General features: G+C 65.4%; 47 protein-coding genes (1 of these 47 only partly in view). 34 read left to right on the top strand and 13 right to left on the bottom strand.

Annotation, left to right across the window (positions count from 1 at the left end; translation table 11 throughout):
• Window positions 1–108 precede the first annotated feature (108 nt).
• Window positions 109–1602, top strand: a complete 1494-nt coding sequence (locus MIC97_RS19325; protein ID WP_239801610.1) for a PLP-dependent aminotransferase family protein — start codon at window positions 109–111, stop codon at window positions 1600–1602.
• Between the two features lie 166 nt (window positions 1603–1768).
• On the opposite strand, the gene MIC97_RS19320 is transcribed toward MIC97_RS19325, so the two are convergent.
• Complete coding sequence (locus tag MIC97_RS19320) at window positions 1769–3145, bottom strand: esterase-like activity of phytase family protein (protein ID WP_239801609.1); 1377 nt, start codon at window positions 3143–3145, stop codon at window positions 1769–1771.
• A 264-nt stretch (window positions 3146–3409) separates the two neighbouring features.
• On the opposite strand from MIC97_RS19320, the gene MIC97_RS19315 reads away from it, so the two are divergent.
• Window positions 3410–3994 (top strand): rhodanese-like domain-containing protein, encoded by a 585-nt coding sequence (locus MIC97_RS19315; RefSeq protein WP_239801608.1) that lies wholly within the window; start codon window positions 3410–3412, stop codon window positions 3992–3994.
• 87 nt (window positions 3995–4081) lie between these two features.
• Window positions 4082–4456 carry a metalloregulator ArsR/SmtB family transcription factor gene (locus MIC97_RS19310; RefSeq protein ID WP_239801607.1) on the top strand — a complete coding sequence of 125 codons (375 nt, stop codon included), beginning with the start codon at window positions 4082–4084 and terminating at the stop codon, window positions 4454–4456.
• A 152-nt stretch (window positions 4457–4608) separates the two neighbouring features.
• Here MIC97_RS19310 and fghA read toward each other — a convergent pair whose 3' ends face one another.
• A complete protein-coding gene (fghA, locus tag MIC97_RS19305; protein WP_239801757.1) occupies window positions 4609–5457 on the bottom strand; it encodes an S-formylglutathione hydrolase in 849 nt (282 codons plus the stop codon).
• 473 nt (window positions 5458–5930) lie between these two features.
• Here fghA and ahpC point away from each other — a divergent pair, with 473 nt between their 5' ends.
• From ahpC to MIC97_RS19210, 19 genes are all read left to right on the top strand, one after another.
• A complete protein-coding gene (gene ahpC / locus MIC97_RS19300) occupies window positions 5931–6494 on the top strand; it encodes an alkyl hydroperoxide reductase subunit C (protein ID WP_239801606.1) in 564 nt (187 codons plus the stop codon).
• A 123-nt stretch (window positions 6495–6617) separates the two neighbouring features.
• Window positions 6618–8186 (top strand): alkyl hydroperoxide reductase subunit F, encoded by a 1569-nt coding sequence (gene ahpF, locus MIC97_RS19295; RefSeq protein ID WP_239801605.1) that lies wholly within the window; start codon window positions 6618–6620, stop codon window positions 8184–8186.
• Between the two features lie 28 nt (window positions 8187–8214).
• Window positions 8215–9132: a LysR substrate-binding domain-containing protein gene (locus MIC97_RS19290; RefSeq protein WP_239801604.1), complete on the top strand. Its 918-nt coding sequence runs from the start codon at window positions 8215–8217 to the stop codon at window positions 9130–9132.
• A 128-nt stretch (window positions 9133–9260) separates the two neighbouring features.
• On the top strand, window positions 9261–10115 hold the full coding sequence (locus tag MIC97_RS19285) for a branched-chain amino acid aminotransferase (protein ID WP_239801603.1): 855 nt from the start codon (window positions 9261–9263) through the stop codon (window positions 10113–10115).
• A gap of 137 nt (window positions 10116–10252) precedes the next feature.
• Window positions 10253–11656 (top strand): sigma-54 dependent transcriptional regulator, encoded by a 1404-nt coding sequence (locus tag MIC97_RS19280; RefSeq protein WP_239801602.1) that lies wholly within the window; start codon window positions 10253–10255, stop codon window positions 11654–11656.
• A 91-nt stretch (window positions 11657–11747) separates the two neighbouring features.
• Entirely contained in the window at window positions 11748–13748 is a 2001-nt protein-coding gene (locus tag MIC97_RS19275) for a cache domain-containing protein (RefSeq protein WP_239801756.1), read from the top strand.
• A gap of 225 nt (window positions 13749–13973) precedes the next feature.
• Window positions 13974–14942 (top strand): helix-turn-helix domain-containing protein, encoded by a 969-nt coding sequence (locus tag MIC97_RS19270; protein WP_239801601.1) that lies wholly within the window; start codon window positions 13974–13976, stop codon window positions 14940–14942.
• A gap of 198 nt (window positions 14943–15140) precedes the next feature.
• On the top strand, window positions 15141–16658 hold the full coding sequence (gene adh, locus MIC97_RS19265) for an aldehyde dehydrogenase (RefSeq protein ID WP_183832204.1): 1518 nt from the start codon (window positions 15141–15143) through the stop codon (window positions 16656–16658).
• A 69-nt stretch (window positions 16659–16727) separates the two neighbouring features.
• Window positions 16728–17087, top strand: coding sequence for a DUF779 domain-containing protein (locus MIC97_RS19260; protein ID WP_239801600.1), 360 nt, complete (start codon window positions 16728–16730; stop codon window positions 17085–17087).
• A 282-nt stretch (window positions 17088–17369) separates the two neighbouring features.
• Window positions 17370–18827 carry a phospholipase D-like domain-containing protein gene (locus tag MIC97_RS19255; protein ID WP_239801599.1) on the top strand — a complete coding sequence of 486 codons (1458 nt, stop codon included), beginning with the start codon at window positions 17370–17372 and terminating at the stop codon, window positions 18825–18827.
• A gap of 105 nt (window positions 18828–18932) precedes the next feature.
• Window positions 18933–19781 (top strand): endonuclease/exonuclease/phosphatase family protein, encoded by an 849-nt coding sequence (locus MIC97_RS19250; RefSeq protein ID WP_239801598.1) that lies wholly within the window; start codon window positions 18933–18935, stop codon window positions 19779–19781.
• Between the two features lie 123 nt (window positions 19782–19904).
• Window positions 19905–21731, top strand: a complete 1827-nt coding sequence (locus MIC97_RS19245; protein ID WP_239801597.1) for a sigma 54-interacting transcriptional regulator — start codon at window positions 19905–19907, stop codon at window positions 21729–21731.
• Window positions 21732–22096: 365 nt separating this feature from the next.
• Window positions 22097–24250 carry a hydantoinase/oxoprolinase family protein gene (locus MIC97_RS19240; protein WP_239801596.1) on the top strand — a complete coding sequence of 718 codons (2154 nt, stop codon included), beginning with the start codon at window positions 22097–22099 and terminating at the stop codon, window positions 24248–24250.
• A 14-nt stretch (window positions 24251–24264) separates the two neighbouring features.
• A complete protein-coding gene (locus MIC97_RS19235; RefSeq protein ID WP_239801595.1) occupies window positions 24265–26574 on the top strand; it encodes a hydantoinase B/oxoprolinase family protein in 2310 nt (769 codons plus the stop codon).
• 78 nt (window positions 26575–26652) lie between these two features.
• Window positions 26653–27162, top strand: coding sequence for an acetone carboxylase subunit gamma (locus MIC97_RS19230; protein ID WP_183832198.1), 510 nt, complete (start codon window positions 26653–26655; stop codon window positions 27160–27162).
• 219 nt (window positions 27163–27381) lie between these two features.
• Window positions 27382–27909: an RNA polymerase sigma factor gene (locus MIC97_RS19225; RefSeq protein ID WP_183832197.1), complete on the top strand. Its 528-nt coding sequence runs from the start codon at window positions 27382–27384 to the stop codon at window positions 27907–27909.
• A gap of 122 nt (window positions 27910–28031) precedes the next feature.
• A complete protein-coding gene (locus MIC97_RS19220; RefSeq protein WP_239801594.1) occupies window positions 28032–28976 on the top strand; it encodes a FecR family protein in 945 nt (314 codons plus the stop codon).
• Window positions 28977–28978: 2 nt separating this feature from the next.
• The gene (locus MIC97_RS19215) at window positions 28979–29269 is read left to right on the top strand and encodes a hypothetical protein (protein ID WP_239801593.1); all 291 of its coding nucleotides are present in this window, start codon (window positions 28979–28981) and stop codon (window positions 29267–29269) included.
• Window positions 29270–29333: 64 nt separating this feature from the next.
• A complete protein-coding gene (locus tag MIC97_RS19210) occupies window positions 29334–29942 on the top strand; it encodes a biliverdin-producing heme oxygenase (protein ID WP_239801592.1) in 609 nt (202 codons plus the stop codon).
• Window positions 29943–30035: 93 nt separating this feature from the next.
• On the opposite strand, the gene MIC97_RS19205 is transcribed toward MIC97_RS19210, so the two are convergent.
• A complete protein-coding gene (locus MIC97_RS19205) occupies window positions 30036–32339 on the bottom strand; it encodes a heavy metal translocating P-type ATPase (protein WP_239801591.1) in 2304 nt (767 codons plus the stop codon).
• A gap of 406 nt (window positions 32340–32745) precedes the next feature.
• Between MIC97_RS19205 and MIC97_RS19200 the strand changes: the two genes are divergently transcribed.
• Entirely contained in the window at window positions 32746–34464 is a 1719-nt protein-coding gene (locus MIC97_RS19200) for an ABC transporter ATP-binding protein (protein WP_239801755.1), read from the top strand.
• Window positions 34465–34756: 292 nt separating this feature from the next.
• On the opposite strand, the gene MIC97_RS19195 is transcribed toward MIC97_RS19200, so the two are convergent.
• Window positions 34757–35362, bottom strand: coding sequence for a TetR/AcrR family transcriptional regulator (locus MIC97_RS19195; protein ID WP_239801590.1), 606 nt, complete (start codon window positions 35360–35362; stop codon window positions 34757–34759).
• A gap of 335 nt (window positions 35363–35697) precedes the next feature.
• On the opposite strand from MIC97_RS19195, the gene MIC97_RS19190 reads away from it, so the two are divergent.
• The 6 genes from MIC97_RS19190 (at window position 35698) to MIC97_RS19165 (ending at window position 44103) form a co-directional block, all read left to right on the top strand.
• Window positions 35698–37197 carry an MFS transporter gene (locus MIC97_RS19190; RefSeq protein WP_239801589.1) on the top strand — a complete coding sequence of 500 codons (1500 nt, stop codon included), beginning with the start codon at window positions 35698–35700 and terminating at the stop codon, window positions 37195–37197.
• A gap of 21 nt (window positions 37198–37218) precedes the next feature.
• Window positions 37219–37617 (top strand): hypothetical protein, encoded by a 399-nt coding sequence (locus MIC97_RS19185; protein WP_239801588.1) that lies wholly within the window; start codon window positions 37219–37221, stop codon window positions 37615–37617.
• A gap of 80 nt (window positions 37618–37697) precedes the next feature.
• A complete protein-coding gene (locus MIC97_RS19180; protein WP_239801587.1) occupies window positions 37698–38816 on the top strand; it encodes a siderophore-interacting protein in 1119 nt (372 codons plus the stop codon).
• Between the two features lie 328 nt (window positions 38817–39144).
• Window positions 39145–39642, top strand: a complete 498-nt coding sequence (locus tag MIC97_RS19175) for an RNA polymerase sigma factor (protein ID WP_239801586.1) — start codon at window positions 39145–39147, stop codon at window positions 39640–39642.
• 170 nt (window positions 39643–39812) lie between these two features.
• Complete coding sequence (locus tag MIC97_RS19170; RefSeq protein ID WP_239801585.1) at window positions 39813–40763, top strand: FecR domain-containing protein; 951 nt, start codon at window positions 39813–39815, stop codon at window positions 40761–40763.
• A 166-nt stretch (window positions 40764–40929) separates the two neighbouring features.
• The gene (locus MIC97_RS19165; protein ID WP_239801584.1) at window positions 40930–44103 is read left to right on the top strand and encodes a TonB-dependent receptor; all 3174 of its coding nucleotides are present in this window, start codon (window positions 40930–40932) and stop codon (window positions 44101–44103) included.
• A 10-nt stretch (window positions 44104–44113) separates the two neighbouring features.
• On the opposite strand, the gene MIC97_RS19160 is transcribed toward MIC97_RS19165, so the two are convergent.
• The 7 genes from MIC97_RS19160 to MIC97_RS19130 form a co-directional block, all read right to left on the bottom strand.
• Complete coding sequence (locus MIC97_RS19160) at window positions 44114–45214, bottom strand: aminotransferase class V-fold PLP-dependent enzyme (protein ID WP_239801583.1); 1101 nt, start codon at window positions 45212–45214, stop codon at window positions 44114–44116.
• Window positions 45207–46043: an ATP-binding cassette domain-containing protein gene (locus MIC97_RS19155; RefSeq protein ID WP_239801582.1), complete on the bottom strand. Its 837-nt coding sequence runs from the start codon at window positions 46041–46043 to the stop codon at window positions 45207–45209. Before MIC97_RS19155 ends, MIC97_RS19160 begins: the two co-directional genes overlap by 8 nt.
• Entirely contained in the window at window positions 46040–46837 is a 798-nt protein-coding gene (locus MIC97_RS19150) for an ABC transporter ATP-binding protein (protein ID WP_239801581.1), read from the bottom strand. The genes MIC97_RS19155 and MIC97_RS19150 overlap by 4 nt, the downstream gene beginning before the upstream one ends.
• A complete protein-coding gene (locus tag MIC97_RS19145; protein WP_239801580.1) occupies window positions 46834–47664 on the bottom strand; it encodes an ABC transporter permease in 831 nt (276 codons plus the stop codon). Before MIC97_RS19145 ends, MIC97_RS19150 begins: the two co-directional genes overlap by 4 nt.
• A complete protein-coding gene (locus tag MIC97_RS19140) occupies window positions 47661–48650 on the bottom strand; it encodes an ABC transporter permease (RefSeq protein ID WP_239801579.1) in 990 nt (329 codons plus the stop codon). The genes MIC97_RS19145 and MIC97_RS19140 overlap by 4 nt, the downstream gene beginning before the upstream one ends.
• A gap of 301 nt (window positions 48651–48951) precedes the next feature.
• Window positions 48952–50556 carry an ABC transporter substrate-binding protein gene (locus MIC97_RS19135; RefSeq protein ID WP_239801578.1) on the bottom strand — a complete coding sequence of 535 codons (1605 nt, stop codon included), beginning with the start codon at window positions 50554–50556 and terminating at the stop codon, window positions 48952–48954.
• A 349-nt stretch (window positions 50557–50905) separates the two neighbouring features.
• Entirely contained in the window at window positions 50906–51184 is a 279-nt protein-coding gene (locus MIC97_RS19130) for an usg protein (RefSeq protein WP_239801577.1), read from the bottom strand.
• Between the two features lie 436 nt (window positions 51185–51620).
• Between MIC97_RS19130 and groES the strand changes: the two genes are divergently transcribed.
• The 3 genes from groES to MIC97_RS19115 all read left to right on the top strand — a co-directional run bounded on the left by groES (window position 51621) and on the right by MIC97_RS19115 (window position 53917).
• A complete protein-coding gene (groES, locus tag MIC97_RS19125) occupies window positions 51621–51935 on the top strand; it encodes a co-chaperone GroES (RefSeq protein WP_239801576.1) in 315 nt (104 codons plus the stop codon).
• A 69-nt stretch (window positions 51936–52004) separates the two neighbouring features.
• Window positions 52005–53630 carry a chaperonin GroEL gene (gene groL / locus MIC97_RS19120; RefSeq protein ID WP_239801575.1) on the top strand — a complete coding sequence of 542 codons (1626 nt, stop codon included), beginning with the start codon at window positions 52005–52007 and terminating at the stop codon, window positions 53628–53630.
• A gap of 77 nt (window positions 53631–53707) precedes the next feature.
• Window positions 53708–53917, top strand: a complete 210-nt coding sequence (locus MIC97_RS19115) for a hypothetical protein (RefSeq protein WP_239801574.1) — start codon at window positions 53708–53710, stop codon at window positions 53915–53917.
• A gap of 108 nt (window positions 53918–54025) precedes the next feature.
• Here the strand turns inward: MIC97_RS19115 and MIC97_RS19110 are convergent, their stop codons facing one another.
• Window positions 54026–55681 carry an FMN-binding glutamate synthase family protein gene (locus MIC97_RS19110; protein WP_239801573.1) on the bottom strand — a complete coding sequence of 552 codons (1656 nt, stop codon included), beginning with the start codon at window positions 55679–55681 and terminating at the stop codon, window positions 54026–54028.
• Between the two features lie 236 nt (window positions 55682–55917).
• Between MIC97_RS19110 and MIC97_RS19105 the strand changes: the two genes are divergently transcribed.
• Both MIC97_RS19105 and MIC97_RS19100 read left to right on the top strand, forming a co-directional pair.
• On the top strand, window positions 55918–56304 hold the full coding sequence (locus tag MIC97_RS19105; protein WP_239801572.1) for a hypothetical protein: 387 nt from the start codon (window positions 55918–55920) through the stop codon (window positions 56302–56304).
• Between the two features lie 43 nt (window positions 56305–56347).
• On the top strand, window positions 56348–56794 hold the full coding sequence (locus MIC97_RS19100) for a universal stress protein (protein ID WP_239801571.1): 447 nt from the start codon (window positions 56348–56350) through the stop codon (window positions 56792–56794).
• A gap of 51 nt (window positions 56795–56845) precedes the next feature.
• Here MIC97_RS19100 and MIC97_RS19095 read toward each other — a convergent pair whose 3' ends face one another.
• A protein-coding gene (locus tag MIC97_RS19095; RefSeq protein ID WP_239801570.1) for an ABC transporter ATP-binding protein crosses the window boundary here: on the bottom strand, window positions 56846–57671 show its final stretch. The gene runs 905 nt beyond the window's last position; 826 of the gene's 1731 nt are visible here — the last part of the coding sequence; its start codon lies beyond the right edge, outside the window — the gene reads right to left on this strand; its stop codon occupies window positions 56846–56848.

The raw sequence follows: 57671 nt of genomic DNA, 5'->3' as shown, positions 1-57671 counted from the left end.
GCCGCTTCCCGTGTTCACTTTTGCGAATGAGGTGATGCTACGGGAGGAATGGCCCTTGCCTTATATCCAAATGGGAACTTCAATGAGTCCAATTGGGGGAGACAAGCATTGAGCCAGCAGATCGTATCCGAGACGATTTTCTTCATCGACCGCAAGTCGCGGTCCGGGTTGCAGAACCAGATCCGCGAGACGCTGGTTTCGGCGGTGCTGTCGGGCCGGCTGGTGCCGGGCGCGCGCCTGCCCTCGACGCGCAAGCTGGCCGATTACCTCAACATCTCGCGCATCACGGTCACGCTGGCCTATCAGGAGCTGGCCTCGCAGGGCTATCTGGAAGCGAGGGGCCGCAGCGCCTATTTCGTTGCCGACAGCTCGCCGCAGGCAGGCCCCGGTTCCGGCGAGAGTGCGGCCGCCGAAAGCTCCGTCAACTGGCCGGCCAAGATCAAGGCCAGCTTCTCAATCGCCAAGCCCATCCGCAAGCCGCTGGACTGGCACCGCTTTCCCTTCCCCTTCCTCTACGGCCAGATGGACCCGACGCTGTTCGACCTCTCGGCATGGCGCGATTGCGCGCGGCGCGCGCTGGCGCGCGAGGATTTCGAGCTGATGGCCGGCGATTTCGCCGCCGCCGACGATGTGCAGCTGGTCAACTACATATGCAGCCGCTCGCTGCCGAACCGCGGCATCAAGGCCAGCCCCGACGAGATACTGGTGACGGTGGGCGCCCAGAATGCGCTGTGGCTGGCCATCCAGCTGATGCTCAAGCCGGGATCGGTGGCGGTGTGCGAAAATCCCTGCCATCCCGATCTGAGTGCGGCGCTGCATCTGAGCGGCGCCGACGTCATTGCCGTCGATGTCGACGAGGGCGGGCTACGGCTGGATCTTTTGCCGGCAAAGCCGGACGTGGTGTTCGTCACCCCGAGCCACCATTCGCCGACCGCCGCCACCATGCCGATGGAGCGCCGGCTCGACCTTCTGGCCGAAGCCGAAAAGCGCGACTTCATCATCGTGGAAGACGATTACGAATTCGAGATGAGCTTTTTGAAGCCGCCTTCGCCGGCGCTCAAGTCGCTCGACCGCAACGGGCGCGTGCTTTATGTCGGCTCCTTCTCGAAATCGCTGTTTCCGGGGCTGAGGCTCGGCTATCTGGCGGCGCCCGCGCCGGTGATCCGCGAGGCGCGGGCTTTGCGCGCGCTGATGCTGCGCCATCCGCCGGGCCATCTGCAACGCACGGTGTCCTACTTCCTGGCGCTCGGCCATTACGATGCGGTGATCCGCCGGATGCGGCTCGAATACCGCAAGCGCCATGAGGTGATGGCGGCGGCGCTGGAGCGGCACCGGCTCAAGATCGCCGGCGCTTCCGATTTCGGCGGCACCTCCTTCTGGATCGAGGGACCGCAGGGGCTGGACGCCGACCGGCTGATGAACGAGCTGCGGCAGGACGGCGTGCTGATCGAAACCGGCTCGCCCTTCTTCCCCGACATGGACGGCCCGTGCCGCTTCTTCCGCATGGGCTATTCCTCGATCCCCGCCGGCCGCATCGAGGAAGGCGTTGCCCGCACCGCCGCGCGCATCGCGGCGATCATGCAGGATCAGGCTGCGGCATAGGCAAGGGCGAGCATCCGGCGAACCAGAAAGGACAGGCAGCGGAGATAAGTCCCCCCGCCGCCCGGTTGGCTGGAGCATTGCTGCTTTTCTGCGACGCCGGATGTTTCCATCCGGCTATAAAATGCTCCAGCGGCACGTTCAGCGTGCCGTGCGGACAGTGCCGCGCCTATTTCGCCGCGAGGAAATCCGCCACGTCGAGCAGGATGAACTCGTTGTTGGCGGCCTGGCCGATGCGACGGCCCGCCGAGAAGGGCAGGTTGTTGTCGTTGGCGATCAGAATGTGGGTGTCATCGTAGAGCATCACATCCTCGATGGTGAAGAAGGGGAAGGTGAACTTGCCCTTCAGGTCGCGCGCGGCATCGGTTTCCAGAATGGCCTTGCCGTCCGGATCCTGAATGTCCATCAGGTCGATGTGGCCGATGCGGTGGATGAAGCCGTCGGCGTCGATGCGGGCGGTGTCGACCAGCACGATGTTCTTCACCTTTGCCGGAACCGGATAGCAGGCCGACTTGTCCCCGGCACCCTCGGCGCAGGCAAGGCTCGGATCGCCCTCGCCATTGTCGCGCTCGATGACCAGAGCGCGGCTGTCGTCGATGAAGTTGAAATCACCGATCGCCGTAGCGCCCTCGGCGAGGCGGAACTTGTAGCTGTCGCCGGTCCAGCCGCTCTTGCCCGTATCGCCCTTGCCCGTATCGAAGGTGATGACGCGCAGGAAGTCGCCTTCCGGCTTGCCGTCTTCACCGAGGATCGGCTTTTCCAGCATGGCCCACAGGAGATTGGTCTTCGGCTGAAGCGCCATGCCCTCATATCCGCCGGAGCGCTGCACCTGAAAATCCTTGCCGGGCTGGGCGGGAACCACGGTGCCGGGCGTGTCGGGACCGGTCAGCGCCTTGCCGTCCAGCATGGTCTGGTGAACGTTCAGCACCCGGCCGTCGGCCGTGGCGTGGATGATGTAGGGGCCGAACTCGTCGCCGATCCAGACCTCGCCGTCGAGGACCTGGATGCTTTCGGGATCGAAATCCGCGCCGGTGAGATAGCGGCTGTCCGTGCCTTCATAGGCGATGCGGAACGGCACCTTGCGGTCGGGATCGCGCAGGAACACCGATTCGATGCGCTCCACCTTGCCGGTTTCGAAATCGGGTTTCACGCGGTGGAAGAACAGGAGCGCATCGGGGCTGTTGGCCTTGGTGCCGAAGCCGTTGTCGGTCAGCGTGTAGATGCTGCCATCTTCGGCGCGGTTCATGGCGAAACCCGACAGGCCCTGCACGGGTTGGCCGATGAAGGGCAGCGAAATGCCGGTCGGATGGCCGCCATAGGCGGGGCCGACATCGCCCGGCACCGACATCACGTCATGGTTGCGCGTCTTGCCCGTGAACTTGCCCGAGATCCACGCGTCCTCAGGCGCATCGGCAGGCGGGGGAATGAGCGTGAACGCCGGCAGATAGGCATGGCCGGCGAGCTTGGCGGGGAAGGTTTCGGCGGCGGAGGCCGGCAGGTGAAAAGCCAGAAGCGCGGCCGTGGCCAGAAGGGTCTTCTTGAACATGGAAGGGGTCCTCGGATTGCAGGAAGATGCCCCTTGCGCCTAGCGCGCGGCTGTGACGGTCACGTTTCACAATCGCGACGATCCCGTGACGATCCCGGGCGCAATGCGAGGGCGACCCCCGGGGAGGGAGGGGGCGATGCGGGACGCGGCCTCTTCGGGTCGGCACCTTCCCCGGCTTTTGCGGCCTGCGCGCAAATCTTCCTTGGCAGGAAGCGTTATATATGTATGAATATAGATAATTCTATCTATCAAGGGAGACCCTCCGTGCGCCTGCTTGCCTTCGCTCTGTCCATATTCGCCTTTTTCTCCACGCAGGCGCTTGCCGTGACGGAGGCCGATCTGCCGAAGTCCAAGCACACGAAGCTTGGTCTCTACCTCACCCCTTCCGAGGCCCATGAGATGATCGGGCAGGACCCGGCAAAGGTGCTTTTCATCGATGTGCGCACGCCCGCGGAGATGAACTTCATCGGCATGCCGACCGAAGCCGACGCCAATGTTCCTTACATGCTGATGCCCGATTTCCCGGTCTGGGACGCGGAAAAGTCCAGTTTCAAGCTGGAACTGAACCCCGATTTCGTGCCCGCCGTGCGTGAGCGCCTGGAAAAGAAGGGGCTCGACCAGAACGCGAAGGTCATCGTCATGTGCCGCTCCGGCGACCGCAGCGCGGCTTCCGCCAACCTTTTGGCCGAGGCCGGCTTCACCAATGTCTACAGCATCGTCGAAGGCTTCGAGGGCGACATGGCCAAGGAAGGCCCCACTGCCGGCACCCGCAGCGTGAACGGCTGGAAGAATGCCGGCCTGCCATGGTCCTACAAGCTCGACCGCGAAAAGATGTACGGCCTGCAATAGGCCTTGTCGCTTCCATCCTTATATTCATTCAGATATAAGGATGGTTGCATATTACCTCGACGGAACGCTTTCGCGCAGGGCCGGACCATGAAGATTGATCTCGATTCCATGCAGGCGGCGGCAGACTATGCCAGCGAGTTGCTGAAAGTGCTCGCCAACCGGCATCGCCTGATGATCCTGTGCATGCTGATGGAGGGCGAAAAATCCGTCGGCCAGCTGGTGGAGCTGCTCGGCGTGCGCGATTCGACCGTCTCGCAGAACCTTGCCACGCTGCGCCGCTGCGGGCTGATCAGCGGCCGCCGCGATGGCCAGATGATCTGGTACCACGTCGAAAGCAGCCCGGCGCGCGGGGTTCTGGAATCGCTCTACAGTTCGCTGTGCGAGCCCCAGCGGCAGCAGCCGAAAGCCAAAACGTTCACCGCCCCGCTCTCCATGTGGAGCACTGCTGCCCTGCGGGCCTGAACCAAGACGCATCCATACAGATAAACGCAACGGATCGCGTCCCCTGAGCGCCGGCGCAACCGCTTCAGCTGTTGCGTCACACATGTCGCCCGCCACCGCTTCTGGTTACGGGCGACTTGCCTGTCGCCGGGGCCTGTCTCCGGGGCTGAAACTCAGCGAAGCCGGTCGGCGTGCCAGCGCAGATGATCGTCCATGAAGGTGGAGATGAAATTGTAGGAATGGTCGTAGCCGTCCTGCATGCGCAGCGTCAGCTCCATTCCGGCATCCCGGCCCGCATCCCGGCAGGCCTTCTCCAGAAGCTGCGGGCGCAGGCCTTCCTCAAGGAAGGAGTCGGCCGTGCCCTGATCGACCAGCAATTCGGGGAACCGGCGGCCGTCGGCGATCAGCAGCGTGGCGTCATAGGCGCGCCATGCCGCCTCGTCGGCGCCGAGATATTTCTCCAGCGCCGGCCGCGACCAGCCCGCCGTCGAGGGCTGCGCGATCGGGGCGAAAGCGGTGCAGCTGCGATAGCGGCCGGGATTTTTCAGCGCGATGGTGATCGCGCCATGCCCGCCCATCGAATGGCCGAAAATGCCCTGCCTTTCCATGTCGGCGGGGAAGTTGGCGGCGATCAGCGCCGGCAGCTCCTCCGTGATATAGGAATACATGCGATAGTTCTTCGCATAGGGCGCTTCGGTGGCATCCAGATAGAAGCCGGCGCCCGAGCCGAACTGCCAGTTGTCCTTTTCGTCCGGCACGCTCTCGCCGCGCGGGCTGGTGTCGGGACACACCACGATCAGCCCAAGCTCCGCGGCAAGCCGGCGGTACTCGCCCTTGTCCATCACATTGGCATGGGTGCAGGTCAGCCCCGACAGATACCACAGGACCGGAACCGGCGCCTCCTTTGCAGCCTGCGGCGGCACGAACACGGCAAAGGTCATGTCGCAGGCGCAGACCTCGGAAGCGTGCGAATAGACACCCTGAACGCCGCCATGCGACTTCGAGGTGGAAACAGTCTTCATCATGGCCGGAACTCCTCCGCGTTGACGGCCATGGCGCGGCGCGAACCCGTGCGTTCGCCTGTCGCGCCATCAGGCTTTGGGGTGATGGGCTTGCGCGGCAACTGACCCTACCGGCCCGCAAAGGTCAAGCCGCCGGGGGCAGCGAAGAAGGAAAGAAATTTTCCGGCAGACGATCTCGCAACTGCGAGAATTCCGATTCTTGCGGGCTCGTCTCATGTCGGCCCTGCAAACCCCGCGAGGGCCTGCCATTCTGTTGAAAACACGAGCCAGAATGTCGCGGCATGGCAGCTATGCAAAATCGCAAGCCTCTGAAATTCGTGCAAAATCCGCCCGATTTCACGGCTTTTCAACGGATTGCGGCGGCTTTCCCCTTTCCGATAGACAAAATCTATCAATCCGGCGGGATCAATCGATTTTACGTGCTGCGGTGCAACATCTATATCCGGTGCCGAACCGTTCCAAAGGAGTGCACAGTGGCTATCATCAATTCGAAGATCAAACCCTTCATGGCGCAGGCCTACCGCCAGGGTAAGTTCATTTCCGTCAGCGAAGAGGATGTGCTGGGCAAGTGGGCGGTCTTCTTCTTCTACCCCGCCGATTTCACCTTCGTGTGCCCGACCGAGCTTGGCGACGTGGCCGACCACTATGACGAACTGCAGAAGATGGGCGTCGAGGTCTACTCGGTGTCGACCGACACCCACTTCACCCACAAGGCATGGCACGATTCTTCCGACACCATCGGCAAGATCAACTACACCATGATCGGCGACCCGAGCGGCGTCGTGACCAACAATTTCGGCGTCATGCGCGAAGGCCAGGGCCTCGCCGACCGCGCCACCTTCATCGTCGATCCCGATGGCGTGATCCAGGCCATGGAAATCACCGCCGAGGGCATCGGCCGCGACGCATCCGACCTCGTGCGCAAGATCAAGGCCGCCCAGTATGTGCGCGCCCATCCGGGCGAGGTTTGCCCCGCCAAGTGGCAGGAAGGCGAGGCGACGCTCGCTCCTTCGCTCGACCTCGTCGGCAAGATCTGACCGCTTCGCGATGATGAAAAGCCGGGCTGCCCGCCTGACAGTGCGGCCCGGCCATCACACAGGGAAGGCCGGGCCTGCGATCCCCGGCCCCAAATTCCCCCACAAATTCCAAGGAGTGCAGCCATGCTCGACGCAAACCTGAAAACCCAGCTCAAGGGCTATCTCGAACGTCTGGTGCGCCCGGTCGAAATCGTCGCCTATGCGGGTGAGGATGCGAAGTCGCGCGACCTGCTGCAGCTTCTCGAACAGATCCGCGAGCAGTCGGACAGGATCACCGTGCGGCGCGGCGACGTGGCCGGCCAGCGCGTTCCCTCTTTCGCGCTCACCACGCCGGGCGAGGACATCCACCTCACCTTCGCCGGCATTCCGCTCGGCCATGAATTCACCTCGCTGGTGCTGGCGCTGTTGCAGGTCGGCGGCTATCCGCCCAAGGTCGAGCAGTCGCTGATCGACCAGATCCGCGCGCTGAAGGGCAATTTCCGCTTCGAGACCTATTTCTCGCTGTCGTGCCAGAACTGCCCCGACGTGGTGCAGGCGCTCAACCTCATGGCTGTGCTCAATCCGGGCATCGAGCATGTCGCCATCGATGGCGCGCTGTTCCAGTCGGAGGTGTCCGAGCGGCAGGTGATGTCGGTTCCGACCGTGTTTCTCAATGGCGAGACCTTCGGCGCGGGCCGCATGGGCGCCGAAGAGATTCTGGCGAAGATCGACACCGGCGCGGCCGACCGCGCCATCGAGACCATCAACGCGCAGGCGCCCTTCGAGGTGCTGATCGTCGGCGGCGGCCCGGCCGGGGCGGCGGCTGCCGTCTATGCCGCGCGCAAGGGCATCCGCACCGGCGTGGTGGCCGAGCGCTTCGGCGGGCAGGTGCTGGACACCATGTCGATCGAGAACCTGATTTCCGTGCCCCACACCGAAGGGCCGAAGCTTGCCCGTGCGCTGGAAGCCCATGTGCGCGAATATGATGCCGAGATCATCAACGGCCAGCAGGCGACGAAGCTGGAACAGCTGGCCGATGGCTTCAAAGTCACGCTGGCCTCGGGCGCTTCGCTGACCGGCGCTTCGGTGGTGCTGTCCACCGGCGCGCGCTGGCGGCGCATGGGCGTTCCGGGCGAGCAGGATTACGTCAACAAGGGCGTGGCCTTCTGCCCGCACTGCGACGGCCCGCTGTTCAAGGGCAAGCGCGTGGCGGTGATCGGCGGCGGCAACTCCGGCGTCGAGGCCGCGATCGACCTCGCCGGTCTGGTCGGCCATGTCACGCTGGTCGAGTTCGACAAGATGCTGCGCGCCGACGAGGTGCTGCAGCGCAAGCTGAAAAGCCTGCCCAACGTCACCATCATCACCTGCGCCCGCACGACGGAAGTGAAGGGCGACGGCAAGCGCGTCACCGGAATTGCCTACGAGGACCGCACCAGTGGCGAAATCCGCGACATCGCGCTGGAAGGCGTGTTCGTGCAGATCGGCCTCGTGCCCAACACCGAATGGCTGAAGGGCACGCTCGCGCTCGACGCGCGCGGCGAGATCATCGTCGACAGGCATGGCCAGACCTCGATCCCCGGCGTGTTCGCCGCTGGCGACTGCACGACCGCGCCCTACAAGCAGATCGTCATCGCCATGGGCGAAGGGGCGAGGGCATCGCTCGCCGCCTTCGACTACCTGATCCGCCTGCCGGCCGAAGAACAGGCTGCCTGAGGGCTTACGACTCGGGGTCCGACATGCGATGAACCTGCGCGAGCTGGAATATCTCGTTGCGCTGGCCGACCAGCGCAACTTCCACCGCGCCGCCGCAGCCTGCGGCGTCAGCCAGCCGACGCTGTCGGCGCAGATCCGCAAGCTGGAGCAGGAACTGGGCGTGGCGCTGTTCGAGCGCGCGCCACGCCGGCTTATCCTCACGCAGGCCGGCGAAGCCGCCGTGCGCCGCGCCCGCGCCGTGCTCGACGAGGTGGCGCAGCTGCGCGACGAGGCGGCGCGCCATTCCGGCGGCGCCACGCGGCGGCTGCATCTTGGCGTCTTTCCCACGCTGGGGCCTTATCTTCTGCCGCATGTGGTGCCGCGCTTCATGCGCGCCTTTCCCGCCACCGAAATCCTGCTGACCGAGGAGAAGAGCAGCATCCTGCTGCGCCGCCTGATCGACGGCCAGATCGACGCGGTGCTGCTGGCGATGCCGGTCGAGGATGCGCATGTGACCGGGCGCAAGCTGTTCAGCGAACCGTTCCGGCTGGCCGTTCCGGCCTCCCATGCCCTTGCAGGGCGCAGCCCCGCGCCCGTCGATGCGCTCGCCAGCCAGAACCTGATGCTGTTGGAAGAAGGCCATTGCCTGCGCGACCAGGCGCTGAGCCTGTGCCGCCGCTACGGCGCGCGCGAATATGACGATTTCCGCGGCACCAGCCTCGAAACCCTGCGCCAGATGGTGATCGCCGGCATGGGCGTGACGCTGCTGCCGCAGCTTGCCTGCACCGGCCATGCCACGTCGAAGGACATGGCGCTGCTGCCTCTGGAATCGGGCGACTTCCGGCGCGACATCGGCCTGTTCTGGCGCAAGACCAGCGGCGCCACCGACCTGATGGAACAGCTGGCGGCCACCATCACCACGGTCGCCGGCCAGCTGATCGGGCAGGCCGGCGCAGAAGCCGCATGATGATGCCGACAGCCATCCCGACGATCCGGTTGCCCGCATATGTCTGTCGAAAAAGCGACATTTGCATTGGACGCAGCCGGCCGGCTGCGGATAGATTTCGCAAAATTTTCTAAGAACCGGGGTTTCCGATGGCGCGGGTTTCCAACCAATGGACGTGGTACAATAATAAATGGCACGAAGGGGATGTGCGCATTCTCGGTGCCGGCTCGCATGCGACATGGCTGGGCTCGCTGGTGTTCGATGGCGCGCGCCGCTTCGAAGGCGTCATGCCCGACCTCGACCTGCACTCCGAACGGGTCAACACCTCCGCCCGGGCGCTCGGGCTCCAGCCGACGCTCAGCGCCGAACGGATCATGGAACTGGTGCATGAGGGGCTGAAGCATTTCGCCGCCGATGCCGCCATCTACATCCGCCCGATGTACTGGGCCGAAGAGGGTGACGCAAGCGTGGTGGCGCTCGACCCCGCCTCCACCACCTTCGCGCTGTGCCTCGAAGAGCGACCTATGGTCGAGCCCGGTGGCTTCACCATCACCACCACCACCTTCCGCCGCCCAACGATGGAAACCATGCCGGTCAACGCCAAGGCGGCCTGCCTCTATCCCAACAATGGCCGCATGCTGGCGCAGGCGCGCGCCGCCGGCTTCGGCAATGCGCTGGTGTGCGACACGCTGGGCAATGTGGCGGAGCTCGCCACCTCCAACGTGTTCATGGCCCGCGACGGCGAGGTGTTCACGCCGGTTCCGAACGGCACCTTCCTCGACGGTATCACCCGCCAGCGCGTCATCCGCCTGCTGCGCGATGCCGGCGTCACGGTTCATGAAAAGACGCTGAGCGTCGACGACTTCCGCAAGGCCGACGAGATCTTCTCCAGCGGCAACATCACCAAGGTGATGCCGGTTCTCGGCTTCGACGACCGCAAGCTGGAGTACGGCCCCTTCGCCCGCAAGGCGCGCCAGCTCTACTGGGACTGGGCGCACGCCTGACGGGCCGCAGATGACGGCGCGGCAACCGCGCCGCGCTTCATCCGTAGCGCTATTCCAAATCCGAACAGGGGCTGTCTTTTCGTTGCCGACCCGCTAGGTTGGAATCGGACATTCACAGCGGCATTGGGAGGATGACAGTGCCCGCACATTCCGTGCACCGGCTAAGCGAACCCGATGGCGATCCCGAATTCGGTCCCTGGCTCGCACAGGCATCGATACTGGTCGTGGACGACGAACCCGGCATGCGCAATTTCCTTGTGCGCACGCTGGGTCCGCGCTGCAAGCGGCTGGAAGAGGCGGCCGACACGCAGGAAGCCACCCGCAAACTCGACAAGCATCATTTCGACATCGTCATCCTCGACAACATCATGCCCGGCAAGAGCGGCGTGGAATGGCTGGCCGAGCAACGCGCCATCGGCTTCTTCGCCGACACCATCCTGATGACGGCCTTCGCCGATCTCGAAACCGCCATTCAGGCACTGCGGGCTGGTGCTGCCGATTTCGTGCTGAAACCGTTCCGCTCCAACCAGATCCTGAACGCCGTGGCGCGCTGCCTCGACCGGGTGCGGTTGCAGCGCGAAAATCAGGTGCTGCGCTACCAGCTGCGCGCCGCCGCCGACCAGATGCTGCTGCGCGACCGGCTGATCGGCGAGTCCGAAGCGATCATGCGGGTGCGCGAGACGATCACGCGCGTCGCCCCGCTGCCGACATCAGTGCTTTTGACCGGCGCTTCCGGCACCGGGAAGGAGGTCGCGGCCCGCTCGCTGCACTCGCTGTCGGACCGGGCCGACAAGCCCTTCGTGCCGGTCAACTGCGCGGCCATTCCGCCCGACATGATCGAAAGCGAGTTGTTCGGCCACCTGAAAGGCGCCTTCACCGGCGCGGAGCGGGCGCGCGAAGGCATCTTCATGCATGCGCAGGAAGGCACGCTGTTTCTCGACGAGATCGGCGACCTGCCGCTGCCCATGCAAAGCAAGCTGTTGCGCGTGCTGGAGGACCGGCGCGTGCGGCCTGTGGGCTCGGAGCGCGAGGTGCCGGTCGATCTGCGCTTCGTGTTCGCCACCAATGCCGACCTTGAGCGGCTGGTGCAGCAGGGGCAGTTCCGGGCCGACCTCTATTTCCGCATCAACGTCATGCAGATCCACATGCCGCCGCTGAACGATCGCGGCAACGATGTGTATGATCTGGCCGAGCTGTTCATGCAGAAGCTGTCGCGCCAGCTTGGCATGCCGCCCGTGCCGGTGGATGCCGCCGCCCGCGCCGCACTCGGCCGCTACGACTGGCCGGGCAATGTGCGCGAGCTGCACAATCTGATCGAGCGCACGCTGATCCTCGGCCGGTTCCCGGTCGAGCATCTTGTGAACACGCGCCAGACGCCCGGCGACGCAGCCAACGCCGCAGCCGACAGCCTGGCGGATATGGAGCGCCGGCATATTCTCGGCATGCTGCGCGAAACCGGCGGCAATCGCGACGAGGCGGCACGCAGGCTCGGCGTTTCGCGCAAGACCATCGACCGCAAATGCGCGGCGTGGAATGTCTGACACGCAAGGGCCTTCACCGGACCAGAGCAAGCCGGACCAAAACGGGCCGGACCAGAACGGGCCGAACCGGAGCGGGCCGCAACGCGGCCGGATGAGTGCGGCGCGCTCGGTTCGCGTCCGGCTTCTGGCCATCGCACTTCTGCCGACGCTGGTGCTTTTGCCGCTGCTTCTTGGCGTCACCATCCTGCGCTGGAATTCCAAGTTCGATGCCGCGCTGATCTCGAAGGTCAATGGCGATCTCACCATCGCGCATCAGTATCTGGAGCGGCTGCTGGAAAACACCGGCGAGCGCATGGCAGCCCTCAGCGGATCGTCGCGCTACCGCGACGCCGTTGAACCGCAGGCCCGAACGCCAGCCGCGCTGCGCGACCTGCTGGAAGAGCAGCGGCAGGCGCTGGGCTTCGACTTCCTTTATCTCGTCGACGAGCAGGGCAGGATCGCAGCGACCGCGCGCGACATGGCCTCAGGTGTGCCCCGCGCGGACTGGCCGATCATTCAGGGCGCGCTGGAAGGGCGGCCTTCCACCGCCATCGACATCTTTGAAAGTGCCGATCTGGCCGTGTTCTCGCCGGCGCTTGTGGAACGGGCGCGCGTGGAACTGGTGCCGACGCCCAATGCCGTGCCGACCGACCGCGACGAGGAAACGCGCGGCATGGTGATCCATTCCGCCGGCCCGGCCCGGCTTGCCGACGGACGGCAGGGCGCGCTGGTGGGCGGGTTGCTGCTCAACCAGAATCTGGAATTCATCGACACGATCAACGATCTCGTCTACCGCGAAGCCAGCCTGCCCGAAGGCAGTCAGGGCACGGCCACGCTGTTCGTGGACGATGTGCGGGTGAGCACCAATGTGCGCCTGTTCGAGGGGCGGCGCGCGCTCGGCACCCGCGTTTCGGCCATCGTGCGCGCGGCGGTGCTGGACAAGGGCCGCACCTGGCTCGACAGCGCCTTCGTCGTCAATGACTGGTACATTTCCGCCTATGAGCCGGTGACAGACAGCTACGGCAACCGCGTCGGCATGCTCTATGTGGGTTTTCTGGAAGCGCCCTTCACGCAGGCCAAGCATGAGACGCTGATCACCATCCTGCTGGCCTTCCTTGCCATCACCGCCGTCAGCGTTCCGGTTTTCCTGCGCTGGGCAGGCTCCGTGTTCCTGCCGCTGGAGCGCATGACGGGCACCATTACACGAGTAGAAAGCGGCGACCTTGGCGCGCGCACCGGCGTTCGCCAGGCGCGCGACGAGATCGGCCGCGTCGCCATCCACCTCGACAATCTGCTCGATCAGTTGCAGGCGCGCGATGCCAGGCTGCGCGCCTGGAACGACGAGCTCAACATCCGCGTGGAGGAGCGCACGCGCGAGCTGGAACTCGCCAACCGCCAGCTTGAGGCCACCACGCGCCAGCTCATCATGTCGGAGAAGCTGGCCGCCATCGGCGAGATCACCGCCGGCGTGGCGCATGAGATCAACAATCCCATCGCCGTCATGCAGGGCAATCTGGAGGTCATCCGCGCGGTGATGGGCGACAAGGCGCGCGAGGCCGGCACCGAATTCAGGCTGCTGGACGAGCAGATCCACCGCATCAGCCAGATCGTCACCCGCCTGCTTCAGTTCGCCAAGCCGGAGGAATATGCCGGCTATGTGGAGCGCCATGCGCCAGATGACGTGATCACCGATTGCCTGCCGCTGGTGCAGCACCTTCTCAACCGCAGCCGCGTTTCCGTCGAGCGCCGGCAGCAGGCGCAGCGCATGGTGCTGATGAACCGCACCGAGCTGCAGCAGGTGCTCGTCAATCTCATCGTCAACGCGCTCCACGCCATGCCGGACGGCGGCAGGCTGACGCTGGCGACCCGGGACACGGAAATGGAGGGGCGCAGCGGCCTCACCATCACCGTGGCCGACACCGGCATCGGCATGTCGGAGGAAACGCTGCGCAAGGCCTTCGATCCCTTCTTCACCACCAAGCGCCGCGAAGGGACCGGCCTCGGCCTGTCGATCACCCGGAAGCTGATCGACCGTCAGGGTGGCAAGATCATGGTCGAAAGCGAACCCGGCAAAGGCACCGCCTTCATGATCTGGCTGCCCGAGGCGGACTGACTTCAATTCTGCGTGTGCGCCCGGCATGCTCCCTTGGTCGGATTTGCAACTAACCGGACCGGAGGCTACACTCAAAGGAAGGGCCTGCGACGGCCCCTGAGGCAATGCCGGGCAGGGTGGAGGATGCCCGGACAGGAACAGGCCTCGGAACAATGCGCTGATGCGTAACTCCTGAAGCAACGCACGGCGTTTTGTGAGGCAAAGGAAGCCGCCCGGGAGGAGCCGATGGGTGCATCCGTAGTTGCGCAGCATGCCAGCAGAATTCACGCTGCCATCGAATCCGACGCCGCCGCGAAATCGGCGCTGGTCGCCTCATGGCGGCGCTCGTCGGCACTGCACAAGCTCGACCCGGCTGAGCGCAGGGCGCCGCAACGGGTCACCGATCATGAGCTCAATCACGCCCGCCAGCGTGTCGAGCGGCTGCTGCGCGCCTCGCAGGCGAGCCTGGACCGGCTTTATCTGGCGGTGGGCGGCATCGGCTGCTGCGTGCTGCTGGCCGACCGCGACGGCGTGCCCATCGAGCGGCGCGGCGCTGCCGCCGACGACGAGACGTTCGAGCACTGGGGGCTGTGGACGGGCACCGTCTGGAGCGAGGAAAGCGAAGGCACCAACGGCATCGGAACCTGCCTCGTGGAAGGGCGCGCGCTGACCATCCACCGCGACCAGCATTTCCATTCCAGGAACACGCTTTTGTCGTGCACCACCGCGCCGATCTACGACCACGAGGGCAATCTCGCCGCCGCGCTCGACGTTTCGTCCTGCCGGGCGGACCTGACCGAGAGCTTCATTCACCTGATCGCCATGGCGCTTGGCGATGCGGTGCGCCGCATCGAGGCGGAGAACTTCCGGCTCGCCTATCCCGACGCCCGCATCGTGATGGCGCCGACGCCCGATCAGGCGCCGGGCGCGTTTCTGGCTGTCGACCGGGACGATCTGGTGGTGGGGGCGACCCGCTCTGCCCGCATCGCCTTGGGCCTGACCCCGGAAGTGCTGGCCCGGCCGCTGCCCGCCGCCGATCTGCTCGGCGGCGACACCAGCTTCTCGGAGGATCTGCGGCAGGCGGAACGCATGGTACTGGAACGCGCGCTGATCCGCTCCAACGGCAATGTGACGGCGGCGGCGCGCGCGCTTGGCATGTCGCGCGCCACGCTGCACCGCAAACTCGGCAGGTTCGGCCTGCGCGGTGCGAACTGACCGGCGGTTTTTCCCCCGCCGGCATTTTTGGACCGCCCATTTTGTGACGGCCCCGGCATTTTTCTACGGACAAGTGTCGCAAGGCTGAGACAGTTGGCCTGAAGCATCTGCCATCGACGGGCTGACACGGAGCAAAGGTAAGGAAACACTTCACTTCGACGCGCCGCATGAGGCGGTGCTGTTTTCTGGGAGGAAGACATGAACAAAGTGGAATTCCATCGAACCGCCAAATCGCCTTACGCCAAGAGCTACGGCAATTTCATCGGCGGCAAATACGTACCTTCCAAATCCGGCAAGACCTTCGAGAACACCTCGCCGGTGAACGGACAGGTTCTGTGCGAGATCGCCCGCTCGGAAGCGGCCGATGTCGAGGCGGCACTGGACGCAGCCCATGCCGCCCGCGAAAAATGGGGCCAGACCAGTGCCGCCGAGCGCGCCCTTCTGCTCAACCGCATCGCCGACAGGATGGAGGAAAACCTCGCCACGCTGGCGCTTGCGGAAACATGGGACAACGGCAAGCCGATCCGCGAAACGACGGCCGCCGACATTCCGCTGGCCATCGATCATTTCCGCTATTTCGCCGGCGCGGTGCGTGCGCAGGAAGGCGGCATTTCCGAGATCGACCACGACACGGTGGCCTACCACTTCCATGAACCGCTCGGCGTGGTCGGGCAGATCATTCCGTGGAACTTCCCCATCCTGATGGCGGTGTGGAAGCTCGCTCCGGCGCTCGCCGCCGGCAACTGCGTGGTGCTGAAGCCGGCCGAGCAGACCCCGGCCTCGATCCACATCCTGCTCGGCCTGATTGCGGACATCCTGCCGCCCGGCGTGCTCAACGTGGTCAACGGCTTCGGTCTGGAGGCCGGCAAGCCGCTCGCCTCCAACCCGCGCATCGCCAAGATCGCCTTCACCGGCGAGACGACGACGGGCCGGCTGATCATGCAATATGCCAGCCAGAACCTCATTCCGGTGACGCTGGAGCTCGGCGGCAAGTCGCCCAACATCTTCTTCTCCGACGTGGCGGCCGAGGATGACGATTTCCTCGACAAGGCGATCGAGGGCTTCGTCATGTTCGCGCTCAATCAGGGCGAGGTCTGCACCTGCCCGAGCCGGGCGCTGATCCATGAGAAGATCTACGACCGCTTCATGGAAAAGGCGATCAAACGCGTCGAGGCCATCGTGCAAGGCGACCCGCTCGATCCCGCCACCATGATCGGCGCGCAGGCATCTTCCGAGCAGCTTGAAAAAATCCTGTCCTATCTGGATATCGGCAAGCAGGAAGGGGCGCAGGTGCTGACCGGCGGCGAGCGCAACGAACTGCCGGGCGATCTCGCCGGCGGCTACTACGTCAAGCCGACCGTCTTCAAGGGCACCAACAAGATGCGCGTCTTCCAGGAGGAAATCTTCGGGCCGGTCGTGTCCGTAACCACCTTCAGGGATGATGAGGAAGCGCTGTCTATCGCCAACGACACGCTCTACGGTCTGGGTGCCGGGGTGTGGACCCGCGACGGAAACCGCGCCTACCGCTTCGGCCGCGCCATTCAGGCCGGACGCGTGTGGACCAACTGCTACCACGCCTATCCGGCCCATGCGGCCTTCGGCGGTTACAAGCAGTCGGGCATCGGCCGCGAGAACCACAAGATGATGCTCGATCACTATCAGCAGACCAAGAACATGCTGGTCAGCTACAGCCCGAAGAAGCTCGGCTTCTTCTGATAAGCACTACGAAATGGCGGTGCGGCCCCTGCGGCCGCGCCGCCGCTCACATGACGGCAGGAGGTTCTGATGTCCGACACGGCTTCTCTGGGAAAAGTCTCGGCCACGCCGGAAGCGATCAGGCTGCTGGACGAGATCATCGCCGATCACGGCCCGGTTCTGTTCCACCAGTCCGGCGGCTGCTGCGACGGCTCCTCGCCCATGTGCTATCCGCGCGGCGACTTCATCGTCGGCGACCGCGACGTGCTTTTGGGCACGATCGGCGACACACCCGTCTATATCAGCGAATCCCAGTATGAGGCGTGGAAGCACACCGACCTCACCATCGATGTGGTGGCGGGGCGCGGCGGCATGTTCTCGCTCGACAATGGCCGCGAAAAGCGCTTCCTCACCCGCTCCAATGTCTGCGCCGTCGTTCCCGATCCCTGAGCCGGCGATCTGACCTGCGCGTATCCGGCATCCCGGCGCGCGATTTCTGCCGCGGCTTCTTTCCGGCCCCGGCGATCCACGTCATCGCCCGCATGAGGCCGATGCCCGCCCGCGCGTGAAACCCCGCCGGCACCGGGGGAAGGGGTGGTGCGGGCGATGGACTTCGCAACGGCATCGCTTCATACTCGTTCCATTCATCAAGCGCCCGGACTCAGGACACGGGGGGCAGATTTCGGCCACCGACCGTCCCCCGGCCTGCGGATTTTTTGGAGCGTTGCGCGCGTGTGGACTGTGTTGCAGGAATACTGGCCGCATATACTGGCGGTCATTTCCTTCGTGATTGCCGCCATCGCCGGCATTCATGCCGCCATGACCAAGGAGGAAGTGCGCTCGGCCATAGGCTGGGTGGGCGTGATCATGCTGTCGCCCATTGTCGGCGCGCTGATCTATGCCGTGGCGGGCGTCAACCGCATGCGCCGCGACAACATCGCCGCCGAGCGCTCAGCCGCCGGCCACGGAAAATCCTCGCATCCAGGCGCTGACGTTACCGACGAGCTGGTGGCGCAGCGCTTCGGGGGGCGGTTCGCGGCCCTCAAGCGGGTCGGCGACAGGCTCACCCATCATCATATGGTCTGCGGCAATTCCATCGGGATGCTGAAGAGCGGCGATCAGGCCTATGGGGCGATGATCGAAGCGATAGCGGGCGCGCAACGCAGCATTCTTCTGGAAACCTATATTTTCGACCGCGATGCGATCGGCCTGCGCTTTGCCGATGCGCTGATTGCGGCGGTGAAACGCGGCGTCACCGTGCGGGTGCTGATCGACGCGGTCGGCGCGCGCTATTCGGTGCCCAGCATCGTCGGCTATCTGCGCGAAGGCGGGGTGCAGGCACGCGTCTTCAACGGGCGCATCATCGTTGGCCTGCGGCTGCCCTATGCCAATCTGCGCACCCACCGCAAGATCCTCGTTGTCGACGGGGCCGTCGCCTTCGCCGGCGGCATGAACATCCGGCAGGGCTTCACGTCCGAATTCGCCGGCGACGCCAGCGCCCGCGACACCCATTTCCGCATCCGGGGCGCCGTCGTGGCCGACATATTCGCCATTGCCGCCGAGGACTGGCTGTTTGCCACCGACGAAAGGCTGGAGGGCGAGGCATGGGAAATCCAGCCCGCCGAGGTGGAGCCCGGTGCGCCGCTTCTGATGCGGGCGCTTCCCTCCGGCCCCGACGCCAGCCTCGAAAGCAACCACAAGATGCTGATGGGCGCGTTTTCGGTGGCCAACAGCACCATCCGCATCATGTCGCCCTATTTCCTGCCGGACCGGGAACTGATCAGCGCGCTGAACACGGCCGCCCGCCGGGGCGTGACCATCGACATCGTGGTGCCGGCCGCCAACAATCTGCTGCTCGTCGACCGGGCGATGACGGCCCAGTTCGATCAGGTTCTGAAAGGCCATTGCCGGGTGTGGCGCGACGAGGGCCCGTTCGATCATTCCAAGCTGCTGGTGATCGACGGCACCTGGGCTTTCGTCGGCTCCTCCAACATCGATCCGCGTTCGCTGAGGCTGAATTTCGAGATCGATCTGGAAGTCCTCGACCGGGATTTCGCCGGCGAGATCGACGCCCGCATTGCCGCCATCGTGGCCCATGCCCGCCCGGTGAAACTTGCCGAACTGCGCGCCCGCCCGTTCGCCCGCCGGCTGGTGGACCGCATTCTGTGGCTGGGTTCGCCTTATCTTTGACAGGAAGGTGCTTAGCCTTACGCAGGCATTGCATGGGCTTGTGCGCTTGCCTACCTTAAGGAACCGAATCCCGATTCATGCGCAGTCAGGGGAGACGAAGACATCATGCAGAAGCTTGGGGCTGGCCTTCCCGCCAGCATACTGGAGCGGCTTCGCGTGCGGCGCGACCATGCGGGCGAAGTGCCCGCAGTCGAACATGGCGGCCGGCACGGCATGGTGGTGGCGTCCTACAACGTTCACAAATGCGTCGGCACGGACGGCAGGTTCGACCCCGAGCGCATCGGCCGGGTGATCCATGAAATCGGCGCCGATGTCATCGCCCTTCAGGAAGTGGACAAGCGCTTCGGCGACCGGCAGGGTCTTCTCGACCTTGCGAGGCTCGAACGCGAGGCAGGGCTGACGCCGGTGCCCGTCTTCGGACGGGCGAAGTCGCATGGCTGGCACGGCAATGTGGTGCTGTTCCGGCGCGGCGCGGTGCGCGACGTGCACCAGTTCACGCTGCCGGGACTGGAGCCGCGCGGCGCCATCATGACCGAGATCGATCTGGAAGCCGGCGGCAGTCTGCGCGTGGTTGCCGCTCATTTCGGCCTGCTGCGCCATTCGCGCACGCTTCAGGCCCGCATGATCCTCGACATCATGAACGCCCGCGATTCCACGCCGACCGTGCTCATGGGCGACCTCAACGAATGGCGTCTCAACGACCGCTCGGCGCTGTCGATGTTCGAGGCAGCCTTCGGACCGATGCCGCGCGCGGTGCCGAGCTTTCCCTCGCGCCTGCCGCTTCTGGCGCTCGACCGCATCATCGCCAACCGCACCGACATCGTCTCGCCGGTGATCGTGCACGACACGCCGCTGGCGCGGATCGCTTCCGACCATCTGCCGATCAAGGCGTTTGTCAGGCTGGACGGCGAGAATACCGGCGATGGCGCGCAGGAGGGCCGCGCCGCCGCATAAGCCGCAACGAAAGTTGCCGGCTCCCGGTGCATGCACTTTTACGCAAGCACCAAAATAATCGCGCTTACATCGCGAAGCATGCTGCACTATGATCCGTCTTCGCCATTTGCTCGGGAGGAACAGATGGTCACCAGCATTACCAAAAGTGACTGGGAAGCGTTCATGGCCGTTGGGCGTGTACCTCTCAGTGTCAGGGAGCTTGTGCTGCAAAGCTGGCAGCGCAGCGCCCGCAGTGGCGTCACCAGTCTCAAGAGCGCGCCCAAGGTGGGCGAAAGCGAGCTGCTCGCAGGAAGGCGCGATGCCCGCAGGCTGCGGCTCGGCGCCCGCGCAGCCCTTCAGAAAGCCGGCTATCTCCTGAACCACAGCGGCAACATGCTGCTCCTGTGCAACGACAAGGGCGTGGTGCTCGACGTGGCCGGCGACGAGGCCACGCAGGCGCGGGGCCGCGAAAACCACCTGCATGTCGGCGGGCGCTGGTGCGAATCCGCCATCGGCACCAACGCCATCGGCACCGCCATTCACCTGCGCCGGCCCACGCAGATCAGCAGCGTCGAGCATTATTGCGAGGAAATCCACCGCTGGAACTGCGCCGCCACGCCGATCACCGATCCGGCCGATGGCAGGCTGCTCGGCGTCGTCGACATTTCCTGGCCGAACGATGTGGAGCAGATGAACGCGGCAGCGCTTTCGGCGACGCTGGCTTTGCAGATCGAGTCCGATCTCGGCCGCCACTACGCCATGGAGCGGGCAAGGCTGGTGGAGCGCCTGCACATGCAGCGCCCAAGGCTGAGTTCCGATCCCGTTCTGGTTCTCGACCGGGCCGGCCGCGACCTCTTCGCCACCGAGGATTTCCGACGCCTGTGCGCCGATCCCGAGGCTCTCAATTCGCTGCGCGCCCGCATTCCCGACCTGATGGAGCAGGTGCCGGAAGTGATCGCCGAGGAATTGTCCGGCGCGCTGCCGGGGGCCGATCTGGAGGTCATCGCCGAGGGCGAGGATGCGGTTGGCGTCATGCTTTCCCTGCGCCGTACGCGGCCGGTGCCGATCAGCCCGGGCGCCGAGCTCGACAAGATCGCCCGCATCGGCCCGGTGACGTTCGAGCTGTGCAGCCAGGCCCAGCGCCTTGCCGGCGCGCATATCCCGATCCTGATCGAGGGAGAGACCGGCACCGGCAAGACCTTTCTCGCGCAGGCGATCCACCGCGCCAGCCCGCAGGCCTCCGGCCGCTTCGAGATGCTGAACTGCTCCACCCTGACCCATGAGGGGCTGCGCGAGGACCTTGCCCGCGAAACGCGCCGCTCGGCCATGCTGGAGCAACTGGCCGAAAGCGGGGGCGCGCTGTGCCTCGACCGGCCCGGCGCCACGCCGCCGGAAGCGCAGAAGCTGCTGCTCAGCCTGCTGGAGCAGGTCAGCGCCCGCGCGCGCACCGGCATCAAGCTCCTGTCGCTGTCGTCGACGCCGCTTTACGAGGCCATGCAGGAAGGCAGGTTCCGCGGCGACCTCTACTACCGGCTGGCCGGCGCGCGGCTGGTCATTCCGCCCCTGCGCACGCGCCGGCAGGAGATCATCCCCTCGCTGAACATGGTGGCCGAGCGCCACGCACGCACCGGCGGCAACCGCAGCCTGCGCTTCACGGCAGCCGCGCTCGCCACGCTGGAGGCCTATCACTGGCCGGGCAATCTGCTGGAGATGTCCAACCTCGTCGCGACGCTGGATGCCCTGTCGCACAGCGGCCTGATCGATGACAAGGACCTGCCGTCCGAGATGCGCCGCCAGTCCGCGGAGCGGGAGGATTTCACCCTGCGCGGCTCGGAAAAGGCCGACATTCTGGAAGCCATCGATCGTTCCGGCGGCAACCTCACGGAAGCTGCTCGCCGGCTCGGCATCGCCCGTTCCACCCTCTATCTGAAGCTCGATTCCTACGGCATCGACCGCCGGCGCAAAGACTGAAGGAACTGCGCCGGCTTGCGGGTGGCGTCGCCTTTTCGCCAGATGCTGCAACAGCCCGGCCTTTTGTGCTGACGCACGGTCGCCACGCACGTCTTCCGCAATGGCCCCGGAAGCCCGGCCATTTCGGAGTATGTCAGATCCCTGCGCCTTGTGCTTGTTTTCACTGCGTTTCCGGTTCGCCGCAGAGCATCCCGCGGCAATGAAAAACGCCGTGACGGGTTCGGCTCCGCTCTTTTTCTTCGCGTCCGCAACATGTCCGTCAGGGTGTCCGAAAATCGGACACCCGGCCTGTCCGTTCTGCCTTCACAGTCCCCCCTGCGACCTGTCCCGACATTGCGGACGTGGTCCTGAAGGGAGGATATTCAATGCAATTGGACAAACAGAACAGTCGCACGGTCCAGGTGCTCGGCATCGATGCCGGCGGCACCATGACCGACACGTTCTTCGTCGATTCCGACGGAGAGTTCGTTGTCGGCAAGGCGCAATCGACGCCTGAAAACGAAGCGCTCGGGCTGATCGAAAGCTCGCGCGAAGGACTTGGACAATGGGGAATGACCCTCGACGAGGCGGTTTCCACCATTCAGACCGGCGTTTATTCCGGCACGGCGATGCTCAACCGCGTCGTGCAGCGCAAGGGCCTGCGCACGGGCCTCATCGTCAATGCCGGCATGGAAGACTTCCACCGCATGGGCCGCGCCATCCAGGCCTATCTCGGCTTCGCCTATGAAGACCGCATCCACCTCAACACCCACTATTTCGACGATCCGCTGGTGCCGCGTCACCTCACGCGCGGCGTGATGGAGCGCGTCGACATGTTCGGCAAGGTCGTGATCCCGCTGCGCGAGGAAATGGCGCGCACGGCCGCCCGCGAACTGATCGAGCAGGATGTCGAAGGCATCGTCATCTCCCTCCTGCACAGCTACAAGAACCCCGCCCATGAACGCCGCGTGCGCGACATCGTGCAGGAAGAAGTCGACAGGTCCGGCAAGTCGATCCCCGTGTTTGCCTCGACCGACTACTATCCGGTGCGCAAGGAAACCCACCGCACCAACACCACCATCCTCGAAGCCTTCGCCGCCGAGCCGTCCAGAAAGACGCTCCAGAAGATCTCGGGGTCGTTCAAGGAACATGGCTCGAAATTCGACATGCGGGTGATGGCCACCCATGGCGGCACCATTTCCTGGAAGGCCAAGGAACTGGCCCGCACCATCGTTTCCGGACCGATCGGCGGCGTCATCGGCGCCAAATATCTGGGCGAGGTTCTGGGCTACAAGAACATCGCCTGCTCCGATATCGGCGGCACCTCGTTCGACGTGGCGCTGATCACGCAGGGCGAACTGTCGATCCGCAACGATCCCGACATGGCCCGCCTGGTGCTGTCGCTGCCGCTGGTGGCGATGGATTCGGTCGGCTCCGGCGCGGGCAGCTACATCCGCCTCGACCCCTACACCAAGGCAATCAAGCTCGGACCGGACAGCGCCGGTTATCGCGTCGGCGTGTGCTGGGCGGAATCCGGTGTCGAGACCGTCACCATCTCCGACTGCCACGTCATCCTCGGCTATCTCAATCCGGACAACTTCCTGGGCGGGCAGGTGAAGCTCGACCGCGAACGCGCCTGGAACGCGATGAAGGAGCAGGTCGCCGATCCGCTCGGCCTCACCGTGGAGGAAGCAGCGGCCGGCGTCATCGAGCTTCTGGACAGCGAGTTGCGCGACTATGTGCGCTCGATGATTTCCTCCAAGGGCTACAGCCCGAGCTCCTTCACCTGCTTCTCCTATGGCGGGGCGGGGCCGGTCCACACCTATGGCTACACCGAGGGTCTGGGCTTCGAGGACGTCATCGTTCCGGCATGGGCGGCGGGCTTCTCGGCCTTCGGCTGCGCGGCTGCCGATTTCGAGTATCGCTACGACAAGTCGCTCGACATCAACCTTCCGCAGGAAGCAGCCGACGCGCACAAGCAGGAGCAGGTCGCCCAGCTCAACGATGCGTGGCAGGAACTCGCCCACCGCGTTCTGGAAGAGTTCGCGCTCAACGGCTACAGCGCCGATCAGGTCACGCTCCAGCCGGGCTTCCGCATGCAGTATCGCGGCCAGCTCAACGATCTGGAAATCGAAAGCCCGATCGACACCGCCGTGACCGCCGGCGACTGGGACAGCCTCGTCGAGGCCTTCAACGACACCTATGGCCGCGTCTATGCCGCGTCCGCCCGCTCGCCTGAGCTTGGCTATTCCGTCACCGGCGCCATCATGCGCGGCACGGTTCCGATCCCGAAGCCGAAGATCCCCTTCGAGGAAGAAGGCGGCGAAACACCGCCGGAGGAAGCAAAGCTCGGCACCCGCAAGTTCTACCGGCACGGGAAGTGGGTGGATGCCCAGCTCTACCAGATGGAGACGCTGCGTCCCGGCAACCGCATCAAGGGGCCTGCGATCATCGAATCCGACGCCACCACCTTCGTCGTGCCGGGCGGCTTCGAAACCTATCTGGACGGCCACCGCCTGTTCCACCTGAAGGAAATCTAGGGAGGAAGACCAAGATGAACATGCACACGAAACTGGACGGCATCGTGCGGGGCGGCGAGACTCTGAAAGAGCACCGCGACCGCCTGATGGATGCCACGAAGAAGACCGGCCACTATGGCGGCATCAGCAAGATGGAGCTGCGCGACAGCCAGCCCATTCTCTACAACAAGCTGTTTTCGCGGCTGCGCGCCGGCGTCGTCGACGCCCGGGAGACAGCCAAGAAAATCGCGGCCTCGCCGATCGTCGAGCAGGAAGGCGAACTTTGCTTTACCCTCTACAACGCCGCCGGCGACGCCATCCTCACCTCGACCGGCATCATCATCCATGTCGGCACCATGGGTGCGGCGATCAAGTACATGATCGAGAACGGCTGGGAGCATAACCCCGGCATCAACGACAAGGACATCTTCTGCAACAACGACTCCCTGATCGGGAACGTGCACCCCTGCGACATCCACACCATCGTGCCGATCTTCCACGAAGAGAAGCTGATCGGCTGGGTGGGCGGCGTCACCCACGTCATCGATACGGGTTCGGTGGGTCCGGGCTCGATGTCGACCGGACAGGTGCAGCGCTTCGGCGACGGCTATTCCATCACCTGCCGCAAGATCGGCGCCGACGACACGCTGTTCCGCGACTGGCTGCACGAATCGCAGCGCATGGTGCGCACCACGCGCTACTGGATGCTGGACGAGCGCACCCGCGTCGCCGGCTGCCACATGATCCGCGATCTGGTCGAGCAGGTGATCGCCGACGAAGGCATCGAAGCCTACTGGAAGTTTGCCTATGAGGCGGTCGAGCATGGCCGTGTCGGCCTTCAGGCCCGCATCAAGGCGATGACCATTCCCGGCAAATATCGCCAGGTCGGTTTCGTCGACGTGCCTTACGAGCATGAGGACGTGCGGGTGCCGTCCGACTTCGCCAAGGTCGACACCATCATGCACACGCCTTCGGAGATGACGATCCGCAAGGACGGCACATGGCGGCTGGACTTCGAGGGCTCGTCGCGCTGGGGCTGGCACACCTACAACGCCCACGCCGTCTCCTTCACCTCGGGCATCTGGGTGATGATGACGCAGACGCTGATCCCCACCGAGATGATCAATGACGGGGCGGCCTACGGCACGGAATTCCGCCTGCCGAAGGGAACGTGGATGAACCCGGACGACCGGCGCGTGGCCTTCAGCTATTCGTGGCACTTCCTGGTTTCGTCGTGGACCTCGCTGTGGCGCGGCCTCAGCCGGGCCTATTTCGGGCGCGGCTATCTGGAAGAGGTCAATTCCGGCAACGCCAACACCTCCAACTGGCTGCAGGGCGGCGGGTTCAACCAGTATGACGAGATCCACGCCGTCAACTCGTTCGAATGCGCGGCCAACGGCGTCGGCGCCTCCGCCATCGCCGACGGCATCAGCCATGCCGCCGCCATCTGGAACCCGGAAGGCGACATGGGCGACATGGAGATCTGGGAGCTGGCCGAGCCGCTCATCTATCTCGGCCGCGAGATAAAGGCCTCGTCGGGCGGTGCCGGCAAGTATCGCGGCGGCTGCGGGTTCCAGTCGCTGCGCATGGTCTGGAACGCCAAGGACTGGACCATGTTCTTCATGGGCAACGGCCATATCAGCTCCGACTGGGGCCTGATGGGCGGTTATCCGGCAGCCTCCGGCTACCGCTTCTGCGCGCACGACACCAATCTGGAGAAGATCATCGCCGATGGCGGCGAAATCCCCTCCGGCGGCGACACCGACCCGCAGAACCCGACCTGGGACGCCATGCTGCCTGACGCGAAGATTAAGCGCGACAAGCAGGCCATCACCACCGAGGCGATGTTCAAGGACTACGACCTCTATCTGAACTACATGCGCGGCGGCCCCGGCTTCGGCGATCCGCTGGAGCGCGAGCCCCAGAAGGTGGCCGACGACGTCAATGGCGGCTACCTGCTCGACCGTTTCGCCGACACGGTCTACGGCGTGGTGCTGGTGAAGACGGCCGACGGGCTGGTGGGGGTCGATGAGGCCCGCACAGAGGCAAGGCGCGCGGAGATCCGCAAGGAGCGTCTGGCCAAAGCCGTGCCGACGAAGGAGTGGATGGCGAAGGAGCGCAAGCGCATTCTGGCCAAGGATGCGGGCGTGCATGTCCAGCAGATGTTCGCAGCCTCGTTCAAGCTCGGGCCGGACTGGGCGAAGGGCTTCCGCAAGTTCTGGGATCTGCCGGACGACTGGCAGCTTCTGGAAGCGGATCTGCCGATCCCGTCCTACGGCCGCGAATATTCGATGGATATTTCCGAGCTTCCGGACGTGAAGACCGTTCAGTTCGTCGACGAATGATGCGCCGCGGGCGCTCCGGACCGGAGCGCCCGTCATCAGCCCCGTCAACACCCCCGTCACCACAATGAGGAGGAAAAAATGGCCTACACAAAAGCGAAGATCAAAGACCTCGTCGACGGCAAGATCGACCGCGACACGCTGCACACCATGCTGTCCACCCCCAAGGACCGCGAACGCTTCCAGATGTATCTGGAAATCCTGCAGGAGCAGGTGCCGTGGGATGACCGCATCATCCTGCCGCTCGGCCCCAAGCTCTACATCGTGCAGCGCGCCGGCGACAAGCGCTGGGTCGTCAAGAGCCATGCCGGGCATGAGTTCTGCGACTGGCGCGAGAACTGGAAGCTGCATGCGGTGATGCGGGTGCGCGAGACGCCGCAGGAGATGGAGGAGCTCTATCCGAAGCTGATGGCGCCCACCAGCACATGGCAGGTCATCCGCGAATATTACTGCCCCATTTCGGGCGACCTGCTCGACGTCGAGGCGCCGACCCCGTGGTATCCGGTGATCCACGATTTCGAGCCGGATATCGACGCCTTCTACGAGGAGTGGCTCGGGCTGCCGCTGCCCGAGCGGGCCGAAGCCGCCTGAGGCCCGTGAAGCGCCATGTGCTGCCGCGCGCATGGCGCTTCAACACACATGCACGTCGCCCGGAAGCAAAAACCGGCTGCGGGCGACATGCAAAGGACGGCAACCTGCAGCGCCTTGCAGGAGGAAAGCTTAGAACACCTCCAAATCATTGACGTTGCGTGATTTTTTCAATGTCGCTAAGAGGGTTGTCGTTCCCGTTCCTGCAAAGCGGCGAAAGCGATGAATGCGACTGTCCCGGACGCGTATCACGAACTGATCTCCCTCTACCTGCGCCAGTGGAGCGTGCTGCGGTCGCGGCTGAAGCGGCAGACCGGCTCGCACGAACTGGCCGAGGACGCCCTTCAGGAAACCTGGCTCAGGCTTTCGCGCATGAAGGGCGGGCCGATCGACATCCGCGACCAGCATGCCTTCATTCTGCGGGTGGCCAGCAACATCGCCATCGATCTGGCCCGCAGGGAAAACCGCCATGGCGGACGCTGCATCAGCGACGAGGCGGTGCTGGCGGCCATCGAGGATGCCTGCCCCTCGCCGGAACGCGTGGTCATCGACCGCGACCAGTTGCGGCTCCTGGTTCTGGCCTTGTCGCAATTGCCCGCCAGGCCACGCAGGGCGCTGCTGATGAACCGCTGCGACGGTCTCACCCATCGCGAGATCGCGGCGCGGCTCGGCGTTTCCGAAAGCATGGTGGCGCGCTATCTGGTGCAGGCGCTGCGGCATTGCCGCGATCACTTCCGCGACCAGCACTGATTTTTTTCGCAGGCCGAAGTGCAATATTCCCCGCTCCGTTTCGTCCTTGCTGTAGGGGCTCGTGCAGGGCTCCCTCCCGGTGCGGAGCAAAGCATGACCAGTGAGGTGGAGGCGGCCGGCTCATGAAAGCGGATGGCAGGCAAAGGCATGCCGATACGGCGCTGAGCGACGAAGCGCTCGAATGGCTGGTGAAGCTTCATTCCGGCCGGGCTTCCGAGGCGGACCATGCCGCCTTCACCCGATGGCGCAACCGCAGCCCCGGACATGAGGAAGCGGCACTTGAGGCCGAAGCCATCTGGAACGGGCTGGGCATCGCCGGCAGCGGCCTGCGCGACGCCCACCGGCAGCGCGTCACCCGCCGCGCCGTGCTGGGCGGCGCAGCGGTCGCTGTGTCGGGGGCCGCCCTCTACGGCAGCGGGATCGTAGGACCGCATCTGTTCGCCGATCACACGACCGGCATTGCCGGGCAGCGCAGCATTGCTCTGCCGGACGGCTCCACCGCCTTCCTCAATGCCGACACGGCATTGTCCGTCGATTTCACGCAAGCCCGGCGAGGGCTGCGCCTGTTCAGGGGACAGGCGACCTTTACGGTCGCCCACGATCCGGCGCGCCCCTTTGTCGTCGATGCGCAGGGCGGCCATGCGCGTGCCGTCGGCACCGTCTTCGATGTCGATATCCGGCCGCGCGAAGTCGCCGTGACCGTGCTGGAGGGCGTGGTCGCGATATCGGGGCCGGGACAGGAGGCCTCGCCGCTCACCGCCCATGCCGATCAGCGGGTGCGCTATGGCGACGATGGCATTTTCGCGCCGGCGGAAAGCGTCGATGCCCAGAGCGAAACCGCGTGGCGGCGCGGCAAGCTGATCTTCAACCGCCGGCCGCTGGGCGACGTGGTGGCGGAAATCGGCCGCTATCGCAGCGGCTCCATCCTTGTCGCGGGCGCAAGCCTCAGCGCGCTGGAAGTGACCGGCGTGTTCGATCTGCGCGACCCGGATGCCGTGCTTGAGGTCATGGAGCAGACATTGCCGATCCGCATCACCCGGCTGCCCTTCCTGACGATCATCCGCTGAGCATGGCAGCGCGCCGGGTTTTCGCGGTTTCCACCGTGGAGCAGGATCTCCGTCGCCACCCCCTGCGCCGCAATATGGAAGGAAAAACCATGAATGGGGAGCCTGGGAAGATGCATTTTTCCGTTGAGTGCGGCCTGCGTTGGGAAGCGTTTCGCATGTCGCCCGCGATTTGGAACGGATGCGTCAAAGACGATGCGGACCGCGCCAATCTTGCGATAGACAACGGCGCCGGCCATGACTACATGAATGTCTTATTGATGCCGCGCCCGGCCGCTCAAGGAGCCCCAGCCTGACGGTAAAACTCCGACGCGTGCCCGGCAGCGGGCGCGAGCCACCAGCAATCGAGGGATTTTGATCATGACCGAAGCCGCCGTTCTGGACCGACCCACCGAGCTTTCCCGCTCCAAGCGGCTGAAAGCGGCCACGGGCGACACCCATGAGCGCCTCGACAAATCGATCATGGCGGGCGAGCCCTTCGCCAGCCGCGAACGCTACGCGCTGTTCGTGAAGGTCCAGCACGCCTTCCACCGCGAGATCGATGCGCTTTACGACGATGCGGCGCTCGACGGCCTGCTGCCCGACCTTCAGGGCCGCCGCCGCCTGAAGCAGATCGAGCAGGACCTGACCGACCTCGGCTTCGACATTCCCGCCTATGAGAGCGAACCGGCGTTCAAGGCCGGCGAGAAGGCCGATGTGGCAACCGCCATGGGCTGGCTCTATGTTGCCGAAGGCTCCAATCTGGGGGCTGCCTTCCTGCTCAAGGATGCGCTGAAGCTCGGCCTCTCGGAAGAGTTCGGCGCCCGCCATCTGGCCGGCGCGCCGGAAGGCCGCGGCCTGCACTGGCGCACCTTCACCGCAGCGCTCGACGCCGTCGACCTGTCGGCGGAAGAAGAAGCCCGCGTCATCGCCGGGGCCGAGGCAGCCTTCAACCGCGTCCACTCGCAGGTGCGCAGCGTATTCGGCTGATTTTCAGCTTTCAGTCCCGCCTTCGGGATCACCCATGAAAAAAGGCGGCTCCGTTTTTCGACGGAGCCGCCTCTTCTGTTTGAAGCGCCGCTGTCAGCGGGCAGGCTTTGAGGGCCTGAAAGCCAGCAGGCGCATGGCGTTCATCGTCACCAGAACGGTGGCGCCGGTGTCGGCCAGCACCGCGATCCACAGGCCCGACAGGCCGGTGACGGTGGTGATGAGGAACACCGCCTTCAGCCCGAGCGCGATGGCGACGTTCTGGTGAATGTTGCGCATGGTGGCGCGCGACAGGCGGATTATGCCGGCGACGTCTCCGATGCGGCTGCCCATCAGCGCGGCGTCGGCGGTTTCCATGGCCACATCCGTGCCGGAACCGATGGCGACGCCGGCACTGGCCGCCGCAAGGGCAGGGGCGTCGTTGATGCCGTCGCCCACCATGACGACCTTGCCATTGGCGGCGAGCTTGCGGATTTCCTCCACCTTGTTCTGCGGCAGCAGCTCGGCCCGCACCTGCATGCCGAGCTTCTTGCCGATGGCGTTGCCGGTGCGGGCGTTGTCACCTGTCAACATCACGCTGTCGATGCCGAGGCGCGACAGTTCGGCGATGCCTGCGGCGGCATCCGGGCGCGGCTCGTCGCGCATGGCGACGAGGCCGGCGGCCACGCCGTCGGCTACGACCACGGCCACCGTCTTGCCGTCGCTTTCCAGCGCGGCGGCGGCCTCTGCCAGTTCCTTCGACACGCTGCCCGCCTCGCCGGCAAAGCGCGGCGCGCCGATGAAGATGGCCTGCCCGCCGGCACGGCCTTCCATGCCCCGCCCGGCTATGGCGCGGATGTCCTCGCCGGCGATGAAGGGGGCGGCAAGCTCCGTCGCATGATCGACGATGGCCGTGGCCAGCGGATGGCTGGATTCGCGCTCAATCGCCGCCGCGACCGCGATCAGCCGCGCCGCGTCGCCATCGGCGGCGACCACGTCCGTCACCCTCGGCTTGCCGAGCGTCAGCGTGCCGGTCTTGTCGAAGGCGATGGTCTTCGTCTGGGCCAGCGTCTCGATGACGGCGCCGCCCTTGATCAGCATGCCCTGCCTTGCCCCGGTGGACAGGCCGGAGGCGATGGCCGCCGGCACCGAGATGACCAGCGCGCAGGGGCAGCCGATCAGCAGCAGGGCAAGGCCGCGATAGATCCACTCGTCCCAGGTGCCGAAGCCGGCCAGCGGCGGCACGATGGCCACCAGCGCCGACAGCGCCACGATGGCCGGCATGTAGACGCGCGAGAAGCGGTCGATGAAGCGCTCGGTCGGCGCTTTTGCTTCCTGCGCGTCCTCCACCAGCGCGATGATGCGGGCAATGGTGTTGTCGGACGGCGCGCGCTCGACGCGGATGCGCAGCGAGGCATCATGGTTGATGGAGCCGGCAAAGACGTTGCTGCCTTCCTGCTTGGCGACGGGAATGCTCTCGCCGGTCATCGGCGATTCGTCGACGCTTGAGACGCCGGCGATCACCACGCCGTCGGCCGGAATGCGGTCGCCGGGGCGGCACACCACGGTCTGGCCGATGGCCAGCGCATCGGTGGCGACCTCGCGCAGGCTGTTGCCTTCCGCCACCATGGCGGTGCGCGGAATGAGCGAGCCCAGCGCCTTGATGCCGGAGCGCGCCCTTGCCGCCGCCATGCCTTCCAGCACCTCGCCGATGAGAAACAGCAGCACCACGACCGCCGCTTCCTCGACCGCGCCGATGATCAGCGCGCCGATGGAGGCGATGCTCATCAGCATCTGGATGGTGAACGGCGCGCCCATGCGCGCTGCCGCGAAGGCACGTCTGGCGATCGGCGCCACCAGCACCAGCGTCACCACGGAAAACACATAGCGGCTGCTCGCCGGCCAGATGAACTCGGCCGCGAAGGCCAGCGCCACCAGCACCACGCCGAGCGCCGCATGGCGCGATTTCACGCTCTGCCACCACGGCTTCTCGCTGCGGGCAGCAGGGGGAGCTGAAGCAGCTGGGGAGGCAGGGGCAGCAGTCGCGTGGTCATCGGCGTGGTCATGGCCATGGTCATGATCGCAAGCCGCGCCATGGGCGTGGTCGTGTGTGTGAGCGTGCCCGTGCTCATGCTCATGGTTTCCGGCCGACGGCAGCGGGGAACCGGCCTTGCCATCCAACAGGGTCGGCTCGAAACCGAGGCTGCGAACGGCCTTCTCGATGGATCCCACCGGGGTCTGCGCCACATCGAGCGACAGCGCCAGCCGTTCCCGCGTCACCGAAACATTGACATCCGAGACGCCGGGCAGATGGCCAAGTGCTGTGGTGATGGTGCCCGCGCAACTGGCGCAATCCATGCCTTCGACGCGGAAGACGAGCGCTTCCGCATTGCCGCCGCCTGATGGTACTGACCGGGTCATGATGCAATTCCTTCTTCCAGTCCGGCCAATGTAGTTTCTCTAGCGGCTAGAGGTTCAAGGGGCATTTTGCGAATTTTTTCAGTGCAATGGTGCTGGCCTCATCGGTTTGCATGAACTGGGCGCGGAAAGCCGCTTGAAGAAGGCGCGCCGGCGGACGATAGTGCCGCGGCTCCGACTCGAAAGGGGCGAATTGCGGGAGGCCGCGCCGGCGCATCGCGAAAGACGCATGCAGTCCGGCCCGCGGCGTACCCATGAAAACCGACAGGCATCGCCATTCCGCGCCACGCCGAGGCAGGCTGCGGACCCGGCGACACCCGGCTCAATCAACCCCAGCACGGGAATGGAAGCGGCGATGACCGATACTGCATTGCGGACTGCTGACCAGCCGCTCCGGAAACGAGACGTGATGAAGCGGTTCGCCACCTATTACCGGCCGCACCGCAAGCTGTTCGCGCTCGATTTCGGCAGCGCGGTGGTGGCGGGCCTGCTGGAACTGGCCTTCCCGATGGCGGTGACCGTGTTCATCGACCGGCTGCTGCCGACCGGCAATCTCGGTATGATCGCGCTTGCAGCGCTCGGCCTGCTGGTCGTCTATGCGGCGAGCGCCGGCCTGCACGTGATCGTCACCTACTGGGGCCATATGCTCGGCATCCGCATCGAGACCGAGATGCGCCGCAAGGCCTTCGACCATCTCCAGAAGCTCTCCTTCGGCTTCTTCGACAACATCAAGACCGGCCATCTGGTGGCGCGGCTGACCAAGGATCTGGAGGAGATCGGCGAGGTCGCCCATCACGGCCCCGAGGACGTGTTCATCGCCGTGATGACGCTGATCGGCGCCTTCCTGCTGATGCTGTGGGTGCATGTGCCGCTGGCGCTGATCACGGCCATCATCCTGCCGCTGTCGGCCTTCATCACCATGTATTACGGCGGGCGCATGACCCGCACCTGGCGCGCCATCTACGGGCGTGTGGCCGAGTTCAACGCCCGCATCGAGGAAAATGTCGGCGGCATCCGCGTGGTGCAGGCCTTCGCCAACGAGGACCACGAGCGCAGGCTGTTCGCCGAGAACAACCGCAACTATCTCGCCACCAAGCTGGAAGCCTACAAGGTGATGGCGGCGTCCATGTCGCTCTCCTACCTGTCCATGCGGTTCGTGCAGGTGGTGGTGATGCTGGCCGGCTCCTGGTTCGTGGTGCATGGCGAGCTGACGCCGGGCGGCTTCGTCGGCTTCCTGCTGCTGGTCAACGTGTTCTTCCAGCCGCTGCAGATGATCAACACCATCATCGAGATGTATCCGAAGGGCATTGCCGGCTTCCAGCATTACCTGCGCTTCCTCGACACAAGGCCCGACATCGCCGACCGGCCCGGCGCCATCGAGGCCCGCGGGCTGAAGGGCGACATCGAATATCGCGATGTGCGCTTCGGCTACGGTTCGGACAGGCCGGTGTTCGAGGCCCTCAACCTGAAGGTCAGGGCGGGCGACACGGTCGCCTTCGTCGGCTCGTCGGGCGCCGGCAAGACCACGATCTGCTCGCTGCTGCCGCGCTTCTACGAGGTGGAGGCCGGATCGATTCTGATCGACGGCATCGACATTCGCGACATGACGCTGAAGTCGCTGCGCTCGCATATCGGCATCGTGCAGCAGGACGTGTTCCTGTTTGCCGGCACCATCCGCGAGAACATCGCCTATGGCAGGCTGGACGCCAGCGAGGCCGAGATCACTGATGCCGCGCGCCGCGCAAGGCTCGACCAGGTCATCGCCGCACTGCCGGCCGGTCTCGACACCGTGATCGGCGAACGCGGCGTGAAACTGTCGGGCGGGCAGAAGCAGCGGCTGGCCATTGCCCGCATCTTCCTGAAGAACCCGCCGATCCTGATCCTCGACGAGGCGACCTCGGCGCTCGACACCGAGACGGAACGGGCCATCCAGCAGTCGCTGGCGGACCTGTCGGAGGGCCGCACCACGCTGGTGATCGCGCACCGGCTGGCGACCATCGCCAATGCCGACCGCATTCTGGTGGTGGAGCAGGGCCGCATCGTGGAGGAAGGCAGCCATGCCGAGCTGCTGGAACGGCCGGACGGACGCTACCGCACGCTGCATGCCGCGCAGGCGGCGGCGCGGTAACGTTCCCCCAAGAGCGACGGGGCAATCGCGGCGCGGCAATCGCGATCGGACCGGGCAGCGATCCTGCGCCGGTCATCGCATAGAGGCAAAGACCCGGACGCCTCCGGGTCCTTTGCTGCTACCGCATCTGTGCACCGTCAGGTGAACCCGCCCGACTGCGAAAGCGCCTGCAGGTCGGGCAACAGCTGCCTTCAGAGCATCTTGCAGCCAAATGGATAGATTTGGCGTCGCATAAACGCGGCAAAACAAACGGACAGATCATTTCATCAATGCCGTGAAACGGTGCAATGATCTAGCGCGTCAGCATCCGTCCCAGCATGTCTTCCAGAATTTCGCACAGCGGTTCCGGGTCGAGACGGGCGGAGGCGATGGCGTCGTCGACGACGCCGTGCATGCCGTCGAACAGGATGAAGGCGGCGGCGCGGGTGTCGGGCAGGTTCCATGCGCCGGCCTTCTGCCCCGCGTCCAGCAGGGCAGCCAGCTGGTCGATCACCATATCCTTTTCCTGCGAGCGGCGGCGGTCATGGGTGAAGTCGTGGAACACCACGTCATGCAGGCGGAAATTGGCGACATAGGCGCTGACGGCACCGCGCAGCCATGCCCTGAAGCGGGCATGATGGTCATCCGGCGCACAGGCATCGATGGCGGCCTGCGCGCGTGAATTGAAGTCCTGCGAAAAGCGCGCCCGCAGCGCCAGCAGCACATCCGCCTTGGTCGTGAAATAGTGATAGAAGGTGCCCTTCGCGACACCGGCCCTTGCCACGATGTCATCGACAGTGGTGGCATCCAGACCCTTTGAAAGGAACAGCTCGGCCGCCGCCGCGATCAGGTGCCCGGTGCGCACTTCCGCCGGCAGAACCCGGCGCTGGCGGCGCGCGCGCGGCATTTCCGGTTTCAAATCCGATTCCAATTCCGGTTCAGATGACGGTTCCGGGCGAGGGCTTGTCGCTGCGCTCATTCCAGCCACTCCATTGCGTTTCCTTCATCAGAGCCTGACGATTTTCGCCCCAGCCATGCGGTGAAAGCATCCTATCTGCTTGTTTTCACATGCTTCCTCACAGAGGCGGCCCGCCGGCCTCTTCATCGATGCTCTATTGCATATTGGACGGGTTTGGCAAACAATCAAGCTATTGACCGACGGTCGGTCGATAATATAATGATGAGTAATAAACTCAACATTACGGTTCCACACGCATGCCCAACTCGCCAAAAAGCCCCGGATCCCGCAAAGGAATGGCGGTCGCCGCCGTCTATCTCGGCACTTTCATGGCCACGCTCGCCATCAGCATCGTTACCGTGGCGCTGCCCGCCATACAGGCGGGGCTGTCCACCGATCTCGCCGGACTGCAATGGGTGGTGGGCTCCTACGCGCTGTGCCTGTCGGCCTTCATGCTTTCGGCCGGCCCCATCGGCGACCGCTATGGCCGCAAGCGCGCATGGCTCGGTGGCGTGGCGCTGTTCGTGACCGGCTCGGCGATCTGCGCGGCAGCACCCTCGCTCGCCGTTCTGATCGCCGGCTGCGCGCTGCAGGGCATTGCGGGCGCGCTGGTCATTCCCGGGGCGCTTTCCATCCTCACGCAGGCTTTCCCCGATCCGGGCGAGCGCGCCCATGTCATCGGCGGCTGGTCGTCGTTCAGCGGCATTTCCCTGATCGTCGGCCCGATGCTGGGCGGGCTGCTGGTCGACAATATCGGCTGGCAGAGCATCTTCCTCATCAACCTGCCGGTCGGCGCGGCAGCGCTGGTGCTGGGCATGGCCGGCATCAGGGAAAGCTCCGATCCCGATCACGCCGCCCTCGATCCGGCCGGCCAGCTGCTGAGCGTCATATTCCTCGGCGCGCTCACCTATGCGCTGATCAGCGCCGGGAACGCCGGCTGGGGCGCGCCGGTGGTGATGACGGCGCTGGCCGTCGCCGTGGTTGCGCTCGTGCTGTTCATCGTGGCCGAGATGCGGGCGGCAAAGCCCGTTCTTCCGGTCGACCTGTTCCGCGACCGCGCCTTCGCCTCGGTGAATTTCGCCTCCTTCATCCTGGGATTTGCCGGCTACAGCAGCCTGTTCCTGTTTTCGCTGTTCCTGCAGAAGGCGCAGGGCTGGTCGGCCACGCAGGCCGGCTGGCGCATGGCGCCGGTGTTCGCGGCCATGGCTTTGTTCGCCTCGCTGTTCGGCCGGCTGGCGCGGGCGCACGGGCTGCGGCGGCTGATGATCCTCGGCTATGTGCTGCTGGGAGGGTCCATGCTGGCCATGGTGCTGTTCACCTCGCACACCTCCTATCTGGCGATCGCCCCGCTCTTTGCCCTTCTGGGCATCGGCATGGGTCTGGCGGTGCCATCGACCGGGGCCGCGGCCATGGAATCGGCGCCGCGCGAGCGCACCGGCACGGCCTCGGCCACCATGAATGCGCTGCGCCAGGGCGGCATGACCATCGGCATCGCCCTTCTGGGCACGGTGATGGGCGCCCGCGCCATCTCCTCCATGAGCGACACGCTGGCCGGCTCGGGCGCGGCGGACGCCGCAGCCCTTGCCGGCAGCGCCGTGCGCCGCCACGCCATGCCGGCCGGGCTCGACATGGCGCCCGACGCCTTCCGCGAACTGCTGACCTCGGCCTTCGCCCATGGCTTTTCGTTCGCCACCGGCATCGCCGGCATCTGCGGCCTGATCGCAGCCCTTGCGCTGGCGATTGCGGTGCGTGGCCGCCGCGCGGCGCCCGCCGCTGCCGCCATGGATGAAGCCTGATCATCATCGAGGAGTAGCGACATGAAATTCTTCCGCGAACTGGAACCCGACATCCATCTCGGCATCGGCGCGCTCGAAACCGAGCAGGATGGCCGCGACTGGGTCGCGGAATATGATGGGCTGCTGGCGCGCGGCCGCGCGATGGTCGTCATCGTGCGCGAGGGCGACCGGCCGCAGCCGGGCGCCGGCAAGCCGATGGTGCTGTGGATGAAGGCGCGCAAGGCCGAGCTTGGACGGCTGGTCGCGGCAACCGTTTTCATCTTCGAGGACGAAGCGGAACGGCAGGCCATGGAGCTGGCCCTGCCCGGCCGCGCCAGGGCCTCGCCCTATCCCATGGTGCTGGCGACAAGTGAGGCAGATGCGCTCGAAAAGGCCCGCCAGCGCCTGAAGGCGGCCAGCACGGCAGGCGCGATGGCCTGAGCCGCACGCTGCGGGCCGGCGCGGGAAGAAGCGCGGGCACCGCCTGCGGTTTCACGCACGCAGACACAAGGAGAGTTCACATGACCGGATATTTCACCGAAGCCCGGATCGAACTTGGCAATTCGCCGGCCTTCATCAGCAGGATCAGCGACCATCTGAAGCTCTATGGCGCGGAGCTTTCCCGCTGGGACAATGCGCTCGACGCCTCGACCGAATTGTGGACCAGCAGCTTCGAGAGCGAAACCGACCGCCTGCTGGTCCGCGCCGAAGCCTCAAGCCTCGACATGCTCTATCTGGTCAAGATGACCATTGCCGAGCAGATCATGCAGTTCGTGGGCAACGAGGCTTTCCGCATCGCCTGGACGGGCGACGGCAGCGACCTCACGATTCCACCCAATTTCAGCATCATGGAGGTGGCGTCCGTCCGCGACGTCACCCCGCATATGCGGCGCATCACCTTGCGCGGCGATGATCTCTCCCGCTTCGATACGCTGGAGGCGCTGCACCTGCGCATCCTCGTCCAGCATCCTGATGCGCCCACGCCGCAATGGCCGACGCTCGACCCCAACGGCATCGTGCGCTGGCCGGATGGCGAGCACCGGCCCCGCCTGCGGGTCTACACGGTGCGCAGCGTGGATGTGGCGGCGGGAACCATGGATCTCGACTTCGTGCTCCACGGCGATGCCCACACGGAAGGCGGTCCGGGGACCGCGCCGGGGGCGGACTGGGCGCGCCATGCCGCCATCGGCCAGCCCATGGGCATTATCGGCCCCGGCGGCGGCGGCCTGAAGGAGGCGGACTGGTATCTGTTCGCCGGCGACGAAACCGGACTGCCGGCAATCGGGCGCATGCTCGAAGCCCTGCCGCCGCAGGCACGCGGCCATGTCATCGTCGAGGTGGCCGATGCCGGCGAGGAGCAGGCGCTTGCCGCCCCGCAAGGCTTTGAAATCCGCTGGCTGCACCGCAACGGCGCGGAAGCCGGAACCACCACCCTGCTCGCCGATGCGGTGAAGGGCGTGTCCTTCCCGAAGGATGGCCGCGAAATCTATGCGTGGGCCGCCTGCGAGTTCGACGCTTTCCGCGCCATCCGCACCTATCTGCGCAAGGAGGTCAAACTTTCCCGGGCCGACCACCTCGTCGTTTCCTACTGGCGCAGAGGCAGAAGCGAGGAAGAAAGCGGCGGCCACCAAGACGACTGAGCTTCAGCATTCCTGTCCCCCCAAGCCAGCCAAAGGGCCAGCCAAAGGGGCCAGCCAGCGCCTGACCCGCGAGCCAGCCACCCCCCCAATTGATCCAGTTTTGGACAAAAGATGATCCAGAGAAGTCGGTTATACCGGCTTTTTTATTTCCTGTCGGCTGCGGAACTGGTCAAACCCCATATTAACATGATAATTTTAGTAAAGTTCAGAAGCAGCGGCCCGCCACTTCACGAGACCCGCGCATCTCGCTCTAAGCTGTTGCCATTGCGTGATTTTTACCTTTCCGCTAAGGCGCAACGGTTTTGCACAAACAAAAAGGTTCGGGGCGTTGGCCTGGGATTTTCAGGAACTGTTCCGCAGACATGCGAAGGAAATAGCCCGCGCGCTGCGGCGCCGCGGGCTGGCGGAGGACGTGGCCGCCGACCTGACGCAGGACACGTTCCTGCGCGTCATGGCCAGTCCGCCGGGCGAGGCGACGCAGAACCACAATCCCCGCGCCTATCTGTTCGAAGTCTCCCGCAACCTCAGCATCAACTATCACCGCAGGCAGGCCATAGACCCCACCGTCTATGTCGACGAGGATGACATGATCCGCGTGGCAGACCCCGCGCCCTCGGTGGAAACACTCGTCTATTCGCGCCAGATGCTGCGGCAGATCGCCGATGCGCTCGAAGAATTGCCGGACAAGACGCGCGAGGCCTTCATTCTTCATCGCATCGATGGCATGACCATTGCGGAAGTGGCGGAGCGGCTGGGGCTTTCGAACACGCGCGCATGGGAACTCGTCCATCGCGCCTACCGGCATCTTCTGCTTCGGGTGGAATAGGCGCCGGGTGGAACAGGCGTCGGTGGAACAGGGGCGGATTTGCGATTTTTCTGCTCAGATTCTTTCGCCCCGATTCTTGCGTGAGGGGAGCGAATATTTTCCGCTCTGCTTTGTATCATGAGGAAAGCGTTCGCATGTCGCGGGCAACCAACCGGCCTTGAAGGTTTTCCATGGGCGAGAACTCAGACGAATTTGATCGGCTCGTGTCGGAAGCCATCGATATCGTCATCCGCATGCAGAACGACCCGGCCAATCCCGTGCCGGTGGAGATGGCGCGCAGCTGGCGCGCCCGCAGCGAACGGCACGAAGCCATCTGGAGCCGTGTCAGCGGCATCCATGGCGCGTCCGGCCAGCTTCTGGAAGAACAGCGCCGCAGCCAGCGCAACGTCACGCGGCGCAACCTCATCGGCGGCGCGCTGGCCGTGGCGGGCGTGGCCGGCCTCGGCTCGCTGACGATACCCGGCGCGCTGGTGCGCGCGCAGGCCGACCACGTAACCGGCACGGGCGAGATCCGCCGCATCGAGCTGCCCGACGGCAGCATGGCGACGCTCGGCCCCCAATCCGCGCTCGCCATGACCCTGACGCGCACCGAGCGCCGGGTCGAACTGCTCATGGGCATGTGCTTCTTCGACGTGGCGCGCGACCGCGCCCGGCCGTTCGTCGCGTCGGCCGATGGCGTCGAGGCAAGGGCGCTCGGCACGGCCTTCGAGCTTTCCAGCGATGCCGACATCGTCAGCATGGCCGTTGCGGAAGGGACCGTGGAAGCGGCAGCCCCCGGCACCGCGCCAGCGCTCCACGAGATGCTGACCTCCGGGGAATGGCTGTCCTACGATCCCGCCAGCGCGACGGTCACCCGCGGCAGGCGCGAGCCGGCGGAGGTGGCAGGCTGGCGCGACAGTACGATCGTCGCCGACCGGGAAACGGTGACCGCCCTTGTCGCCCGCATCAGCCGCTGGATACCCGGCACCGTCGTCAGCGCCCACCCATCGATCGGCGCACAGCGGGTCAGCGGTCTCTACGACCTGCGCGATCCCCTTGCCGCGCTGGAGGCCGTGGTGCAGCCGACCGGCGCGCGCGTGCGCCGGCTTTCTTCCGGCCTGACCGTGATTTCCCCGATCTGACGCGCATTTTTCCTGTTCGTGCCCATCCGGCGCGTGCCGGCAAAAAATATTTGCAGACAGGCCCGAATATTTCCGGCCCCCGATTGTAACAGCCTGAGGAGACCGTGTTACCCAGCAAACAGGCAGGCGAGTCCAAATCTTTCTCGATCGATCGGAGTCGTCTGCAATGGGTTACGCGTTCAGCAATCGGGCTGTGTTCAGGGTTGGCCGCAAGGCCTTTGCCGCCGCCTTGCTCGGCACCACGGCCTTCGCCGTTCTTCTGCCCGCCACCATGGGGCCGGCAACGGCGCAGTCTGCGCAGATCAGCTTCAACATTCCGGCCGGCCCGCTCAGCCAGGCCATAACCGCCTATGGCAGGCAGGCAGGGCTTCAGGTCACGTTCCTGGCCTCCACGGCCGCCGGCAAGACGACCGCCGGCTTCAGCGGAACCGCCACGCGCGAAGGCGCGCTGTCGCGGCTCCTGTCCGGCACGGGGCTGAGCTATTCCTTCACCGCTGCCAACACGGTCGCCATCTCGACCGTGCCCGCTACCGCCGGCACGGCCAGTGCGGCCGGCTCGGTGGTGCTCGATACCATCGACGTGACCGCGCAGGGCGTGGGCGATGCGCCGTTCCGCACGCCTGCAGCGGTCAGCACGACGACGGCCGCCAATCTGCAGGGGCGCTATGGCGGCGACGTCAACCAGGCACTGCGCAACACCCCCGGCACGTTCTCGCGCCCCGGTGGCAACCAGCCCGGACTTTCCGTCAACATCCGCGGCATGAGCGGCTATGGCCGCGTCAATTCCATGATCGACGGCGTGCCGCAGACCTTCCGCAACGGCGCCGGCCACGGCGCCTATGGCGGCACCTATCTCTATTTGCAGCCCGACTTCATCGCCGGCGTCGACATCACGCGCGGTGCGGTTTCGGGCGCGGCCGGTTCGGGAACGCTGTCGGGCGCGGCCAATTTCCGCTCCATCGGCATCGACGACATCCTGCTTCCCGGCTCCAACGCCGGCGTGATGACCAAATGGAAGGTCGGCTCGAACGGCTATGACTGGAGCGGCATGACCGCTGCCGGCATGCGCACCGCCATCAATGGCGGCGAGGGCGAGATGAGCGTCATGGGCGCCTGGGCCGACAGCCAGAGCAAGGACTACCGCAACGGCGACGGCACCACCTTCTACGAGCGCAACCGGCCGCTCGGCGGGCTCGGCAAGATCGAGATCAAGCCCAACGACACCCATGCACTGAAGCTGGGCTGGGTCTATTACGACAATGATTTCCGCAATTCCGGCTATATGTGGGGCGTGAAGAACAACACCTATTCGCTGAACTACGCCTTCACGCCGGACAGCAATCTCTTCGACACGAAGATCAACCTCTACTACAACAAGGCCAACATGCTCTACGACCCCGGCGCCGGCGGCGGCAGCTATGCGGGTCGTGAAACCGACGCCATCTCCTTCGGCGGCGACATCACCAACACCAGCACCTTCGACCTGACCAACGGCTTCGGCCTGAAGCTCGACTATGGCGCGTCCTACCACATGGACGACTACCGCGTTTCGGAACGGCGCGGCGTGAACCAGCCGGGCAAGCTCGCCAAGGCCAGCGCCTTCACCGACGCAACGCTCTCCTACGGCATGTTCGATTTCATCACCGGGCTGCGCTACGACCACTGGCACCTTTCCGGCACCCGGCAGGCAAGAACGCAGGGCACGGGCGCGGGCGGCTCCGCCGAATGTCCCGTGGGTCCGGAAAACTGCCCGGCCGAGCATGTCTCGCGCGATGGCGGCAAGGTCAATCCGAAATTCACACTGGCGGCCAACCCCACCAACTGGCTCCAGCTCTACACCACCTATTCGCACACCTACCGTCCGCCCACCGCGCAGGAGTCCTTCTGGGGTCTGGTCGGCATCGGCGCACAGCTCGGCAGCGGCATCTTCAACAACATGGATCTCAAGCCCGAAACCAGCAAGGGCTGGGATCTGGGCTTCAACATCGCCAAGAACGACCTGTTCTTCGAAAAGGACGCCGCGCGCCTGAAGGTCGGCTACTTCGACAACCGCATCAGGAACTACATCACCAACGGCACCATCAGCATGGAGCGCTGCGCGGGCGCCGCCGAATGCTGGTACGACACGGCGATGTGGATCAACGTGCCGGGCACCACCCGCATGCGCGGCGTCGAGATCGAGGGCGGATATGATGCCGGCTTCGCCTACGCCAACTTCTCCTACACCAATGCTAAAACCAAGACCCCCACTGGCGGCATGGTCGGCGCTGGCGGCAATGCGGACATCGACATTCTGCCGGAAGATTACGGCATGGTCGATGTGGGGCTGCGCTTCTTCGACGAGAAGCTCACCCTCGGCGGCAAGGCCCGCTATGTCGGCAAGGGGACCTATGCGACCATCAACTTTTTCGGTCCCGACGCGACCTTCACGGATGTCCCCTCGCACACGCTGTTCGACATCTACGGCTCCTACGACTTCAACGAGGCGAGCCGGCTGTTCTTCTCGGTCGAGAACGTGGGCAACAAGGTCTATGCCGTTCCGCTGAGCGGCGACGGCGTGCAGCTTGCCGGCAAGGGCCGCACCTTCATCGCCGGCTTCAGCACCAAGATCGGCGTTCCGGGCATGTCCTCGAAGCCCGCCGACCCGGATGCCGGCATCATGGCGGCGATCGCGGCCCAGAAGGGCGGCGTGGTCGCGCCGGCTTCCTATGACTGGAGCGGCTTCTATGCGGGCGTCAGCGCCGGGCACGACTGGTCGCGCAACGGCAACGACTATGCGCTGGATGCCTCGGGCGTATCCTACACCAACTCCTACAGGCAGCGCCTCGAAGGCTTCCTCGGGGGCGTCTATGCCGGCTACAATCACGACTTCGGCAACGGCTTCGTGGCTGGCGTCGACGCCGACCTCAACATCGCCGACAGCTCCGGCGGGCCGGACACGTTCAGCATCTACCGCGCCAACGCATCGGATTACCTGAATGCGACGCTGAAGTCGAAGCAGAGCTGGTCGGGAGCGCTCAGGGGCCGCATCGGCTATGCCTATGGCCGCTACCTGCCTTACGTCGCGGCCGGCGTCGCTGTAGCCGGATACGAGCACGAAGCCTCCTTCGCCAATGGCTGGTTGGCCACGCCGCGCGATCCGGTCAGCGGCTCCAAGACCCATACCGGCTTCACCATCGGCACCGGCATCGAGCATGCCGTGACCGGCAAGGCGATCGTCAGGGCCGAATACCGCTACTCCGACTATGGCAGCGCCGACTTCTCCGCTGCCGGTCTCGACCGCAAGATCGGGATCGACAGCTCGCACGACCTGCGCTTCGGCCTGAGCTACAAGTTCTGAACGGGTAGCTTCAAGCGTTCCAGACGGCATCGACGGCGGCTTCGGCCGCCGTTTCGCTGACAGCAACGCCCGCCTCGCGCAGGACGCGGGCAACGGCGCGGATGCCGGCCAGAACCGTTTCCCGGGCAGCGCGGGGGCCGGTATGATCGAGGCGCAACAGCCTCGAAGCAACCACGCCGACCCCGGCGGACAAGCCCGCCGCAACCGCCGCCCCATGCTGCGCCAGCCTGTGCGAATCCAGCCCTTCTGGAAGCAGAATGGTGGTGACGAGCCGCGAGGCCTCGTTTTCATCGCTCACCCACAGGCGCGCGCCAAGCGCTTGCAGCCCGGCGCGGGCGGCGCGCTGGGCGCGCAGATGGCGGGCGATGGTGCCGGCGATGCCTTCCGCCTCCACCCGGTCGAGCGCGGCTTCCAGCGCGTGGAACTCCAGCGCGGACGGCATACCGGAAAGCAAGCCGCGCCCGGCATCCAGCCAGTTGCGCTTTATATCCATGAGCGACAGCACCGAGTGCCGCGGCGCGTCCGGCCGGTCGATGGCCTGCCATGCGCGCGGGCTGACGCAGAGCGCTGAAATGCCGGCCGGCCCGCCCAGCCCCTTTTGCGGGCCGATGACGGCGAGGTCGATGCCCAGCGCGTCCACATCCAGCTCGTGTCCACCCGCGGAGGCCACCGCATCGACGAGCAGCAGCGCGCCATTTTCGCGCGCCAGCTTCGCGATTTCGGGCAGCGGATTGAGGATGCCGGACGCCGATTCCGCATGCACCAGCGCCACCAGATCGATGCCGTCCGCGCCGGCCAGCGCCTGCGCCACCGCTTCGACGGTGGCGGGCAGGCCGGGCTCCCCCTTAAGTTCAACGACCTCTGCGCCCGCACGCTTCAGCCACCCGCCGAACAGCTCGCCATAGGGGCTGGTGACGATGTTGAGCGCGCGCAGGCCGGGCCGGCCGAGGCTGGTCGCTGCCGCCTCCAGCGCCACCACGGCTTCCGCCTGCACGAACACCACGTCGTTGCCGGTGCCGATCAGCGCTGCGATGCGGTCGGCAAGCCTTGCGTAACCCGCGGCAGGATAGGGTGGCAGGTCGAGCAACGAATGGCGGTCGAAATCAGGCATTTCGGGATGCTTCCCCATGAGGTTGGGAGGTGTCAGGTTGGGAGGTGTGGGGCCGGGGGATGTGAAGGCGGGGGATGGCCGCGACCAGCGCGCGGCCGGTTTCCGATTGGGGATCGGCGACAACCGTGGCGGCGGGGCCTGCTTCCACGATGCGGCCGCGATCCATGATGGCGATGCGGTGCGAGACGGCGCGCACAACGGCCAGATCGTGCGAGACGAACAGATAGGCAAGGCCGCGCTCGCGCTGAAGGGCAACCAGCAGGTCGAGGATCTGGCCGCGCACGGTGACGTCGAGCGCCGACACCGCCTCATCGAGCACGATCAGCTCCGGCTCGGTGGCCAGCGCGCGGGCGATGGCGACGCGCTGGCGCTGGCCGCCGGAAACGGCATGGACGGGCCGCGCCGCGAGATGTGCCGGCAGGCCCACGCTGTCCAGCAGCTCCGCGATCCGGCGCGGGCGCTCGGCGCGGGAGGCGAGCCCGTGAATGCGCAGCGGATCGGCCAGCACGTCGGCCACGGTGGCGCGCGGATTGAAGGCGGCGGAGGGATCCTGAAACACCATCTGTATGCGCTTGCGCATGGCGCGCAGCGCCTTGCCGCTCAGCGCGCCGAGGTTTTCGTCGCCGAAGGCGATGGTGCCGGAATCCGGCTCGATCAGCCGCATCACCACCCGCGCCAGCGTGGACTTGCCGCTGCCGGACGGCCCCACCAGTCCGATGGTTTCGCCGGCCGCCACCGACATCGACACATTGTCGAGCGCCTTCACCTCGCGCCCGCCCGAGCGGTAGGTTCTGGTGAGGTTGTGAACGGCAAGCAGCGGCGCTATCATGGCTGCTTCTCCGTGATCAGCGGCGGCGTGTCGAGCCCGATATGGCTGGCAAGCAGCTTGGCCGTGTAGGCCTCTTTCGGCGCGCCGAGCAGCGCGGCGGCGGGGACGGCCTCCACCAGCCGCGCATCGTGCAGCACGGCGATGCGGTCGGCGAAACCGGAGGCGAGCGCGATGTCGTGGGTGATGAAGATCAGCGTCATGCCTTCGGCACGAACCAGCTCGTCGAGCAGCGCCACGATTTCGGCCTGCACGATGGTGTCGAGCGCGCTCGTCGCCTCGTCGGCGATCAGCAGCGACGGCTCGCCCGCGATGGCCGCCGCTATCGCCACGCGCTGGCGCTGGCCACCTGAAAGCTGGTGCGGATAGGCGGCAAGCGCACGGTCGGGATCGGGAATGCGCACCCGTTCCAGCAAGGCGCGGGCGCGCTCCCGCGCCGCGTGGCGCGTGAGCCCGAGATGCAGGCGCGCGACTTCGGCGATCTGCCGGCCGACCGGGATGACCGGGTTGAGGCTGGCGCCCGCATCCTGAAACACGAAGCCGATGTCGCGACCCGCGCGCGGCGGCGCGGCAAAGCCCGGCCAGCCGATGCGGCCCGCAATGCGCGCTTCCGGCGGCAGCAGGCCGCCCAGCGCCAGAGCCAGCGTCGACTTGCCCGAGCCGCTTTCGCCGATGACGGCCAGCCGCTCGCCTTTGAGAATGTCGAGGTCGAGGCCCTGAAGGGCCACATGCTCCCCCTCAGCGGTGCCATAGGTGACGGTCAGACCATGCAGAGTGGCAAGCACAGTACCGCTCATGGCCGCGCCTTTCTTGACGCGAGCGCATCCGAAAGCCCCTCGGCCAGCAGATAGACGCCGAGCACCGTGACGACGAGGCCGATGCCCGGCACAATGGACAGGAACGGCGCGGAGCGCAGCACGTTGCGCCCCTCCGCGATCATCGAGCCCCATGTGACGATGTTGGGATCGCCGAGACCGAGGAAGGAAAGGGCGGATTCGATCAGCACCGCGTTGCCGACGATCACCGCCGCCAGAGCCAGCACCGGCGGCAGCGCATTGGGCAGCACTTCGCGCAGCGCGATTTCGGTCGGATGCATGCCGATGACGCGCGCCGCCGCCACATAGTCGCGCTCGCGGATCGACAGCACCTCGGCGCGCGCCAGCCGGGCAGGGCCGGTCCATGCGCCGAGCGCGATGGCGAGGATGACCACGGGCAGGGACGCGCCGGAAACGCTGACGAAGGCCAGCGCCAGAAGAAAGCCCGGCACGGTCTGGAAAGCGTCCACGACGCGCATCAGCGCCTCGTCCACCAGCCCGCCGGCAAAGCCCGCTATCGTGCCGACCAGCGCGCCGAAAATGATGGAGACAGCGGCAGCCGCCAGCCCGACGGCCAGCGAAGCCTGCGCGCCGTGGAACAGCCCGGCCAAAACGTTGCGGCCGAGCCGGTCGGTGCCGAGCGGAAAGGCCGGGTCGGTGAAGGGCGGCGTCAGCGGCGGTCCGGCAATCGCCAGCGGATCGCCCGGAAAAAGAAGCGGTGCGCTGAGTGCGGCCAGAACCAGCAGGGCCAGCAGCACCAGACCGGCCACGCCGGCGGGAGACCGCAAGAGGCGTTTTATGGCGCTCATGCCGCCACCTCGTTCGCGCCGACGCGCGGATCGAGAAACGCATAGGCCATGTCGACGGCAAGGTTCACCAGAATGACCAGCACGGCGCTGACGAGGATGATGCCGGTGAGCAGCGGCGCGTCGCGCCCGGCCACGGCCTCCTGCGCCAGCCGCCCGAAGCCGGGAATGGCGAAGACGCTTTCGATGACCACGCTGCCGCCCAGCATCGAGGCGGCGTGCAGGCCCAGCATGGTGACGAGCGGCAACAGCGCGTTGCGGGCAATGTGGAACACGGCGATGCGCGCCGGCCCTATGCCCCGCGCCCGGGCTGCCAGCGCATAATCCTGCCGCCAGGCTTCCGCCATGCCGGCGCGCATCATGCGCAGGAACAGGGCGAGATAGATCAGGCCGAGCGCTGCCACCGGCAGGGCCAGATGCCATGCGATGTCGCGCGCCCGCGCCAGCCCTTGCTTGCCCGACGCGATGGTCTCGATGCCGGAGGTCGGGAACCAGCGCAACTGCACGGAAAACAGCACGATCAGCACGAGGCCCAGCCAGAAGCTCGGCACGGCATAAAGCGCCAGCGAGCCGGTGGAGAGCAGCCGGTCGCGCCAGCTTCCCGGTTTCGAGCCGGCAACGATGCCGAGCAGCGAGCCGGCGGTGAAGGAAAGCCCGACCGCGCCGACCATCAGCCACAGCGTGTTGGGCAACCGCTCCGCGATCAGCCCCGCGATCGGCCGGTTGAAGGTGACGGACCAGCCGAGATCGAACCGGGCGAGCGAAGTGAGATAGAGCCACAGCCGCGACAGGGTGGAGCCTTCGAGGCCATAGCTCTGGCGCAGCGCCTGCACCAGTGCCGGATCGCCGCCGCCGATGGACAGAAGATAAGCGTCCGCAGCATCGCCGGGCGCAAGCTCCAGCAGGAAGAAGGCCCCGACGATGACGATCAGAAGCACCGGAATGCTGCTGATCAGCCTGCGCCGGAGAAGGCGAAGCGCACGGTTCATGCGTCAGACTCCAGAGCATTTCGCAGGCAGACGGAATCGTCTGACGTGGCACAAATGCGACCACGGAAAACAAGCTGGAGCAGCGGCGCTGCGTTCTTCAGAACGCCGGCTGCCCCGGATCGGTTCGGGTTTCGGAGGCAGCGGCCCGCAGCATCCCTCCGCCACTGATCCCTTCCCGCGAGAGAGGGAATTGCGAGAGGCCAGCCCCTTGTGGAGGGGTAAGGGCAGGGGTGCTTCATGCGCGACCATCGAAGTTCCATGCCCCGCCAAAAATTGCTCCGGCGGGGCAGGCCATGACCTGTCACGCGTCCAGTTCGGTGTCGGCCCAGCTGGAAACCGCCCAGCGCGGATTGTTGGACACATTCTTCACCTGTGAGCTTGCCACGGTGATGAAGCCCCAGTCGGCCACGTTGATGATCGGCAGGTCTTCAGCCACCAGCACCTGAAGCTGCTTGTAAAGCGCGGTGCGCGCGGCCGTGTCGACCGTCTCGCCAGCCTTGTCGATCAGAGCGTCGATCTCCTTGTTCTCGTAGCCGCCCTGGTTGGAGAAGGGCACGCCGGCCGGTGTGCCGGAACGCACCAGAATGGTGGTGGAGATGGCCGGATCGCCGCGGAACACGGTGGGCGCGACGGCGAGGTCGAAATCGTGGTCGGTGTAGACCGCCTTCTGGTGCGCGGCGGCATCGTTGTTCACCACCGTGGCATCGATGCCGACAGCGGCCAGCGCCTGACGCAGATAGTCGCCGAACTGGCGCGTCTCGGTGAAGTAGGGCGCGGGCAGCAGGCGCAGCGCGAAGCGGGTGCCGCCGTCCTTGCGCGGATAGCCGGCCTCGTCGAGCAGCGCGTTGGCCTTGTCCACGTCGAACGGATAGAGCGGCACGTCGCCATTGTAGAATTCAGGCGCGTTCTTCGGCACGATGCCGGTGGCCGTCTCCGCATAGCCGAGGAAGATGGTGCGCACCACGAAATCGCGATCGATGGCGTGCGCGATGGCCTGCCGCACCTTGACGTTGGCCAGTTCCGCGCGGCGGTGGTTGATCTCTACGCCAAGCTGGTAGGTCAGCGCCTCATAACCCTTGGAATACACCTCGATGCCCGGCACTTTCGAGATGCGGTCTAGGTCGGTCAGCGGCACCTGGCTGAAGGCGGCAAGCTGGATTTCGCCGGCTTCCAGCGCGCCTGCCGCCGCGGCGCGGTCGGGCAGCACGCGGAAAATGATCTCGTCGAGCTTCGGCTCGCCTTCGCCCCAGTAATCGGGGTTGCGCTCCAGCCGGTAATATTCGCCCGGACGGTGCTCGGCGAAGCGGAACGGGCCGGTGCCGACGAGCCTGTTGTTGGCCTCGCTGGCGGCAATGTCGGCCTCGCCCTCGAAGATGTGCTTCGCCACCACGCTCGACACCACCGGCAGCGCGTTGCGGATGAGCTGGAACGGCGTCGGCTTCGCAAAGCGGAACACGGCGGTGTGGTCGTCCGGCGTGTCGACGGTTTCGAGATTGGCGAATACCAGCCGGCCGAGGTTTTGCAGCGGCTTCCACACCTGAAGGGCGGAGAAAGCGACGTCGGCCGAGGTGAAGGGCTTGCCGTCATGCCACTTCACGCCCTCGCGCAGTTTGAAGGTGGCCGAAAGCCCATCGGCCGAGCCCTCCCACGAAGTGGCGAGGCGCGGCGCCAGCCCTCCCTCGCCATCGAACGAGGCTTCGGCCAGCGACTCGATGACCTTGGAGGCGACGAAAAAAACGCCGTTCGAGGCGACGATGGCCGGGTTGAGGTTGCGCGGCTCGGAATCGGCGGCGACGACGAGGCGGCTGCCGCTCTGGGCGAAGGTGAGCCGGGGCAGGGCGGTGGAGGCCAGCAGAAGTGCCGAACCCTTGAAAAGGGTGCGCCGGGAAAGGGAAACCATGTTCATTTTCTGCTCCGCCAGAACGCGTTGAGGAAGTGGATCGATGCCCGGTAGCACGATGCCCGATGGATCACGAAGTCCGGCAGCGTCCGGAATTGGCGGCATTCTCCTGCAAGCCCGGACCCTCATACAGGGATGAAATCCTGCGGATCGCCGCATGATTAGAATTATCTCTTACATATGCGGCGTCAACGGGAAGGAGATGGCGTGGACCTAAGCATATTGCCCGCTGGACCGGCCAGCAGGCAAATGTAGACGCTATGGGCTGCTCATATCGGCGATCCGGCTTGCCGGTCGCGGCCGGTTCGCGCCGCGTCAGGGGAAAGCCCTCGGTGATCCCGCTCGGGGTCTGCCCTCAGTGAATGGAGATCTCCCTGTCCACCGCGCGCCACTCGGCGGGCGTGATCAGGTGGTGATGGGCAACCCGCACCGAATGCAGCGGGCCATCCAGCTCCCGCGCCCAGTAATCGAGGAAGCTCTTCAGCTCGGGGAAATGCGGAGACAGATCATATTCCTGCCAGATATAGAGCTGGAGCAGGGAAGGGTGATCGGGCAGATGGTAATGGATTTCGGCCGTGGTCAGGCCGTAGCCCATCATCTGAAGCTGGAAATCGCTGCGTGCCGTGGTTGCCATTGGTACATCCTTGCGCATGTCGTGTGTGCACGTCTTGTGAACGTGTCCGGGGGCTGGTCCTGTCCGGACCGCGCCTGCCCCGGTCGCAAGGCGACGGTCGGATGCGGGTGACGCCGGGATGAAGGCGGGCCTGTTTCGTAACCTCCCTTGCGCGCTGCCGCCGGCACCATTCCACCCACACCTTCACAGTGTGGCCGATCATCGTTCAAATTCAAGATCGAAAAGCTTTGCCGGTGTAAAAAACATTGTGATTTCATGGCACTAGCAATCATGTGCTGCGAGTGCCAAAATTTTTGCCGACACCTCTTGAAACCCGAAATCCGCGAAACCAGATCGATAGCCGCGCGACGCCGGAAAGGGTCGCGCGTGCCGTTCCGCTCCGCACGATCCGGGCGGAACGGTGCAGTTCGTTTGTCCGTGAGAGGAGAACAAAGACATGACGTTCCGTCCCCTGCATGACCGCATTCTGGTGCGCCGCATCGAGGCCGACGAAAAGACGGCCGGCGGCATCATCATCCCCGACACCGCGAAAGAAAAGCCGCAGGAAGGCGAAGTCATCGCCGTCGGCCCCGGTGCCCGCGACGAAAGCGGCAAGCTGGTCGAGCTCGACGTGAAGGTCGGCGACCGCATTCTGTTCGGCAAGTGGTCCGGCACCGAGATCAGGCTCGACGGCGAAGACCTGCTCATCATGAAGGAAAGCGACGTGATGGGCGTGATCGAGCAGCCCACCACGCTGAAGAAGGCCGCCTGACGGATTCTTCGACCATCAACCAGTCCCAGCAACCAGTCAACGAAAGCTGCCTATTGAAGGAGTGATCCAATGGCTGCCAAGGAAGTCAAGTTCAACACCGAAGCCCGCGAGAAGATGCTGCGCGGCGTCGATATTCTCGCCAATGCGGTGAAGGTGACGCTCGGGCCGAAGGGCCGCAACGTCGTCATCGACAAGTCGTTCGGCGCGCCGCGCATCACCAAGGACGGCGTTTCCGTCGCCAAAGAGATCGAGCTTGAGGACAAGTTCGAGAACATGGGCGCGCAGATGGTGCGCGAGGTTGCCTCCAGAACCAACGATCTGGCCGGCGACGGCACCACCACCGCCACCGTTCTGGCGCAGGCCATCGTCAGGGAAGGCGCGAAGGCCGTCGCCTCCGGCATGAACCCGATGGACCTGAAGCGCGGCATAGACAAGGCCGTGGATGCGGTGGTGGCCGAACTGAAGGCCAATGCCCGCAAGATCACGAAAAACGACGAGATCGCGCAGGTCGGCACCATCTCGGCCAATGGCGACACCGAAATCGGCCGCTTCCTGGCCGAGGCCATGCAGAAGGTCGGCAATGAGGGCGTCATCACCGTCGAGGAAGCAAAGACCGCCGAGACCGGGCTGGAAGTCGTGGAAGGCATGCAGTTCGACCGCGGATATCTCTCGCCCTACTTCATCACCAATCAGGAGAAGATGCGGGTGGAGCTGGAAGAGCCCTATGTGCTCATCCATGAGAAGAAGCTGTCCAACCTTCAGGCCCTGCTGCCCGTGCTCGAAGCGGTGGTCAAGTCGGGCAAGCCGCTGCTCATCATCGCCGAGGATGTGGAGGGCGAGGCGCTGGCCACGCTGGTGGTCAACAAGCTGCGCGGCGGCCTGAAGATTGCTGCCGTCAAGGCTCCGGGCTTCGGCGATCGCCGCAAGGCCATGCTGGAAGACATCGCCATCCTCACCGGCGGCACCGCGATCAGCGAGGATCTCGGCATCAGGCTGGAGAACGTCACGCTGGAGATGCTCGGCCGCGCGAAGAAGATCGTCATCGAAAAGGAGAACACCACCATCGTCGACGGTTCCGGCAGGAAGGAGGAGATCGAAGGCCGGGTGAAGCAGATCAGGGCCCAGATTGAGGAAACGACCTCCGACTACGACCGCGAGAAGCTTCAGGAGCGGCTGGCGAAGCTCGCCGGCGGCGTTGCCGTCATCCGCGTCGGCGGCTCCACCGAAGTGGAGGTGAAGGAAAAGAAGGACCGCGTCGACGATGCGCTACACGCCACGCGCGCGGCCGTCGAGGAGGGCATTCTGCCCGGCGGCGGCGTTGCCCTGCTGCGCGCCGCAAAGGCGCTGGACGGCGTGAAGACCGACAACGAGGACCAGAAGCACGGGGTGGAGATCGTGCGCCGGGCCATCGAGGCGCCGGTGCGCCAGATCGCAGAGAATGCCGGTGCGGAAGGGTCCATCATCGTCGGCAAGCTGCGCGAGAAGCCGGAGTTCTCGTACGGCTGGAACGCCCAGACCGGCGACTATGGCGACCTGTTCGCGCAGGGCGTGATCGACCCGGCCAAGGTGGTGCGCACGGCGCTTCAGGATGCGGCTTCGGTCGCCGGCCTGCTGGTCACCACCGAGGCCATGATCGCCGAGAAGCCGAAGAAGGAAGCCGCCCCGGCAATGCCCGCCGGAGGCATAGACTTCTGATCCGGTCGTGAAAGGCCCGCTTCCTACAAAAAGGGGAGCGGGCCGTCACCGACGGGTCGCAGGACGATGTGACGACAATGCAGCTTTCAGACCACGTTCCACCGCCAACGCAGCCGGCCGGTGCGTTTCTGGCGCATGAAACGGAATGCCGGAAGGTATTCCTGCCCCTGCTGGAAGACCTTCTCGACAAGGCCGAACAGGCCGGCTGGGACCGCCGCACGGTTGCCTCGACGCTGATGTTCCTTTCGGCGAAGCAGGTTTCCGCCGCCGGCAGCCGGGATTCCTGAAAACAACCGGGCACCAGACAGAAAAGACCTCGCCGGCCGGCGAGGTCTTGTTATTTTGCACGCCCTTTCAGGCCCGCCGCATCGCAGCGCAAACCGCGGGAAGGCGTATCAGGCGGCCTTGCGCCTCTGGAACGGTCCGTGCGGGATTTCCGGCGGCGCGAAGGATTGCGCGTTGGCGCGGTCCCAGCGGCTGTACCATTCGGAAAGCTCGGGAATTTCCTTGCCCGCCACCAGAAAACCTTCCGGCAGATAGGGGTAGGCCTCGTTGCCGTCGAGGAACTCGTTGTCCTTTTGCCGGAACATGAAGTGGTAGGGCATGAAGTCGCTCGGATTGGTGAGGCCGGCGGCACCGGCGATCTCGCCCAGCGCCTTCATGGTGTTGCGGTGGAAGCGGGCCACGCGCTCGCTCTTGTCGCCCACGTCGATGGCCCGCTGGCGTCCCTTGTCCTGGGTGGCGATGCCGACCGGGCAGCAATTGGTGTGGCAGGCCTGCGCCTGAATGCAGCCGATGGCGAACATGAAGCCGCGCGCCGCGTTGCACCAGTCGGCCCCCAGCGCCAGCGTGCGCGCGATGTCGAAGGCGGTGATGATCTTGCCGGCGGCTCCGATCCTGATCTCGTCGCGGATGCCGGCGCCCCTCAGCGTATTGTGCACGAAGGTCAGCGCCTCCAGCATCGGCATGCCGACGCGGTTGGCGAATTCCACCGGGGCAGCGCCCGTGCCGCCTTCCGCGCCGTCGACGACGATGAAGTCGGGCATGATGCCGGTTTCCAGCATGGCCTTGACCATGCTCATGAATTCGCGCCGGTGGCCGATGCACAGCTTGAAGCCGACCGGCTTGCCGTCGGAAAGGGTGCGCAGCTGATCGATGAACTTCATCAGGCCGACGGGCGTGGAGAAGGTGCTGTGGGCGGCCGGGGAAACGCAGTCCACGCCCATGGGGATGCCGCGCGCCTCGGCGATTTCCGGCGAGATCTTGGAGGCCGGCAGCATGCCGCCATGGCCGGGCTTGGCGCCCTGGCTCAGCTTGATCTCGATCATTTTGATCTGCGGATCGGCGGCCAGCACCCTGAATTTCTCGGGCGAGAAGCTGCCGTCGTCGTTGCGGCAGCCGAAATAGCCGGAAGCGATCTGGCAGATGAGGTCGCCGCCGCCCTGACGGTGATAGCGGCTGATGCTGCCTTCGCCGGTGTCGTGGGCGAAGCCGCCCTTGCGGGCCCCGGTGTTGAGGGCGAGGATGGCATTGGCCGACAGCGAGCCGAAGCTCATGGCCGAGATGTTGTAAAGGCTGGCGCTGTAGGGCTGCCGGCAGGCCGAGCCACCGATGCGGACGCGGAAATCCGTATCGGCGATGGTGACGGGCGTGGCCGAGTGGGTCAGCCACGCATAACCGGACCCATAGACGTTCTCGATGGTGCCGAAGGGGCGCTTGTCCTCGACGCCCTTGGCGCGTTGGTAGACGAGCCCGCGATCCTGCCGGCTGAACGGCACCTCGTCATGGTCGCCCTCGATGATGTACTGGCGGATTTCCGGCCGGAAGCTTTCCAGCAGGAAGCGCAGATGCCCGACCACCGGATAGTTGCGCAGGATGGAATGGCGGCGCTGGCGCACATCGTGCACGCCGAGCAGGAACAGCGCGCCGGCGATGACGGCGGGCATCAGCAGCCACTTGCTGTAGAGCGCGGCCCCGGCAAGCGATGCGAATGTGATGAGCGCGACGCTCACGAACACGGTGTAGCGTTGGTAGGAGAGGATGGTCGTCACGATATCGGGATTCGTTCTTTATGGCGGGCGGAGCCGGCCTGATTTGACGGGACCTGATTCAGCCGCAGCATGGAAAGGCCGCTCCGGCGATTCGCCTATAGCACATATCCTGTAACAGTAACTGTGGCGCAAAGACGTTATTGTCATCCGCGACAATAGTCGTTCTCTGTTTTCTTGATCCGTATCAAGGCAAGGTGCTCAAGCCCCGGCATTGTGGAAGAAAAGGAGACCAGAGCATGACGGCACTGAAGGACCTGACACCGAACTTCCGCCACGTGAGACTTCTTCTCGCGCGGACCGCAGGCCACCCGCAGGGCGACCGCGAAGAGGGCTACGATCTTCTCGTGCCGCTGGACGAGGCCGGACGCCTCGACGCCGCCACATGGAAGACCCATCAGGCCTTCTGCCGTGTCCGGCGCTTTTCCGATGATGGCGACGAGCGCATCGGCCGCCTGCGGCGCAAGCCGGGCGGGCAATGGTATTTCGACTATGAGGAAGGCGACGCCGACAACGAGATCGGCTTCCGCCTCGGCGAGGAAAGCTTCGTCACCGGGGAATATGTCTCGATCATGCAGGACGGAACCATGCAGACTTATCAGGTAGCGCGGGTCGAGAAACCCTGATCATATGAAGGCCGCAGATCACGCAACAAAAGCGAGGGTGAAGATGTACAGGCATATCCTTATTGCGACCGATGGGTCCGAACTGGCTGCGAGGGGCATCGAGCAGGGCCTTGCCCTTGCCGGCCCGCTGGGAGCGAAAGTGACGGTGCTGAGCGTGTCGCAGCCTCTGGACACCGCAGCCGCACGCGCCGCCGCCATCGGCGGCATCGCCGATCCGATCGGCCGCTACGACCAGCAGATCGACGAGGAGATGAAGAACCGCTTCCGCTCGATCGAGGAGCGCGCCGCCGAACATGGCGTCGTGGTGGATCTGCTGCACGAGATCGACGACCATCCGGCCGAGGCCATCGTGCGCACGGCGAAACTGAAAAACTGCGACCTGATCGTCATGTCCTCGCATGGCCGGCGCGGAGCCGCGCGGCTCATTCTGGGCAGCCAGACCTCCGAGGTGCTGGCGCACACCACGCTGCCTGTTCTGGTGGTGCGCTGACCGCACCGAAATGCCGCAGCCCCGGAAGCGGGGCTGCGGCACAGCTGACCATCAGGATCGGGGTGTATCCTGATGATCGAGGGTCCAGTCGCGGGCGCTGCGGCGATGGCTCCAGTAGGCGGCGAAGCGGCCGCCGGCGGCGATCAGCGCCTCCCGTTCGCCCGCCTCTACGATGCGTCCGCCTTCGACGAAGACCACATGATCGGCGCGGGCGATGGTTTCCAGCCGGTGCGCGACGACCAGCACGGTGCGATGGCCGAAACGGCTGAGCGCTGCGGCCACCGCCACCTCGTTCATGGTGTCGAGACCGCTGGTGGCTTCGTCCAGAAGCAGGATCGGCGCATTCTTCAGAAGCGCGCGGGCGATGCTGACGCGCTGGCGCTCGCCGCCCGACAGATTGCCGCCACCTTCGCCGACAGGCGCATCCCAGCTGCCCAGCCGCTCGACGATCTCGTCGACGCAGGCGGCTTTCGCGGCTTCCATGAACTCGGCCTCGGTGGCAGCCGGGCGCGCAAGGCGGATGTTCTCGGCAATACCGCCCTCGAACAGCTGGACGTTCTGGAACACGATGGACAGCTGGTCCATCAGGGTCGCCGGCGCATAGGCGCGCACATCGTGCCCGCCGACCCGCACTTCGCCCTCGCTCACGTCATGCATGCGCGCGATCATCGACAGGATGGTGCTCTTGCCGGATCCCGACGGCCCGACCAGCGCCGTGGTGCTGCCTTCCGGCACGTCGAAGGTGATGCCGTTGAGAATGTGGTTGCCGTTGGCGTGGAAATGCACGTTGCGGAACGCGATTGCCGGCGCCTGCGGCACCGCATCGCGCGCCGGCGACGGCAGGGCCGGAACGTCGAGCACGGCCAGCGTGCGCTGC

It is taken from the genome of Aquamicrobium sp. NLF2-7, from assembly GCF_022359935.1.
Classification (GTDB): domain Bacteria; phylum Pseudomonadota; class Alphaproteobacteria; order Rhizobiales; family Rhizobiaceae; genus Mesorhizobium; species Mesorhizobium lusatiense.
This window is presented reverse-complemented; position numbering and strand designations above follow the sequence as displayed.

Coding starts and splice junctions, on each gene's coding strand:
- MIC97_RS19320 (WP_239801609.1), bottom strand. CDS start 3,145: ATGTTCAAGAAGACCCTTCTGGCCACGGCCGCGCTTCTGGCTTTTCAC.
- MIC97_RS19310 (WP_239801607.1), top strand. CDS start 4,082: ATGAAGATTGATCTCGATTCCATGCAGGCGGCGGCAGACTATGCCAGC.
- fghA (WP_239801757.1), bottom strand. CDS start 5,457: ATGAAGACTGTTTCCACCTCGAAGTCGCATGGCGGCGTTCAGGGTGTC.
- ahpF (WP_239801605.1), top strand. CDS start 6,618: ATGCTCGACGCAAACCTGAAAACCCAGCTCAAGGGCTATCTCGAACGT.
- MIC97_RS19290 (WP_239801604.1), top strand. CDS start 8,215: ATGAACCTGCGCGAGCTGGAATATCTCGTTGCGCTGGCCGACCAGCGC.
- MIC97_RS19285 (WP_239801603.1), top strand. CDS start 9,261: ATGGCGCGGGTTTCCAACCAATGGACGTGGTACAATAATAAATGGCAC.
- MIC97_RS19275 (WP_239801756.1), top strand. CDS start 11,748: ATGAGTGCGGCGCGCTCGGTTCGCGTCCGGCTTCTGGCCATCGCACTT.
- MIC97_RS19270 (WP_239801601.1), top strand. CDS start 13,974: ATGGGTGCATCCGTAGTTGCGCAGCATGCCAGCAGAATTCACGCTGCC.
- adh (WP_183832204.1), top strand. CDS start 15,141: ATGAACAAAGTGGAATTCCATCGAACCGCCAAATCGCCTTACGCCAAG.
- MIC97_RS19260 (WP_239801600.1), top strand. CDS start 16,728: ATGTCCGACACGGCTTCTCTGGGAAAAGTCTCGGCCACGCCGGAAGCG.
- MIC97_RS19250 (WP_239801598.1), top strand. CDS start 18,933: ATGCAGAAGCTTGGGGCTGGCCTTCCCGCCAGCATACTGGAGCGGCTT.
- MIC97_RS19245 (WP_239801597.1), top strand. CDS start 19,905: ATGGTCACCAGCATTACCAAAAGTGACTGGGAAGCGTTCATGGCCGTT.
- MIC97_RS19240 (WP_239801596.1), top strand. CDS start 22,097: ATGCAATTGGACAAACAGAACAGTCGCACGGTCCAGGTGCTCGGCATC.
- MIC97_RS19235 (WP_239801595.1), top strand. CDS start 24,265: ATGAACATGCACACGAAACTGGACGGCATCGTGCGGGGCGGCGAGACT.
- MIC97_RS19230 (WP_183832198.1), top strand. CDS start 26,653: ATGGCCTACACAAAAGCGAAGATCAAAGACCTCGTCGACGGCAAGATC.
- MIC97_RS19225 (WP_183832197.1), top strand. CDS start 27,382: ATGAATGCGACTGTCCCGGACGCGTATCACGAACTGATCTCCCTCTAC.
- MIC97_RS19220 (WP_239801594.1), top strand. CDS start 28,032: ATGAAAGCGGATGGCAGGCAAAGGCATGCCGATACGGCGCTGAGCGAC.
- MIC97_RS19215 (WP_239801593.1), top strand. CDS start 28,979: ATGGCAGCGCGCCGGGTTTTCGCGGTTTCCACCGTGGAGCAGGATCTC.
- MIC97_RS19210 (WP_239801592.1), top strand. CDS start 29,334: ATGACCGAAGCCGCCGTTCTGGACCGACCCACCGAGCTTTCCCGCTCC.
- MIC97_RS19205 (WP_239801591.1), bottom strand. CDS start 32,339: ATGACCCGGTCAGTACCATCAGGCGGCGGCAATGCGGAAGCGCTCGTC.
- MIC97_RS19200 (WP_239801755.1), top strand. CDS start 32,746: ATGAAGCGGTTCGCCACCTATTACCGGCCGCACCGCAAGCTGTTCGCG.
- MIC97_RS19190 (WP_239801589.1), top strand. CDS start 35,698: ATGGCGGTCGCCGCCGTCTATCTCGGCACTTTCATGGCCACGCTCGCC.
- MIC97_RS19185 (WP_239801588.1), top strand. CDS start 37,219: ATGAAATTCTTCCGCGAACTGGAACCCGACATCCATCTCGGCATCGGC.
- MIC97_RS19180 (WP_239801587.1), top strand. CDS start 37,698: ATGACCGGATATTTCACCGAAGCCCGGATCGAACTTGGCAATTCGCCG.
- MIC97_RS19170 (WP_239801585.1), top strand. CDS start 39,813: ATGGGCGAGAACTCAGACGAATTTGATCGGCTCGTGTCGGAAGCCATC.
- MIC97_RS19165 (WP_239801584.1), top strand. CDS start 40,930: ATGGGTTACGCGTTCAGCAATCGGGCTGTGTTCAGGGTTGGCCGCAAG.
- MIC97_RS19160 (WP_239801583.1), bottom strand. CDS start 45,214: ATGCCTGATTTCGACCGCCATTCGTTGCTCGACCTGCCACCCTATCCT.
- MIC97_RS19155 (WP_239801582.1), bottom strand. CDS start 46,043: ATGATAGCGCCGCTGCTTGCCGTTCACAACCTCACCAGAACCTACCGC.
- MIC97_RS19150 (WP_239801581.1), bottom strand. CDS start 46,837: ATGAGCGGTACTGTGCTTGCCACTCTGCATGGTCTGACCGTCACCTAT.
- MIC97_RS19145 (WP_239801580.1), bottom strand. CDS start 47,664: ATGAGCGCCATAAAACGCCTCTTGCGGTCTCCCGCCGGCGTGGCCGGT.
- MIC97_RS19140 (WP_239801579.1), bottom strand. CDS start 48,650: ATGAACCGTGCGCTTCGCCTTCTCCGGCGCAGGCTGATCAGCAGCATT.
- MIC97_RS19135 (WP_239801578.1), bottom strand. CDS start 50,556: ATGAACATGGTTTCCCTTTCCCGGCGCACCCTTTTCAAGGGTTCGGCA.
- MIC97_RS19130 (WP_239801577.1), bottom strand. CDS start 51,184: ATGGCAACCACGGCACGCAGCGATTTCCAGCTTCAGATGATGGGCTAC.
- groES (WP_239801576.1), top strand. CDS start 51,621: ATGACGTTCCGTCCCCTGCATGACCGCATTCTGGTGCGCCGCATCGAG.
- groL (WP_239801575.1), top strand. CDS start 52,005: ATGGCTGCCAAGGAAGTCAAGTTCAACACCGAAGCCCGCGAGAAGATG.
- MIC97_RS19115 (WP_239801574.1), top strand. CDS start 53,708: ATGCAGCTTTCAGACCACGTTCCACCGCCAACGCAGCCGGCCGGTGCG.
- MIC97_RS19105 (WP_239801572.1), top strand. CDS start 55,918: ATGACGGCACTGAAGGACCTGACACCGAACTTCCGCCACGTGAGACTT.
- MIC97_RS19100 (WP_239801571.1), top strand. CDS start 56,348: ATGTACAGGCATATCCTTATTGCGACCGATGGGTCCGAACTGGCTGCG.